52 protein-coding genes (1 of these 52 running past the window's edge) are annotated in these 57,671 nt (G+C 47.0%); 10 read left to right on the plus strand and 42 right to left on the minus strand.

Features of this window, described 5'->3' with window-relative positions; all coding sequences use genetic code 11:
• Positions 1 to 235: 235 nt before the first annotated feature.
• Positions 236 to 670 carry a VOC family protein gene (locus B4O97_RS15880; protein ID WP_083052341.1) on the minus strand — a complete coding sequence of 145 codons (435 nt, stop codon included), beginning with the start codon at positions 668 to 670 and terminating at the stop codon, positions 236 to 238.
• A gap of 262 nt (positions 671 to 932) precedes the next feature.
• Positions 933 to 1,712 (minus strand): deoxynucleoside kinase, encoded by a 780-nt coding sequence (locus tag B4O97_RS15885; protein WP_083052342.1) that lies wholly within the window; start codon positions 1,710 to 1,712, stop codon positions 933 to 935.
• A 79-nt stretch (positions 1,713 to 1,791) separates the two neighbouring features.
• Between B4O97_RS15885 and B4O97_RS15890 the strand changes: the two genes are divergently transcribed.
• Entirely contained in the window at positions 1,792 to 2,919 is a 1,128-nt protein-coding gene (locus tag B4O97_RS15890; RefSeq protein WP_083052344.1) for a formylglycine-generating enzyme family protein, read from the plus strand.
• A 55-nt stretch (positions 2,920 to 2,974) separates the two neighbouring features.
• Here the strand turns inward: B4O97_RS15890 and B4O97_RS15895 are convergent, their stop codons facing one another.
• The 17 genes from B4O97_RS15895 to B4O97_RS15965 all read right to left on the minus strand — a co-directional run bounded on the left by B4O97_RS15895 (position 2,975) and on the right by B4O97_RS15965 (position 20,841).
• Positions 2,975 to 4,204, minus strand: coding sequence for a hypothetical protein (locus B4O97_RS15895; RefSeq protein WP_083052345.1), 1,230 nt, complete (start codon positions 4,202 to 4,204; stop codon positions 2,975 to 2,977).
• The gene (locus tag B4O97_RS15900; RefSeq protein WP_083052347.1) at positions 4,204 to 5,409 is read right to left on the minus strand and encodes a glycosyltransferase; all 1,206 of its coding nucleotides are present in this window, start codon (positions 5,407 to 5,409) and stop codon (positions 4,204 to 4,206) included. Before B4O97_RS15900 ends, B4O97_RS15895 begins: the two co-directional genes overlap by 1 nt.
• Positions 5,399 to 6,049 (minus strand): acyltransferase, encoded by a 651-nt coding sequence (locus tag B4O97_RS15905; protein ID WP_083052348.1) that lies wholly within the window; start codon positions 6,047 to 6,049, stop codon positions 5,399 to 5,401. Before B4O97_RS15905 ends, B4O97_RS15900 begins: the two co-directional genes overlap by 11 nt.
• Positions 6,039 to 7,016, minus strand: a complete 978-nt coding sequence (locus B4O97_RS15910; protein ID WP_083052350.1) for a glycosyltransferase — start codon at positions 7,014 to 7,016, stop codon at positions 6,039 to 6,041. The genes B4O97_RS15905 and B4O97_RS15910 overlap by 11 nt, the downstream gene beginning before the upstream one ends.
• On the minus strand, positions 7,009 to 8,421 hold the full coding sequence (locus B4O97_RS15915) for a class I SAM-dependent methyltransferase (RefSeq protein WP_083052351.1): 1,413 nt from the start codon (positions 8,419 to 8,421) through the stop codon (positions 7,009 to 7,011). The genes B4O97_RS15910 and B4O97_RS15915 overlap by 8 nt, the downstream gene beginning before the upstream one ends.
• Positions 8,421 to 9,923 (minus strand): lipopolysaccharide biosynthesis protein, encoded by a 1,503-nt coding sequence (locus B4O97_RS15920; RefSeq protein WP_332891171.1) that lies wholly within the window; start codon positions 9,921 to 9,923, stop codon positions 8,421 to 8,423. The genes B4O97_RS15915 and B4O97_RS15920 overlap by 1 nt, the downstream gene beginning before the upstream one ends.
• A gap of 232 nt (positions 9,924 to 10,155) precedes the next feature.
• Positions 10,156 to 11,289: a Coenzyme F420 hydrogenase/dehydrogenase, beta subunit C-terminal domain gene (locus tag B4O97_RS15925; protein ID WP_158084344.1), complete on the minus strand. Its 1,134-nt coding sequence runs from the start codon at positions 11,287 to 11,289 to the stop codon at positions 10,156 to 10,158.
• Positions 11,290 to 11,371: 82 nt separating this feature from the next.
• Positions 11,372 to 12,676, minus strand: coding sequence for a hypothetical protein (locus tag B4O97_RS15930; RefSeq protein ID WP_083052355.1), 1,305 nt, complete (start codon positions 12,674 to 12,676; stop codon positions 11,372 to 11,374).
• Positions 12,677 to 12,686: 10 nt separating this feature from the next.
• Positions 12,687 to 13,937: a polysaccharide pyruvyl transferase family protein gene (locus tag B4O97_RS15935; RefSeq protein ID WP_083052357.1), complete on the minus strand. Its 1,251-nt coding sequence runs from the start codon at positions 13,935 to 13,937 to the stop codon at positions 12,687 to 12,689.
• A gap of 23 nt (positions 13,938 to 13,960) precedes the next feature.
• Positions 13,961 to 15,391 (minus strand): asparagine synthetase B family protein, encoded by a 1,431-nt coding sequence (locus tag B4O97_RS19365; RefSeq protein WP_143305759.1) that lies wholly within the window; start codon positions 15,389 to 15,391, stop codon positions 13,961 to 13,963.
• Between the two features lie 32 nt (positions 15,392 to 15,423).
• A complete protein-coding gene (locus tag B4O97_RS19370) occupies positions 15,424 to 16,845 on the minus strand; it encodes a hypothetical protein (protein WP_143305761.1) in 1,422 nt (473 codons plus the stop codon).
• 144 nt (positions 16,846 to 16,989) lie between these two features.
• Complete coding sequence (locus B4O97_RS15940) at positions 16,990 to 17,487, minus strand: glycosyltransferase (protein WP_158084345.1); 498 nt, start codon at positions 17,485 to 17,487, stop codon at positions 16,990 to 16,992.
• A complete protein-coding gene (locus B4O97_RS15945; protein WP_083052360.1) occupies positions 17,484 to 17,933 on the minus strand; it encodes a glycosyltransferase family protein in 450 nt (149 codons plus the stop codon). The genes B4O97_RS15940 and B4O97_RS15945 overlap by 4 nt, the downstream gene beginning before the upstream one ends.
• 18 nt (positions 17,934 to 17,951) lie before the next feature.
• The gene (locus B4O97_RS15950) at positions 17,952 to 18,791 is read right to left on the minus strand and encodes a glycosyltransferase (protein WP_083052361.1); all 840 of its coding nucleotides are present in this window, start codon (positions 18,789 to 18,791) and stop codon (positions 17,952 to 17,954) included.
• Position 18,792: 1 nt separating this feature from the next.
• Positions 18,793 to 19,719, minus strand: a complete 927-nt coding sequence (locus B4O97_RS15955; RefSeq protein ID WP_083052363.1) for a glycosyltransferase family 2 protein — start codon at positions 19,717 to 19,719, stop codon at positions 18,793 to 18,795.
• Positions 19,712 to 20,350: a hypothetical protein gene (locus tag B4O97_RS15960; protein WP_083052364.1), complete on the minus strand. Its 639-nt coding sequence runs from the start codon at positions 20,348 to 20,350 to the stop codon at positions 19,712 to 19,714. Before B4O97_RS15960 ends, B4O97_RS15955 begins: the two co-directional genes overlap by 8 nt.
• 29 nt (positions 20,351 to 20,379) lie before the next feature.
• A complete protein-coding gene (locus B4O97_RS15965; protein WP_143305763.1) occupies positions 20,380 to 20,841 on the minus strand; it encodes a hypothetical protein in 462 nt (153 codons plus the stop codon).
• 197 nt (positions 20,842 to 21,038) lie between these two features.
• On the opposite strand from B4O97_RS15965, the gene B4O97_RS15970 reads away from it, so the two are divergent.
• Positions 21,039 to 22,250, plus strand: coding sequence for a nucleotidyltransferase family protein (locus B4O97_RS15970; protein WP_083052367.1), 1,212 nt, complete (start codon positions 21,039 to 21,041; stop codon positions 22,248 to 22,250).
• A 25-nt stretch (positions 22,251 to 22,275) separates the two neighbouring features.
• Here B4O97_RS15970 and B4O97_RS15975 read toward each other — a convergent pair whose 3' ends face one another.
• The 13 genes from B4O97_RS15975 to B4O97_RS16030 form a co-directional block, all read right to left on the minus strand.
• Positions 22,276 to 23,727, minus strand: a complete 1,452-nt coding sequence (locus B4O97_RS15975; RefSeq protein WP_083052369.1) for a S8 family peptidase — start codon at positions 23,725 to 23,727, stop codon at positions 22,276 to 22,278.
• Positions 23,724 to 25,562, minus strand: a complete 1,839-nt coding sequence (locus B4O97_RS15980; RefSeq protein WP_158084346.1) for an ABC transporter ATP-binding protein — start codon at positions 25,560 to 25,562, stop codon at positions 23,724 to 23,726. Before B4O97_RS15980 ends, B4O97_RS15975 begins: the two co-directional genes overlap by 4 nt.
• Positions 25,559 to 26,398, minus strand: a complete 840-nt coding sequence (locus tag B4O97_RS15985; protein ID WP_143305765.1) for a hypothetical protein — start codon at positions 26,396 to 26,398, stop codon at positions 25,559 to 25,561. The genes B4O97_RS15980 and B4O97_RS15985 overlap by 4 nt, the downstream gene beginning before the upstream one ends.
• A gap of 200 nt (positions 26,399 to 26,598) precedes the next feature.
• Complete coding sequence (locus B4O97_RS19375) at positions 26,599 to 26,721, minus strand: lasso RiPP family leader peptide-containing protein (protein ID WP_143305767.1); 123 nt, start codon at positions 26,719 to 26,721, stop codon at positions 26,599 to 26,601.
• A 35-nt stretch (positions 26,722 to 26,756) separates the two neighbouring features.
• Positions 26,757 to 28,835: a lasso peptide isopeptide bond-forming cyclase gene (locus B4O97_RS15990; RefSeq protein WP_143305769.1), complete on the minus strand. Its 2,079-nt coding sequence runs from the start codon at positions 28,833 to 28,835 to the stop codon at positions 26,757 to 26,759.
• On the minus strand, positions 28,802 to 29,257 hold the full coding sequence (locus B4O97_RS15995) for a lasso peptide biosynthesis B2 protein (RefSeq protein ID WP_158084347.1): 456 nt from the start codon (positions 29,255 to 29,257) through the stop codon (positions 28,802 to 28,804). Before B4O97_RS15995 ends, B4O97_RS15990 begins: the two co-directional genes overlap by 34 nt.
• The gene (locus B4O97_RS16000; RefSeq protein ID WP_083052376.1) at positions 29,232 to 29,516 is read right to left on the minus strand and encodes a PqqD family protein; all 285 of its coding nucleotides are present in this window, start codon (positions 29,514 to 29,516) and stop codon (positions 29,232 to 29,234) included. Before B4O97_RS16000 ends, B4O97_RS15995 begins: the two co-directional genes overlap by 26 nt.
• 250 nt (positions 29,517 to 29,766) lie before the next feature.
• A complete protein-coding gene (locus B4O97_RS16005; RefSeq protein ID WP_083052378.1) occupies positions 29,767 to 30,474 on the minus strand; it encodes a hypothetical protein in 708 nt (235 codons plus the stop codon).
• Positions 30,475 to 30,490: 16 nt separating this feature from the next.
• Positions 30,491 to 31,477, minus strand: coding sequence for an NAD(+) synthase (nadE, locus tag B4O97_RS16010; protein WP_198947092.1), 987 nt, complete (start codon positions 31,475 to 31,477; stop codon positions 30,491 to 30,493).
• Positions 31,464 to 31,754: an acyl carrier protein gene (locus tag B4O97_RS16015; RefSeq protein WP_083052388.1), complete on the minus strand. Its 291-nt coding sequence runs from the start codon at positions 31,752 to 31,754 to the stop codon at positions 31,464 to 31,466. The genes nadE and B4O97_RS16015 overlap by 14 nt, the downstream gene beginning before the upstream one ends.
• Before the next feature lie 25 nt (positions 31,755 to 31,779).
• Positions 31,780 to 32,928, minus strand: coding sequence for a sugar transferase (locus B4O97_RS16020; RefSeq protein ID WP_083052389.1), 1,149 nt, complete (start codon positions 32,926 to 32,928; stop codon positions 31,780 to 31,782).
• 15 nt (positions 32,929 to 32,943) lie between these two features.
• Positions 32,944 to 33,312, minus strand: a complete 369-nt coding sequence (locus B4O97_RS16025) for a PilZ domain-containing protein (protein WP_158084348.1) — start codon at positions 33,310 to 33,312, stop codon at positions 32,944 to 32,946.
• 151 nt (positions 33,313 to 33,463) lie between these two features.
• Entirely contained in the window at positions 33,464 to 34,132 is a 669-nt protein-coding gene (locus tag B4O97_RS16030) for a response regulator transcription factor (protein ID WP_083052392.1), read from the minus strand.
• Positions 34,133 to 34,391: 259 nt separating this feature from the next.
• Here B4O97_RS16030 and B4O97_RS16035 point away from each other — a divergent pair, with 259 nt between their 5' ends.
• Together B4O97_RS16035 and asnB are read left to right on the plus strand one after the other, a co-directional pair.
• The gene (locus B4O97_RS16035) at positions 34,392 to 34,601 is read left to right on the plus strand and encodes a hypothetical protein (protein ID WP_083052394.1); all 210 of its coding nucleotides are present in this window, start codon (positions 34,392 to 34,394) and stop codon (positions 34,599 to 34,601) included.
• A 1-nt stretch (position 34,602) separates the two neighbouring features.
• Positions 34,603 to 36,537 carry an asparagine synthase (glutamine-hydrolyzing) gene (gene asnB, locus B4O97_RS16040; RefSeq protein WP_083052395.1) on the plus strand — a complete coding sequence of 645 codons (1,935 nt, stop codon included), beginning with the start codon at positions 34,603 to 34,605 and terminating at the stop codon, positions 36,535 to 36,537.
• Here asnB and B4O97_RS16045 read toward each other — a convergent pair.
• Both B4O97_RS16045 and acpS read right to left on the minus strand, forming a co-directional pair.
• The gene (locus B4O97_RS16045) at positions 36,497 to 38,029 is read right to left on the minus strand and encodes a class I adenylate-forming enzyme family protein (RefSeq protein WP_083052397.1); all 1,533 of its coding nucleotides are present in this window, start codon (positions 38,027 to 38,029) and stop codon (positions 36,497 to 36,499) included. The genes asnB and B4O97_RS16045 overlap by 41 nt on opposite strands.
• 3 nt (positions 38,030 to 38,032) lie before the next feature.
• Positions 38,033 to 38,503: a holo-ACP synthase gene (gene acpS / locus B4O97_RS16050; RefSeq protein WP_083052398.1), complete on the minus strand. Its 471-nt coding sequence runs from the start codon at positions 38,501 to 38,503 to the stop codon at positions 38,033 to 38,035.
• A gap of 371 nt (positions 38,504 to 38,874) precedes the next feature.
• Here acpS and B4O97_RS16055 point away from each other — a divergent pair, with 371 nt between their 5' ends.
• Positions 38,875 to 39,303: a fibronectin type III domain-containing protein gene (locus B4O97_RS16055; RefSeq protein ID WP_158084349.1), complete on the plus strand. Its 429-nt coding sequence runs from the start codon at positions 38,875 to 38,877 to the stop codon at positions 39,301 to 39,303.
• Positions 39,304 to 39,322: 19 nt separating this feature from the next.
• Here the strand turns inward: B4O97_RS16055 and hisF are convergent, their stop codons facing one another.
• The 4 genes from hisF to ileS are packed head-to-tail and all read right to left on the minus strand — an operon-like array spanning position 39,323 to position 44,662.
• Positions 39,323 to 40,093 carry an imidazole glycerol phosphate synthase subunit HisF gene (gene hisF, locus B4O97_RS16060; protein WP_083052401.1) on the minus strand — a complete coding sequence of 257 codons (771 nt, stop codon included), beginning with the start codon at positions 40,091 to 40,093 and terminating at the stop codon, positions 39,323 to 39,325.
• A gap of 1 nt (position 40,094) precedes the next feature.
• Entirely contained in the window at positions 40,095 to 40,709 is a 615-nt protein-coding gene (hisH, locus tag B4O97_RS16065; RefSeq protein ID WP_083052402.1) for an imidazole glycerol phosphate synthase subunit HisH, read from the minus strand.
• An 18-nt stretch (positions 40,710 to 40,727) separates the two neighbouring features.
• On the minus strand, positions 40,728 to 41,570 hold the full coding sequence (locus B4O97_RS16070; RefSeq protein WP_083052404.1) for a hypothetical protein: 843 nt from the start codon (positions 41,568 to 41,570) through the stop codon (positions 40,728 to 40,730).
• Entirely contained in the window at positions 41,543 to 44,662 is a 3,120-nt protein-coding gene (gene ileS / locus B4O97_RS16075) for an isoleucine--tRNA ligase (protein ID WP_083052405.1), read from the minus strand. Before ileS ends, B4O97_RS16070 begins: the two co-directional genes overlap by 28 nt.
• 250 nt (positions 44,663 to 44,912) lie before the next feature.
• On the opposite strand from ileS, the gene B4O97_RS16080 reads away from it, so the two are divergent.
• The 3 genes from B4O97_RS16080 to B4O97_RS16090 all read left to right on the plus strand — a co-directional run bounded on the left by B4O97_RS16080 (position 44,913) and on the right by B4O97_RS16090 (position 50,843).
• Positions 44,913 to 47,375 (plus strand): FAD-dependent oxidoreductase, encoded by a 2,463-nt coding sequence (locus B4O97_RS16080; RefSeq protein WP_083052406.1) that lies wholly within the window; start codon positions 44,913 to 44,915, stop codon positions 47,373 to 47,375.
• A gap of 88 nt (positions 47,376 to 47,463) precedes the next feature.
• On the plus strand, positions 47,464 to 49,347 hold the full coding sequence (locus B4O97_RS16085) for a sensor domain-containing diguanylate cyclase (protein ID WP_158084350.1): 1,884 nt from the start codon (positions 47,464 to 47,466) through the stop codon (positions 49,345 to 49,347).
• Positions 49,348 to 49,487: 140 nt separating this feature from the next.
• The gene (locus tag B4O97_RS16090) at positions 49,488 to 50,843 is read left to right on the plus strand and encodes a dicarboxylate/amino acid:cation symporter (protein WP_083052408.1); all 1,356 of its coding nucleotides are present in this window, start codon (positions 49,488 to 49,490) and stop codon (positions 50,841 to 50,843) included.
• An 8-nt stretch (positions 50,844 to 50,851) separates the two neighbouring features.
• On the opposite strand, the gene B4O97_RS16095 is transcribed toward B4O97_RS16090, so the two are convergent.
• On the minus strand, positions 50,852 to 51,967 hold the full coding sequence (locus B4O97_RS16095; protein WP_158084351.1) for an Ldh family oxidoreductase: 1,116 nt from the start codon (positions 51,965 to 51,967) through the stop codon (positions 50,852 to 50,854).
• A 65-nt stretch (positions 51,968 to 52,032) separates the two neighbouring features.
• On the opposite strand from B4O97_RS16095, the gene B4O97_RS16100 reads away from it, so the two are divergent.
• On the plus strand, positions 52,033 to 52,509 hold the full coding sequence (locus B4O97_RS16100) for a heme-degrading domain-containing protein (RefSeq protein WP_083052410.1): 477 nt from the start codon (positions 52,033 to 52,035) through the stop codon (positions 52,507 to 52,509).
• A gap of 86 nt (positions 52,510 to 52,595) precedes the next feature.
• Entirely contained in the window at positions 52,596 to 53,789 is a 1,194-nt protein-coding gene (locus B4O97_RS16105; RefSeq protein WP_158084352.1) for an MFS transporter, read from the plus strand.
• A gap of 14 nt (positions 53,790 to 53,803) precedes the next feature.
• Here the strand turns inward: B4O97_RS16105 and B4O97_RS16110 are convergent, their stop codons facing one another.
• The 3 genes in view from B4O97_RS16110 to B4O97_RS16120 are tightly spaced (at most 22 nt apart) and all read right to left on the minus strand, a layout consistent with a single transcriptional unit that may run on beyond the window.
• A complete protein-coding gene (locus B4O97_RS16110; protein WP_143305771.1) occupies positions 53,804 to 54,769 on the minus strand; it encodes a hypothetical protein in 966 nt (321 codons plus the stop codon).
• Between the two features lie 22 nt (positions 54,770 to 54,791).
• The gene (locus tag B4O97_RS16115) at positions 54,792 to 57,281 is read right to left on the minus strand and encodes a fimbria/pilus outer membrane usher protein (protein WP_083052413.1); all 2,490 of its coding nucleotides are present in this window, start codon (positions 57,279 to 57,281) and stop codon (positions 54,792 to 54,794) included.
• Positions 57,265 to 57,671, minus strand: partial view of a fimbria/pilus periplasmic chaperone gene (locus tag B4O97_RS16120; RefSeq protein WP_158084353.1) — the 3' portion only. Its footprint extends 337 nt past the window's final position; the window shows 407 of its 744 coding nt (coding positions 338-744); its start codon lies off the right edge, out of view — the gene reads right to left on this strand; the stop codon is at positions 57,265 to 57,267. The genes B4O97_RS16115 and B4O97_RS16120 overlap by 17 nt, the downstream gene beginning before the upstream one ends.

Raw genomic sequence — 57,671 nt, forward strand, 5'->3', positions numbered from 1 at the left:
GCTAGGGTAAAACCGCTGGCGGAGTTCATTTCTATTCGGAATCGCTCACTTTAGGTTACAATTATATTCTCAAAACTATACGTCGAAACTAAGGATTTTCAGTACTCACATATTACCTTTTTAACCAAAAGATTTTCATTCTGGATATTATTTCATTATCCTCATTGATCTTATGAATAAACAACCATTATTGTAAATGTTAGTTAATTTTCTTTTCAATATCGTTGTAGAGGTTCTAAAAATCATTCGACTCCATTTTAATTATTTTTGCTTTTTTATCAGTATCAATCAGTTCAATATTCAGATTATTTCTTGCATATATAAATGCGATATCACCATTCTCAAAGGCTTCCCCCGGTTCAGGTTTTACTATAACACGCAATCCTTTTTTCTTTAATTCTGAAATCTCAGTACTCAAGTCTTCACATTTAAAACAAATATGGTGCAATCCTCCCCCTTTCATTGAAAAAGCAAAAACATTTGATGTAGCATCTGTTGGCTCTATCAATTTTATCAAGATAGAACCTTTTTTTTCTAGAAAAACTACCTTAACCTTTTGCCTAGTATTAACAACGATTTCTGTCTTCTGTTTGTAATCAAAAACTTTCTCCCAATGAGCAATTCCGTCTTTAACTGATTTGACTACAATTCCTATGTGATCAATTATCATTTTCCACCTAATTCCTTACTTTTCTCTATTTCTAATAATATCCATGCTGTTTTTTATCATCAAGCATAGCGTACTTCTTCCCACAGAAACAACCATAAAGGCTTTTTCTACTTTTCAACTTTTCTGCCACTTCAATAAATTGTTGATCATCTCTGTCACTATCAATTTGGTTTTCTAACAAAATAAATAGATACTATAAATATATTTATACCTAACTTTCAATAATATATTTAATTGGAAATTCCCAGCATAAATAAATGAACTATATTGAGATTATACTCTCAACGATTTTTTTATACATCTCTAATTTTTTATGAGAATGATCGTTTTCCAAGACTAATACTTTAACTCCATTTTTTTTATAAAACTGACTAATACTTTCCAGCTGCCCTTCCATCTGCTGTAGACGCTCAAGCAATTCTAACATAGAACACTGCTTAATGCGTTCAGGTATTCCCTGATTCCTTTTCTGCATCCTACGCATACACTCATCAGGTGGCGTTTTTACGAATACTACCATAGAAGGCTTGGGTATTTTCCTAAGATAATTCACGATGGAATTATCCGGAATCTCTATATGCGACTGGTTAAAAAAAGAAAGAGAGCGCTGTGAAAGACTCTCATCGAATAGAACAATAGCATCGTCCCCTATACTTTCATTTAGGAAAGAATATCTGCTCGCGCCTAGTAAAAAATATTTTAAGGCCATTTTTCTCTCTTTCTCTGATATTTTTTCATACTCCGGTAGCTCAAAGTATGTTGAAAGGCTTTTTCCGTAAATACTTAAATAGCGAATTAGGTAGTGGGAGAAGTAATTAGATTTGCAGAATATAACTCCTATACGGTTTTCAAACAGAAGACGGGGAAAATATTTAACAAGAAAATGATACTTTGAATCTACATTTACTCTCTTCATCCCTAGAAGCAAAGCTCGGTTAGGAGAATATATTGGTGATCGACGGAGCATTCGATGTAAGAGAATATCCTTCATAATTGTTGATTTTCCCGAACCTGGTAGACCTATAATATCAATAAATTTCATATTCTTGTCTTTTCTTTCACTCTATGGAACGTTAAAATAGTTGTTGTGTCAAAGTAAACATTGAAAACGAGGAATTAGCATGTCTTTCTTAAAAAAAAACAATAGTATTTCGATCACTGTATACCCACACACTGAAATCTTTATCCGGAATAAGGTCAAAAGAGTTAAAAATGGTAAAATCTCTATTCTACTTAAGAATGGTGTCTATCTATGTCGCTATAAATGTCCCGGAAAGCCTTCCTTCACGCGACTCCTCTTTCTTAACAATCTAAAAGATGAAATATCCTTTGACTACCGTTTATTGCAAGATATGAGTGAACATCACTATAATGTTAAGGTACATAATCCTGAAAGACTTCCTTTTGAACCTGAAACCCTTAAAATTCCTGGAGCTCATGTGCATCTTGGAGTTCAACTGGGAGAAGGTCCTTCGACATCCTTAGGTTCTTACTCCATAAAACTAAGAAGCTTTGCTATTAGCAAATATGAAGTCACAAATAAACAGTTTTCTACTTTTGTCCAATCGACAGGTTATGTCACAGATGCTGAGCAATCAGGAGGAGGATTTAGCACCGATGGAAGGGGTCATTGGCAATGGCTACCTTCCGCGCAATGGAGGCATCCATTTTTAAAAAACCGAATTTCCCTACCAGATGATCATCCTGTTGTTATGGTTAGCTGGGATGATGCCATGGCCTATTGTAAGTGGCTCAGCAACATGACGAACAGAAACTACAGGCTGCCCAAAGAAGCGGAATGGGAATACGCAGCACGAGGCGAAGATCATCGTCTATTCCCCTGGACACGTTCTTTTAATGGTGATTTTCACAACTACTGCAATCACGGAAAAAGCCATAAGAAATCTTTAGGTAGAGGTTCTATTCATGACGGGTACCTTCTAACTTCGCCAGTTAATGCATTCCCACGAGGAGTTAGCCCCTTCGGTGTGTGGGACATGTTAGGAAATGTAAAAGAATGGATGGAAGATGATTTCATCTACTATGACGAAAAAAAGAACTCGCAACACGCAAATCAAAAGGAAGAACAATACGGATCTATAACTATTCATGGCATTCCCAAAACACTCCGCGGAACCGGTTTTTACGGAGATCCCCAAGGTTATTTTCTGAATGCAATCGCACGTAACAGTCATGTACATAAAGCTCGTTTTTCAGCCCTTGGTTTCAGGCTCGTTGAAGAATTATAGCTTGCGTGCCAACTTCCAAGGTTATGATAGATTAGCTTACCTTATCTGACAGAAGTTAGGGAGTTAGCCTTTCGGTTAAGTAAATTGCCTTATAGTTTACCGAGTAGTCATCTGTTGCCCCTATCTGTTCTAACCATACAATTGGTAGGGAGTCAGCGTCAGCTGGTAAATATTGAGGAATTTGTACGTAGCGACACTTAGCGTCTTGAGCACTTATGAGCAAGCGCTCTGACGCCCATCCATCCTCGAAATTCCATTCTTTAAGATACACCTTAGCCTCATCGATATAGACCATGAACAGGCTATTTCCCCAGGCAGATAACAGCGGAAACATTTCAACCTGATAGGATGCTTCTACGGTTACCGATGTCGGCCATGAATCCCTCCATTTCTTGTAAGAATGACGTATCTGATAATCTTTTTCTTCTCCCTGAACCTGATCTACCCAGACCACATGAATCCAGCCATCTTGTGTTTGTGTTGTTGAATACTGACGAGTCATATTATCATCCCATATGATGTCGATCGCATCGGTATCAGCACTAAACCCATTGGTATCGTTATCATAACGATATATTTTGATAGTGTTTGGATCTCCAGATGTACCACTCCCCTCATTCCAAGAGACAAGTGCAATTGCCCCGTCAATGATCACTGAACCGATCCGTGACTCTCTTACTGGAGTGAAAATCTCATAAGGGCCATTCCAACTCTCACCATTGTTGGTAGAACGGTAATATTTAACAGCATCTTGATCATCGTTAGCATTTCGAGTAAATATTATAACATCACTCCCAACAGCATTTATATTGCCAGATGTTTGGTCGTTTTGAGTATAAGCATCTATTTCAATCGCAGGATTGAATTCAAGGCTGCCGTTTTTGTTTACAAGGCGAAGATATTCACCTGGATCTCCTCGATTAATAAAGTGGATATTGTCATCTCCATCTCTTGCGATACTTAAATGACGTTCCCAGCCCTGAGAATCACTCCAATTCCAGCTATCCCCGCCATCTGAGGAGTAGTAGGTGTCTAAACCAGAATCGGACTCCATGGCAAGCCAGATTTTTTTCGGATCTAAAGACGATTGGACAATCTTATAACGAGGGATTCCGAGAAGTGAGTCTTTATTAGCACCGGAAGCTTTTATCGTCACAATCTCGGAACTGGGGGGATTAGGGTCAGTGTTAATAGATTCTGAGTCATTCTTTGTATCAGAAAAGCTACAGCCCATTAACAAGAATATAAGAACACAACGCCAGGCATCTTTATAAAAGCTATTCATTATACATCTCCAAGATTTTTATCTCTCTTAGCATTGTTCTCTACAACAGATTTTTCCAGACAATCAACTATTTTCTCTGCAATAACTCTATTATCATAACGCTTCACTATTTTTTGATCTTCACGCGCATACTGTTTTAACTCTTCATAATTGAGATAGGCTGAAACTAACTTCTCAGAAAAAGATTCCAAGTTGTTTTCTGCAAAACTTATAGAACGAAATTCTTTTTTCAAGAAAAGTGTCGCCTCTGTACCAGTAGTTACAATGGGAACTGCCAGACTTAAGGCATCAAAAATTTTTATAGGACGTATTGCCCGAGCCATCTCTTTTTTGTCGTCAATGGGTACTACATAAAGGTCGATTAACTCGGTGAAAAGAGGTGCATCTTGATAGTCTACCTTACCAAATAAAGTAATAGGTAAGTGTTCCTTTTCTTCCAGTAATTTTAGCTCAGGCTCAAGAATCCCTTCCCCTCCTATCAAAAAATAGGATTCAGGAATTTTTTTATGAATGGTCTTTATGAGGGGAATTAGAATATCTTCTATACCTTTAAACGGAGACATATGCCCAAGCCAACCTATAACAAATTTCTGAGATAAAAAGTCAAGCTCATGAGGTCGTTCTTTTTTGAGTGAATGAAAAACTTCAAGGTTAGTACCAAACCAAGTGACCTTTATCTTATCTTGCGGAGCACCATTGTATATGAGTAATTTTCTTAATTCCTCTGTTGGTACTAAAACAAGATCGACACTCCGATAAATAGAGTTCATACACGATTTCAATTTTTTTGGTCTCTTTACCACACCAGAAGCTGTCTTATATTCATAGATAGGATCAACAGGGTCATAGACGAGTTTAATACTAAAAATTTTTAACAGCTTCACATAGAGTCGAAGATAAGTATGGCTACGTTCATTCCATCCAGAGATCCAGAGCATCTTTATGCCATGAATTTTTAATACAACTGCTATATACAAGGGATAGAATAAGTATTTTAGTAATTTGGGTACTTTTTTCTCATTGAGAATTTTACAACTGAAGAATTCTTTGTAAAATCCCTGATTTTCAGTATTGCAAGTAAAGAACCACTTAACTTTATATCCTCGGGAAAGAAGAACGCGCGAAATATAATATTCCCTATAATTACTTGGTATCTTAATAGCCCTGTTAAACACAAAGGCAATCCGTGATATATTATCCTGCATCAGGTTCCTTTTCCTTTTTTAATCCGCTCCCCCATCCCATGAACGCACCAATTCTGCTTCTAGGGCCAACGACCTTGGCGGGATTTCCCGAAAGTACACTGTAAGGCTTGATGAACATCTTACCTACCACAGATTTCGGGAATACTACACAGCCCTCAGGAATAACAGTCCCAGGCTTGATAAAAGAATCTGCACCAATCCAGCAGTCAGCTCCAATAACAACAGGCTTTCCTTCAAACCCCTGTTGTAAAATAGGTATTTCTAAGTCTTTGAAGAGATGGTTAACAGTCCATATTTTGACCCCAGGACCAAAAATAGTGTTTTCCCCTATCTCGATCCCCCCACCAGCCTGAAACATGCAACCAGAGGCAATACCAACATTATCTCCGAGTCGTATTTTATAGGGAAACTTAAATCGGTTACCCGGGTCTATCATTATCGATTTACCAGCAGCAGCAAAAAAGTGGGATACAATCCTATATCGAAAATAGCGACCTAAATAACCAGGCGTCTCGCGAAAAACACTTTCGATATATTCATAAATTCCTCTATGACTAAACAAATCTTTTTTTAGAGACGTGAAAAATCCAAATACTTTAACAGGATTTGACTTAGTTATCAGCCATGGTTTATCTTTCACTTTTTCTCCTAGCTTCAATAGGCCTCGCTTTGTACCCCATCATCCGGATCAACTCGTAATTCCACCCTAAACCCTGTGCAGGTTTCCATCGTTTGACTATTCTTAATTTATTAGGGAAAGAAATAAAAGTGTATAAAAAATACCCCCCCCACTTAAAAAAAGATAGCACCCTCACGACAAGCCAGAATATAATGAAGCGATCATAAAGACGCTCTTCATACATAACCCGCAGCCTTGCTCCTCCTCGTCCACTAGTGAAAGCCCGTTTAATAATACTACTTTTTTGTAGAAGACTCGCCGGAACTCGATGACCAATTTTTATAGAAGGATCGTAAAGAATAGAATACCCTTTTTTTCTAAGAGTATTTAAAAAAGAGGTTTCACTCCCCATTATCCTGTTTTTTGGTCGAGGTCCTATTGTTTCATCGAATCGCATACCTTGGTCAAAGATTTCTTTTCGCATCCATATATTTGTACCTACAGGATTCTTATCGACACTAAAAGATTTTGCTTCTGATCCCAAATCAAGCTTTGAGAAAGCCAGACCCTGAGATGCAAGCACTTTCGCCCAATACGGAATCTCTTGTTCAGGCCATATCAGGAAAACATTACCACCGAACACAGAGTATTCATTCCACTTCCTAACAGAAGCTTTTAGACGAGAAAACAAGTCTCTCGGAAATGTCACATCATCATCAGTAAAAAAAACAACATCACCAAGCTCAAGTTTATCCAGAGCGCAGTTAAGGGCACAGTTTTTCCCTTGCTTCCTTTCAAATATATATGAAATAGGTAGCTTTGCGGAGAATCTCTCAATAACAGAAATGGTAGAGTCAGTACTATTGTTATTTATAATCGCGACCTCAACTCTGTGACCAGAAAAATCAACGACGCTGAGGGATTCTAGTGTTTTCTCAAGCATATCACTATTATTATAGGTAGGTATAAGCATAGTAACATCAATCAAAAATAACTCCTTTTTCGCTTTTTCGAGCTACAAGCAGAATAGAAGATCCAAGGAGAACATCAAAAATATGCAGACTTATTTTTGAGAAAGCATGTGCTCTTCCCTTCATGAGGTATTTTCTCCGTGTTATGTGATAATCGCTCTGTACAAGCCATTTTTTTACTTTCCCGTAATCCGTTAAACGAAATGCTGAATTTATCTTTTTGGCTTCTGTTCCAAGTTTTTTCAGAATTTTTCTATACTTCAAATTTTTTCTATTTAAAGAAATAATAAAAAGCTGGCCATCTTTATCAAGGAATTTCTTTAGTCCATATAGTAAACCGGTAGGATTTTCTATATATTCTAATACATACCGCACTAAAATAATATCAAATTTTCTGTTTTTCAATACTGTCTCGGCTTTATTCATATCGGCTGAAAGGACCTCTATACCTTTCATCCTGCTGCTAATACCAATTAAGTCATCGACTGGAATCGCAGTGACTGTCTTGCCTTTTTTTATTAACTGTGCTTCAAACTCACCTGAACCACAGCCAACAGAAAGAACTCTTTTTCCGGGAACGTCGATATTTTTTTCAGGTAACTCTTGAAGCTTTTCATAAATTAACTTATCAAAGTACCAAGTCTCTTTTAGTGCACCAGGATTAAAAAAAGATTTAAGTTTTACTTTATTGCTTCTCAACAAATCTAACTGTGCTGAAAATTCATCAAATGGAATGCCAAGTTTTCCGATATATATGTCCGGCAGATGATGTAGTAGACAGTCGTCGATTTCTGATATACAGATCATTTTATTAAAACCACACTGAGTATAAGGATCGGTCGCGGCTGAACATAGTAGATCATATTTTCCTGCATGTGGAGGAACCATAAATCCCTTCGATCGAATTGCACTCTTAAGTTGTTTGCGTGTTAGCATAAACGAGGCAGAGTGCAGGTTAGAAAAGTAAGCAAAGGAATATGGTCCTACTTGCAATACTGAATCGATATCCCAGTAAAAATGAGAATGTACTGAAGAAATATATTTTTTTTTATCCGAACTTTCTTCATACCTTAAAAAACCTGGGATATATGCATCTGGTAGATATTCATTCCATATCATAAAGGAATCTACATGCCGTTCTTCGATCAATGTATCGTCTTCTGAATAGATAAAAAGATCGTATTCATCTTGTTGTCTAAAAAATATCTCTTTGTGTCTAAAAGGCAAACTCCAAGGATTTTTTGAAGGTAGACCTATACAGACTCTAATATCCGGTGCGTAATTTTTTGCGATATTCGACATGATTACAATCTCTACATCATGCCGCATTCGCCTGTAAGACTCTATTAAAAGTTTCACATAATGATCGTTTTTACTACCATAATTTGCTATGGCTACTAATATTTTTAATTTATTCTTCATCACATTTTTCTCAGTTTTCGATATTTTCTTTCGAAAAGTTTTTTTAGGTCCTCTTTATCATTGGACATGAGACAGAACTTCAGAAGAACAAAAACGTACACTCCAAGACCTATCAGTGTCTCAATTCCTAAAAGAAACCAACTGTCTGGTGTTTTCAACACCTTGAGGAACAATAGGAACATAAAGCTTATCACTGCTGGCATATTCCCAGGAATAATTGTTTCGTGAATCCACTGCTTATATCCGAGGTGAGCAAGCTTCAAGCCCAAAGGTATTTCTAAGAAAGGTTTTATAAAAATAAATACTAATGCTGTCGATAGAGCAGAACCAAAAGCTCCTAATTGTTTATATCCCACCAGGTAAAGAGTCAACAGTAGATTGATAATCTGCATAAATATAGACCTTAAGGCCACCGGTTTTATCTGCCCTGATGCTACAGCAATTTTATGTGTCATACGGATACCTAAGGTTAAAATCTCAGACCCAAGTATTAATAGAGAAACTGTTCCAGCAAGAAGATATTTTTCACCCACATACAATCGCATAAACTCTTGATTAAAAACCATGACAGGGATACTAAAAAATAATACAGCCCAAGTAGCATACCTTCCGAACCGTGTGAAAGTCCTTCGTATCTTTTCAAAGTCTTTAGATACATATAATGAGGTAAGACCAGGCATGATTGGCTCAGTGATCAATAAAAGGGCATCCTCAATTTGTTTCTGAAAAAGAAAGCCAAGATGAAATGAGGTTACGTCAAAGGGTGTTGCGAATTTATTGAGAATTATGGGATCCGCACTAGTTCTTATACGATTAGCAATCCGTCCCACAAAAGCCCAACCTCCATAAGAAAGTAGTTTTTTTCCTCTTTCCCAAGAAAATGAGTTAAATGAAAATCTTAGCTCGGGTAAAGCCTTTTTTGAGAAAAATACTGTCAATGACAATCTTATTATATTCGCAGTTTCCATAGAAACAACAACCCAAAGCACTCTATTACTTATCCTGGTAAGCAAGAAAAAAAGAAGCAGAGCACGAAAAATTGTAGTTAGTACATTGAAAACATTTATAAGAATGAATTTTTGTTTAACAAAAAGACCTACAGTAAATGGCATCAATGCTAATTGTAGACAAAATGAGAAAACCATAATGCCAAACATTATTTTTGCATCCAATACAAACTGGCTTTTTATATTTAGTATGATATTTACATGCAATGAGAAAAACAGACCCGCAACAAAAAGAACCGTAGCTACCGATACCTGGAGGATAACCATGGTACTGGTCATCTCTTTCACACCATCGATATCATTAAGTGAATATGCTTCGGTGATATATCTGGCAACTCCACTAGTTAAAATTGTTCGTACGATTGTAACGAGCATCATAACCGATAAGACGACTGGGTAAATACTGTACTCAGCCGCACTTATTCTACGCAGCAAATACTGTTGAAGCCAAATTAGTATTATGAGATTGATTCCTCTGGCTATCACCGCACTCAAAGAGTTGAAAGCAAGAAGTTTTTTATTAAATTGAATTATATTATTTGATTTTTTCGTAATTTTTCTTCCTTCCTATGATGAATAACAAATCTAAACAATATTTTTCTAATATAGAAGTAAACGAAAGTACTATAAGACTTATCAGATAGAAATGAAAAAGGGGCATATCCTTCTGATGACGATAAAACCAACAGAAGGAGTAACGTATGCCCCACAACAAATATATCCCCTTTCAGTGGGAAGGCTTATTCCATCCATATTTTATTACCCGCACAACAGTACCTATAATAATTCTTAGACGTGTTCTTAAGTCCAATTGTTTCCATGCTTTTCTTAATGGAACACCTTTAAATCGTGTTACAGGGATACCTAATAACTTTAAAACAAAAAGTCTTCCCCAGATAGCGCATCGTCGGTTGATAATACCGGAATCAGTTCCCTGAGATCGAAGTATTTCATCCTTTTTAATTTCTCTTAGGACGAGATAACCATCTTTTATTGCATCCTCTACGATAGAACATCCTTTCTTTGTTCTGGCGACAACAATGGAAAGGCCTAGGTTGCCATCATGCTTATATAAATGCCATGCATCGCCACATGCAATGTCAGCAAGATCACCCATACCATCTGCACACAGCCTACATCGCAACCCTCTAGAAGCTTGAAGTATATGCCAAGATTCTGCATATGAATATAAATTGTAATTCTGTAAATCTTTTGTTTTTATTCTAAACTCACCTGGCCAGCCATTACCCCTATAATGTACTTCTTGAAGATTTTCCATCCTACCATCCATAAAATCATTTACCAGGTCAAACGCACTCTTGGTAGCAGGCACTCCTGCACAAAAAAAAGACAAAACTAAAGGTATACATTCTAATAATTCTGGCTGTTGTTTTATTGTCAGCGCCAATGCGGCTACGTCACAAGGTTTACCTACAAAAACATATTTTTTTTTATTTTCTCTTATAACTGAGAAATGTTCACATGGCGATGAAGGTGCATAACGAGATCCTGCCTTCTGTAAGATTTCAACAGAAGACTGACTGATTACATTACAGTTTTTCCAAGGTTCTGCAGCATCCATACCTGTATGCGCTACATAATCAATAAGATCATTTTCGAGACAGTATGTTGAAATAGCAGTTATTATACCTCCGGAAGAACCGATCCTCCGAACATCCTGATTTGCTGCATGTCCAATCCAAGCCTTAACAACCGGCCCTACCAAAGGATCAACAGAGATTTTGTTAACCTGTGCTGGTACACATATTCCCGGACATACCTTAAGAGACTTCTTGTTTTCTTCTGGAGTTAGATCTCTTAACAAAGCTGGGCGTAACCCCTCCTCTGGATAGTCAATCATAATAGCAACATCGCTTCCTAATATATGAGTGCATGCACCACAACCGATACAAAGCCGGTTATTAATTACATCTAATAGTGTATTACAGTTCCGCATAATTCCTCAACTTTTGTTCATCTACTTCTTGTTTAATATTTCCTACTAGACCAAGAAATGAGAAAAAGAAAAACAATATCTGTCCAAAATACGAGACTCCGACGAAAGAAACAGCATGTGTAAAAATAACAGCGAACAAAGACCATATATATATTTTTTTATTCGTTTCAACAGTACTTCTATATGATATCACAAGGATCTTGAAACTGTTTAAAAGAATCAAAATAAACAATACCAAAGTGATTATTCCACCTCGAACTCCTTGAAGAATATACATATTTGTAATATCTTGTAATCCCCATCCCCAATGTGCTGTTGATCTTATTCCAAATATCATCCACTCATTTAAATTTGTTACAGCTCTATCTATTAATAAATACCTATGATATCCTGTAGATCCACCTGTTATATCGATTCTAGATAACAAATGCCAGACAGGAGCATCCATAAAATAATTTAATGCGATTATACAAATAACTCCTATAACTATAATATCTTTTAATCTATTTTGATATTTTCGCAATGAAACTGCAAATAAACCAGCCATTAAAGAGAGTATTGGCCCACTTGAACCCGAGGCAAATGTTATAAATATTCCTGCTAATAAACTGACCCAAATGATTCTATTTCCACGATTGAATTTACTTTTCAGTAATCCGTATGAGAACGTGAAAATTGTTGCACCATATGTACCAAATAAAATAGCATGTGAGAATGAACTCTGAACCCTCACCTGTCCATTACGAATCCATACTACTTCTCGAACACCGCCCAATGCACCAAAAGGATTTATATGTGTAATATATTCATAAGCAGCAAAAAAAGCCAATATAGAAGTGAACATTAAAAGTGATTTACCGAAGATTTTTAGCTGCGTCCTTGACCTTGTATAGATCCGTACAACAAGATAAGCCCCTAAGGAATCAATACTGTAGCCGATTCTATTAAGTAAAGCTGAAATACTTGTCCACAGGAATGTATAAGCTACCATGAGCACAATAATGTACATCACTATCAACACATCAAAATTAGTAATAACAAAACCAGAATATTCATTCCTTATAATTTTTCGAATGAAAATGCAAATTATAAGTATTCTTAGATATGGAAAGTCAATACCATAGACGACAATGCGTTGTCTCGCAGCAACAAATAAACCAACAAATATCAGTCCTACGATCACATAGTTTTTATCAGAAAAAAATACCCATATTATTGATGATAACAATATAAAAATTGTAATAGGATGAGTAATAGTCTCATTATAGCTATACCAGTTTATTTGTCTCATCGAATATATTTCAACTCTTTCTGAGAACACGCTCGATTTGATCTTTACTTTTATCCAAGAAATCAGGTATTATTTTCTCTAAATACCTTTTTGTTTTTTCACGGTTCCTATAAGAATCTATCACAAGTTTCATAACATTTTTATTTTCTTCATATATACGTAAGTCTATAACACACTTATCTGCGCCACATATTTCAAATACGCCCTTAGCTTTATCGCTGTAAGATAATGATGCTGTTGGTACCTTTGACGAAATAGATGCAATTGTCGAATGCATCCGAGCACCACAGAACCAATTCAATTGAGCAATCACCCATTTTACTTCATTTTGATTGTAGTTTACATCGACCAATTTTACTCTATTTCTATCTGAAGCTTTCACTTTTTGATAAGTTTCATAACATGCACTTGAATCAGAAGTCTCATCATCCTCATTACCCAACACATGGGATATTAAATAAATATTCACGGCTGTATTAGAAAGGAACCAATCTATTATTTCATCCATTATTTCTTCATAATGTATTTTTATTTTGAAGTCTTTATAATTTTTTGATCGATTATACAGCAAACCATTTATATTAATTCCTATATTATTTTTTTTATTTTTTCCTTCCAGACACTGAACCAGGTGACTATTTTGGGGTTTTATCGCTGGTAGTTGAAATGCAAGATCCGCTCCTATATGAATCTTTTCTAAAACTTCACTGCCAATATTCAAATTTTTTATAACTTCTACACTTAATCTATCACGTGTCCAAATGCAGCTAGCTTTTTCCATAATCCTTTTTGCTTCTTTTCGTGCATAAATACTTTTAAATGGTCCATAAGTCTGTGGCAGTAGGATTAAAGGTGTTTTCATTCTCAAAACTATCTTCTTTCTTAAGAGTGTAGCCTTAAATCTTTTTGCACCATACATATCGGTGAAGCTATCTCCACCTGTGATATCCAATACAAAATCAGCATTTTTTATATTTTTAACACATTTATTGTAAAGTCCACCGAAAAAGCTACAAAAAGTCATATTCCATAAATTGTCTGGCCTTAGGAACCTTTTCGAGTAAAAGCTTCCATACGTTTCTAACTCTATCACCCTTCCATCAATAATGACATACTCAGTTCTCCATCCTTTAGTGAAACATAGCATAGTTATTTTAGCATCGGGATATATTCTTGCAATCCCAGCCAGTATTGAATATCCTAGTGCAGACACACCCAAATTTCCAGTGTCAAATGAAGCACCCATTATCACTATATTCATAATATTTGTATGTTACTTTCCTTTTATCGGAAATTCTTTTTTAACCTTTCGCGTAATCGTTTAGGAATTTTTTTGGTCCAATTACGTCCATTTTTGCAGTATGAAACATCCAAAAGTTCGGGCCACATAAAATCGACTAATGATACTAAAAAATCATTTTTTAAAAATTCATTCACATTTATACTGGACACTATTTCTAGGATTAGTCGATTATTAAAAGGTGATAGTGACTCATAAAACAGTTGCGAGCCTGTTTCCCCAGGACTCATCCATCTTGATCGTTGTTCAAGATACATAAGATTATATGCTGTAATCGGTGAAACATCAGGAAGAGATTGAAACCATCTGTTCACTGCATACTTTATTTTCACTGGCCTGTTATAAAACTCCTTTAGTAGACTCTCTATTTTCACATTTTTAGGTTTTTTTCTATGCCAGTAAAAGCTTTTACATATTGCACCTAGATTACCATTCACGTGAACTGTATTATGTCCAGATAACAAATTGCATGTAGAGACAATCTCTCTTCTTTTTCCTATCGACATAAATGAACTATTTTGATCATATAATTTCAATAGCCACTTTTCAGGCCTAAGGATTGGATAAACCTTGTGATTCAAATTGAAAGTATCTGCCAATCTTTTGCTTAAAACGTAATCACAGTTTTTTAGATCTTTATCAGCAATAGTAAAATAATGGAGACTATTTTTAATGTTTCGTGATGCGGATAGATTAACTCTAGTATCTTTACCACCTGTCAATGAAACTATTAAGTCCCATTCCTTAGAAGCATATTCAAGAGTATTTCTAAGAATTTTAGAAACTTTTTCTAATGCATCAGAGTAGGAAATATTCTGTGTTGATTTCTTAGGCCAAAACCTTTCTATAACGCCAGTCGTTAAATTCAATTTATGATTTGCCATTAGTGCTCTGATATTTTTATATGGCGTTAAATCACCAGGATACCATTCATCTGACGATCCAAAAGGAAAACATGAATCCAAATCTTTGTCTCTTTCTACATTTTTTGATATTAACAAAGGAGTGGATGCAACTGAATAAGAAGAATAATACACCCCTCTGAGAGCCGCAGGATCGGTAAAAATGCTAATCGATTCGGATTCACATAAAACTATTACATACGACCCAGATAAGAACTCACAAAAATCATCAATTTCGTTTCCTATATCCAAAGATTTCTTAATGAAATTAGTGGATTCTAAGAGAGTGTCTAAATGAGGAACTAGTAAAATACCTAATATAATTATCCGCTTAACTTTTGGTTCACTTATATTTATCATCCGGACATTCAGATCCGGATGATAATATAAAACAAAATCTTTCGATAGTACTACATTATTCCAATTTTTATAGTAAAAATCACTATTCTTTCTAAGGATAACCCATTGTCTTCTGAATTTATATTTATTCTGTGAAAATGAGGTTATGGTCATAAAGTCACCAATAATTCTCGGCTTACAAATACTCAATAATTGTTGCGATATTCATTCCACATATCAGTCACAAAATCAGAATTACCACATTGATAATCTTCAGGATCAGCTGAGCTGTAAAGCGATTTAATATAACTCCCAGACTCTCTCATCCATCGATCTAAATAATCAAAATATGCAGGATGATCCCATTCATTTTTAATACCCAAAACTATTGCTGAGAAACCAACCCCCAGCCATGCCCTACTATTAATGACGCGGTACACCTCCCGCTTTCCACCACCACCATCACTAACAAGATCCCATTCACTCGGGTCTAAATGCTCATGTTCTTGGCTGCCATTGGTAGAAGATTGCCTCCAAAACGGTATTGGTGTTCTACTATAAGAAGTCCAAGTATTTCCCGCTGTAACTATGCTACTTGAAATTGATGAATGATGATCAGACCAATAGTAAGTTTTATCAACGGAACGCGATAATGTTTTATTAGACCCGCTCGTAAAAGCACTTAAAATTGTATTATCTCCCAGCATTAAGCCAGCGAATAATACCGGCCACTCTATAAATGCACTATCACCATTACCAAGAATACACATGTGGTACCAATCAATTCCATTCTGTATAGCGTACAACACTAAATCTTCATTCTGTATACCTTCTGTTAAAAGAAGTGTTGCTATTGTGCTTAAGTTGCTAACCACCTCTCTATGGTAACTAGGCATATTCATTGCTGGATGAATTGACCGGGCTAACCAATCAGTATTATGTGTGATCCATGGTCTTTGAATTAATCTTGAATAATAATCAATATTCGAAGGGGCACTATTGGTGGGCGAAAGCTGTGGTAATAAATTAAAATTTAGATTATCGGCACTATATACAGGTTTATCATCTCCAACAAATGGTGGCCGGAAAGTATTAGCAGTCTGTTCCTCGGATACACATGTTAATACTGCAGCTGACCAAAGTGAGCAATGATTTAAACTTGGTTTTTTCCCATCAACAGTCTCTATTTGCCCATCAGAATTTAATCGGAAATCGCTTATACTTTCTGTAGAAACAATTGATTGACCAGGAAATAATGTTATTGGAAAAGAAATAACTTTGCTCGCATTCCAACCATTTGCATTCTCATCATATGCCTGTCCATTTCCAGTCATTGGATTTATCATCGATCCATTCCCAAATCTTGTGACTCCATTTGCAGTTACAGTTCCTGGTGCAGGAGAAACAGATTCGATTGTTACCGGACCGACGACCCAGTAATCTCCTGTTATATAAGTACCGAAAAAAACAGGTTCACTGAATGTCCAGGTAATTCCATACTGAGATATTTCAGTTGTTTTCGATGCTGTTAAAACCTTCAAACCAGACAGCTTAGCCTGAGCATGTAAAATCATAGAGCTATATGCTACTATCAACAAACATATTATTTTAAGGCATTTAAATTTCATAGTATCCCTCCCAAGGCGTTTCCATGCACTAAATATATCTCGTCTAACTGATAAAATCATAACAATAGTTAATTTTTCACAAAAAATAGGCTTACTGTACTTAACACATTTTAGCGATACCATCATCTTCGACGGGTTAATACACTATGCATCAGATTTTGGTATGCTGTTACGGATAAAATATTGAATATGAGCAATAAGCGAATCAGAAGCAGATTTGGATATAGCGCTACCGCTTGTAAACGTTATGGCAACATCCAGAAGATCTTCAACATCAGTTTCACTTTTCGCAACTAAAACACCTTCATATTTTCCAATGTTCTCTGCTGTGTGTACCTGATGATTATTCCTGTGTTCACCATATATCTGTAGCCGAGGAAGTATAATGATAGGCTTGGCAAGTTCAAGAGACTTTAGAATACTGCCCATTCCTGCATGAGAAACAACCACATCAGCTTTCTTCACATACTGCTCAAACTGTTCCGGTTTAATAAATTGTGATGCAGAAAATCCGGAAGGAAAGTATCCACCAGGACCAACCTGAAAGATAACATCACTAGCTTTGTGCTTTTTTGCCCAAGCTTCAACAGTTCTCACCAAGCGGTTAAAAGGGAGCTGCATTCCAACAGTAACAAAAATCACATAACAGCTCCTTTGTATTCTGGCCCCTTCGGACAGGCTAAATCGTTCCATTGTGTCAGCCATTGATCTGAAAACCATCTGGCGAGTCGACCAGACATAGACATCTTTTCAACATTCGCAATGCTGTCAAGCCACAAAGTTTTTGCACCAAGTAATTTCCCAAATACAAGAACAAAAAGCCCTGGAGCAGCCCCTGTGGTAATCACTACCCTTGGCTTTACCCGAATAACGATCCATAGCGCAGAAAACATGCATCTAACTAAAGACAGCTTCGTCCACCTATTGGCGTCAGGTATTATATAAAGCGGACATCCCGCAATATCTAACTGTGAATCGGGATTTACGGTTGCATAAACCACATTGAAACCTTCGAATGCGGTTCTCAAACGTAAGAGTTGAACCCAATGTCCGCCCCCTGAGGAAACAGCTAGAACTTTATCTCTCATTATTGTTTCTCTTTCCTTTTAACTCTTGATCCGAGATGATTCATCTCGCTCCCATTTCTTTCTTCCAGTAAATTGATTCATCTTACCCTTAAATTTGGCAACGAGTGAAACATAAATGTAAATAAGTGAATCTTTTATTGAAACTTTTTGTTCAATCATTCGTTTTAAACTTAATGTCGGTGAAGTGGTCTCATTGTTAAATAGTTTAGGGTATTTTTTTCGTAATTCATAAGTTCCACCATGTGATCTGCTTTTTATTTTTATAAGATTAGCAAGATCCCTTGGGGTAGTAACAACTACGCTGCTCGATTTCACTGTAACCCTTTCTGAAGGGTGGAAGTGCAGCCGAACAAAGCCGTCATCTGCTATTATATCTGGAAATTCTTCAAACCGTCTGCGTCCCTCTTCAGATAAACCATAAGCACCGGCGATTCTCCCGGATTCAAAATAGGGCATCCGTCTCCAGACCCTATAATATGCTTTAACTGCTGAACTGGCCGTTGAATCGTCAAAAATAAACTCTGGTGCTGCTGCTAAAACACCGACCTTCTCAAGTTCATCGGCAACTTTTTTAAGGTCTGCAAAGGTAAAAATGATGTCAGAATCTACATAAAAACGAGGAAAGCTTGAAACAAGTTTATCCCCGATATTAAGTGATTGTACCTTTGATGGAATATCTGATTCTATTACCGTTATTGGTCCCGGTATGCTTCTTGCGACTTCAGCCGTTTTATCAGAACAACCATTGCAAACAACAACGACTTCCATTTGATCAGGAGGAGCACCTTTTGTAATAGCCCTTAAAGATCGAGCAATAAATTTCTCCTCATTGTGAGCAGGCATCACAACAGATATCATTCTAAACAGTCTCCCATTCGCTTCGCCTATACCATACTTTTTTCCAGGAATGAAATGATGGAGAATTATTTTTTTTGACCATAGAAATAAAAAACAAGACTGTCATCCGTGAAAAAGTCCACATTTCCAGCATCAAGATTGCATATTTTCTCTTAATCCCTTTCCAGTGTTTCCGGAAAAGCTGAACCTTAGCTGTTAGTAATCTGATCATCTTATCCTCTTTAACTACTTCTGACGCACCCCCAAAATGGATAATTTTAGCGTCAGGGACAATAATACAAAACCTATTAATAGCCGCCGACCGCAGACAAAGGTCGGCATCTTCTCCATACATATAAAACCGTGTATCAAAGCCTTCTAGACGATTCCATAAATCTCTATGGATCAGCAAAAAGCACCCGGTAACAATGTCTACCCTGCGTGGTCTTTTCCAGTCCCACCACGATAGAGATTCCGGATTAAAGAAGCGTGACTTTCTGAATATAGAACTCAGGCCCGAAGCTGTAGAGAACAAACTCCATACGGTTGCCATATTCCAACCCGCAGTAGGATTACGGCTCATATCTCCAAAGAAGGTAGATCCACCATATATTCCGTATTCGGTATTTTTATCAGCAAAGTTCACAAGCTTATCGATAGCACCATCAAGAACCAAAGTGTCAGGATTCAATAATAAAATATAACGACCTTCAGCTTCTTCCGCTGCAATGTTGTTGGCCGCGGCGAATCCCTTGTTACTGTAGAGACGGATTAATCGTACGCTGGGAAAACTTTTTTCTATCATATCAGCCGAATCATCGGTGGAATTATTGTCTATTACCAGTATTTCAAAGTTAACCTGTTTCGTCTGCTCATAGACAGACGCAATGGCAGCACAGGTAAGCTCTGCAGTGTTGTAACTAACTATAATTACAGAAACATCAATCATTGTCTTCTTCAATTTCTCCGTTTGAGATAGCTTGTTTAAACAGATAAACAGTGACACCAATGGAAGCCTGATTTCCTAAATCGCTAATATCTGTTCCGATTCTGTAATTAAAAGAAGTATCTCCGTCGCTGCTGCTCCGGCTAAATGCAAAACCCATACCATATTCAGCAAAAAGAGACAAAAAATCAAAAACATAAATCTCCGCACCTAACAATGCAGTTATACCGGCTGTATAAGATGTAGTTTCACTGCTGCTTAAATCATCTTCACCATCGAATTCGTACCCTAATATCAGTGAACCTCCCCAATAGGGAGATACCCTGCCGGTAAAAAAAGGTCGTTCATAGGTGCCACCCAATCCCATTTCAAAAATATTGTCGCTGCTCTCATAGTCCACATTGACTGAAGCACGTATGGCATAATCATCGGCTTTTAACTTGATGCCGACTCCGGACTGATAGTCTCCCAGGCTCAGCAGGATATCGCTGGTGGTAAATATCAGGCCAGGTGTATACCGACCAAAGATTAGCCCATCGGGCTCTTTGTCTGATGTATCACTTGATTCCTGTGCGTTCACAATAGCGATATTTACAAACAGGAAAAATAGAACAAATAGAAAACTCTTTTTCATATTACACCTTTTAAAACGACAGTATGTAATTATTCTTTTGGCTGAGTGAGCACCAAATACCAGCCACCGGCAGGTTTAGCAGAAAAATCGGTAGAGGAGTGTATATCCAATTCCCGACCGTTGTTGAGAACTTCAGAAACTCCCAGTTCATAGGTTCCATATCCACCAAGTTCCACGGCTGAGAGTGTTATACAAAGCTTGAAACCTGAAGTCGACTTAATATAATTCCATTTTTCTTGATCAGGATTTCGATAGTAAATATTGAAATGCTCAATTGAAGATGGCAAATCAGGTATTCGGGGTTCTTCAGCTTCCCAGGCCAGCATAAAGGAGTCCCGTTCTAAATGGACAGGTAGGGCACCCATCTCTCCAAAGAAATCTTCCAGGGGTAGTTTACAGCCGGAAAGGTATATAAGGGCAAAGAAAAATAGTAAATACCGCAGCAGGCCGTCTGGAAAATTGTAAAAACCGCCAGGTTTGCATGACTTCATCTCCACCTACCACTCTGTTCGCAATACTTGGTTGCCGTATACGTCAAACTAATAAAAACTCCCTTAATAAGCTTATCTCCTTAATTCCTTAAGATCCAACTTATCAGGTAACTCAAAAGACTATCCTGCTTTTATGTCATGATTATGGCAGATTGACAGCAATACACCTGCTGAGTATTGTCAGTTAGGGGGCCAGCATGGTGTATGAATACAGCTCCAACGAAGAAAAGCTGATTATAGCTCTTCTTAATAGAAACAATGTCTCTGCTCTCGACATTGCCGAAAACACAACCCTGAATACACGAAAACTGGTATCCATGGCTGACCGGCACATGGTTTTCCCCCTCATTCTTGATCGCCTTTTCCACCTTCCTCTTCAGAATATCCCCGCTGATGAACTCTTCCCGAAGGGCAGAAGAATCATAATCGCTGCTGCTGCAGTCAATATGAAACTCCGCAGTGAACTTTCTCGTACTACTCGTATTCTGGGAAAAGAAGGGATCAGCTTTCTTCTGATAAAGGGTTTCGCCGTCGACAAGAATCCGCTTCGTAAAACCAACGATATTGATATTCTCATTCACAGGGAAGATCTCCACAGGACTGTAGCCCTTCTCGAAAAAGCCGGCTATAACTATACCGGAAGCGGGGTTATGTCAGCAAAAGAAATACAAAACCCCTTCGGCACCCTTGACTGGAACAACCAGTTTCAGTTCGAAACTCCCTCCGGTGGAGTCAGCCTCGAAGTGCACACAAATCTTTTTGAAAGGGACAGAATACGCCTCGAAAAACTCGACAAGTTTCTGGATAATGTGGATCTCTTCTGGAAAGAAAGCCGTTTTGACGAAGAACTCGGATGCAGTATCCCCTCCACGGAAGCCACACTGGCGCTCTTATGCGTCCATTCGTCAACAAAGAGATCCCCGGCACACAATACCTATATAGCACGGCACGCCTACGACATACTGCAAACCCTCAAGTGTGGTGTAGACCAGAGCCGTTTCATCTCGCTGTGCACTTCCTGGGGTCTGGAATACTACGCCTATACTGCTTTATACCTGACATCCTTGTGTCTGAATACTGACGCTCCCCTGAATGCAGCAGCACCACTTGAAGATTTACTTTCAAAAAGATGTAAACGTCTCGCGGATATACACCTGAAATGCTTTCGCGGCCTTGGGCATGCGTCTTTTTTCTATCGGATGCTTTTTGCTCTTCTTATGCCGATGGCTATTGGCGGAAACCTTCGCAAAATTCTCAGGCACTATCGTCTTATTGTTTTTCCGCCTCTATGGCAGCAGGAAAACCTCTTTGGCGTAAGGCGTGACTCGGCGGCTATATACCTGACGTATCTGTACGGACCCTTTGTACGCGCCTTTGTTATTATGAAGCGCTGGTTATCAGATGGCTGATAAAAATCTTTTCCTCATCAAGCGTTTATAAATCTCTGCGCACTATAACGTAGTACACTCCTCCCTGAAGTTTAACATCAAAGCTTATACTTTCACTCCCAGGTAAAGGGGCTCCTACAGAGACAAGGCGCCCAGCAATATTATAAAGATACATTCCTATACCGGCCTCGTTTTCCGGAATCTCCAAAGAGATTTCCATAACTCCTGCATCCGCGTGTATTTGCCAGCAATGAGAAAAACTCCCCTCCTCTATCCTGCGGGCAGCGAAACCAGTAATGTTTTCATAGAGATTTATTCCGAAGGACAGTGCCGCCACAGGGTCGATGAGACCCTTTCCGTAGTACGGGTCCGTGTAAGGTTCTCCGAGGTCCACAGCGGTATTCTCCATAGCAGCTCGGATCTCAGCAGGAGAAAGCGAAGGTTGAGCAGACTTCAGTAGCGCTGCGAGGGCAGAAACATGGGGTGCTGCCTGCGAGGTACCCGCAAGGTACCAGAAATCTTCATTCCCGTATTGAACTGCCGGTAAAGGTACATAAATTACTGTATGCTGCAGGATCGCATCCCGCAGTCCGTCACCTACTACATTTGCCGTTGAGCCGCCTCCGGGTGCCACGACATCCAGTTCAGGACCGTAATTGGAATATTCCGTCCGGTTGCCTGCGAAATCAACTGCACCGACGGCTACAACTTCCTCAAACGCTGCAGGATACCGGACACTATCGTTGTTGTTGCCCGCTGCAGCTACAATAGTGACGCCCATGGAAACGGCGTTCTGAATGGCCGTATGAAGACCTTCCATGCCCTCCGGAGTTACAGCTTCGGGGTCCCCAATGCTGAGATTAATAATATCGGCGCCGTTGGAAGCAGCCCAATCAATCCCTTGAGCAATAAGGTCGCTGCTGCTCATCATATCGTTTTGAATGACCTTGACCGGCATTAAACTCACCCCGAAGGCCATCCCGGCAGTACCAAAGGCATTGTTCGTCGCCTGTGCTATTGTGCCAGCAACGTGGGTACCGTGTCCGATAGAATCCGAAGTGTCACCGTTGTTGTCAACGATGTTTCTTCCAGTAACAAAATTTACCCCGTTAAAATCCGGGAGTTCTTGATTTATACCCGTATCAAGAACAGCAACCACAACGCTGGGGTCTCCTGTTACAGAAGCCCAGACTGCCGGCATTTCGAGATGCTGCAGGTTCCACTGCTCATTATACAGTGTATCGTCGGGAGTAGAATCAATATCCGGGTTGTATACCGGGCCGTTATAAGGATCAAAATCAACCCCAGGACTATCTGAAACAGGAACAAAATTGTCTAGGAATTTCGAAAACCAGGTACCCGACAGTGTATATGAGGATGTGTCTGTTAGAACATCCGACTCAATTTTATCCGAATCAAGGCTGCAGGAAATAAAGTAAAAAAACTCAATAAAAAAAAAGAGGTATGTAATTACAGTTGAATACCTGGTATTAATCACACGACTTCTCTTTCCTGATAATTCCTCGCCTGAGTTTCGAATAGTTCAGCATAGATACCACCCTCAGAGAGGAGCTCTTCGTGAGTACCACTCTCAACTATGCGACCCGAGTTAAGCACAAAGATTCTGTCTGCCATCCTCACCGTGGACATTCTGTGACTGATAAGAAGAGCTGTCCGGCCATCGAGAATATCCCTGAAACCGCTGAACAGTTCGAATTCCGCTCGGGGATCCATTGAACTGGTTGGTTCGTCAAGAACAACCACAGGGGCATCGCGGAAGAATGCTCGTGCAAGAGCTATTTTCTGCCATTGTCCGATACTGAGTTCACTTCCCTTATCAAAGAAACGACCAAGAACTTCATTATAGCCTTCGGCAAGCTTCTCTATTTCTTCGTGGATGCCAGCTTTCCTGGCGGCATTTTCGATATCAGGCGAAATCTCAGAATAATCCACGTTACCAAACCAGATATTATCCCGCACCGTCAAATTGTAATGGGCGTAATCCTGGAAGATAACTCCAAGCTTTTTTCTCAACTCCTCAGGTTCCATTCCCCGGATATTTGTTCCGTCCAGGAACACACTGCCCTTATCCGGGTCGTAGAGACGGCAGAGGAGTTTTACCAGTGTTGTTTTACCTGCTCCATTCAAACCCACAAGCGCGGCAACCTCACCATGATGGAGACGAAGGTTTACACCGCGCAGGATCTCCTTGTCCGTTCCGGGATAAGTAAACCAGAGATTTTCGAAAGCAATGGCCGCATGTTGATCTTCAACCTGCTTGGTATGCAGGATGTTTTTTTCAGCAGCGATCCGGGATTTGATGTCAAGAAACTCGTAGAGGTTTGTAAGAAACAGATTGTTCTCGTAGAGCTTCGCTGCGTTTTCCAGTACCGCCTGAAGAAAGGACTGCCCCCTTTGAAAGGCCTGGTAAAACATGACAAAGGCCCCCAGGGAGATTCTACCCACCAACGCATCCCGGGCAACCCAGAAGTATGCACCAAACACGAGGACTGTGGAAAACACGTGAGATGCGGCCCCGTATTTGGCAGTTCTGAGATCCAGAGCAAGACGAATCTTTCGCAGCTCTTTCCTCAAAGCCTGAAAACGCCTGATAAACGTAGGACCAAGGCCGAACATCCTGATTTCTTTCGCGAATTCCCTTCCCACGAGCATAAAGTGGTAATACGCAGCCCTGCGCTCCCGGGAGGTATACCTGCGCTCCAGTAGATACTCCCGTTCGGAAAATAGAATACGGATGAACAAAGGCGGTAACATGGCGGCAACAAGCAGTAAAAGTACCTGGGGCTTGAAAGAAAAGAGAAGCCAGCCGACCCCGATCAGAGAAATACCGTTCCGAAACAGGGCAGCCAGGGAGTTTACAATGACCCCGGGCCTGTAAACCGCCTCTTCCTGGGCTCTGTGCAGGGTATCCTGATAGGCGGAGTTCTCGTAGTACTCAAGGTCTACAGCGGTCGCCTTCTTCTGGATCACATCGTGCATGTGATCTACAACCCGTCTGCTTTGCTCTTTGTTGACAACGAGGCCCAGGGTTCTGGAAATACCGGTCAGCAGTGCTGCCATGCCGACCGCTGTAAGTACAATAAGCACTTTTCCAGACATAGCTTCAGGACCGGCCGCAACCGTGCCTTCCGCAACAGTATCAACCAGGACTTTCAGCAGATAGAGGGTCACAACAGGAAGCATACCCTGAATAAAGAGCAGCACAAGATTCGCAATGGTCCAGCCCCGAGAGCTTTTCCATACGAAACCAAATGCCCTCTTTACATTGAAAGTTGTAAGTACAACGTCCTTAAGCTTTTCCTGAATTTTCATGCTCCGTCTCCGAGGCATTCTTCTTTTTCCGACAGCACATAATCTACCCGGGCTGCGACTTCCTGGAGTACATCGAAGCGACGCGGACGGGCAAGACGAAAAACCCGTACTTTGGAGGCGAGATTAGCAATCTCCCTGAAATAGCGTTCCTGACCAAAAATGGGCAACAGTTGTCCATCGAAAAGGGCTCCGTACCAGTGGGGCAGGAGCGCGCGAACAGCTTTAAACCCCGATAACCTCTCAATCACAATTTCATCGGCTGTTTCGAGCACAAAAACCGCTTTCAGGAAGGCCTGTGTCGTGATAAAACGGTCGTTTACCGTGCGAGACATCTTTTTAAACCCGGGGAAAATCATGGAAAGCGTGTCATCTCCGTCTGTCAGAGCCTCGGCGGATTCTGTCCAGAGTTTTGAGCGGGGAAAACCAGGGGAAACCAAGGGATGTTCGTTATCGAAAGAAACCGCCGTTAGGTCGTCGCTTATCATTCCATACCCTGCATTGTACATGGCGGCGGCCATTGTCGATTTTCCCTCTCCTTTTACAGCCGCAAAGGCAACAGCAGCTCCTGTAAGGGGACACGCTACCCCTGCAGCGTGGAATACCGCCCATCCCCTTTGTATAAGAAGGACTCCAAGGACAGGCCCTGTCAAAACCAGGCGTACAAGGGCTTCATCAACTCCATGCCGGGGAGATATTGTCACCTGCCTTCCTTCCTGTACAAGGAATGAACCAATAGCGTTCCAGTGCAGAAGAACTCCTCCATTGAAGGGAACCATGAGACGAACGTTCTCCCCCTCGGGACAACCGGGAGGAGGGGCAAGCTCTCTCGTCAGCATGATCACATCCGGTTCTCCCTGGGTGGGAGAAAATTCCGGTATATGTATATCTGATCCGATGCGTAACCCGAATGCGGTGGAATAGTACATGGTTCCTCTTGTCACTTTTTATACATGGCAGGCTGGCGGGAAGGGCTCACAGCCCCTAAAAAATGTAATGAAAAAGAACGATTAGAAAATAAGCGCGCCGGCTAATTGTATCAGCCGGACACACCCCAGGAAAAGATCCAGAAGCTGTCTGAGTTTCCTCTCCAGCCTTCCCCACGGGTCAGTTCGGCGATATCACCGAGAATGACCAATTGGGGCGATTCATATTTTTTCATAAATACCTCCGAAAAAAAGAACTTTTATAAATTTGTTATTCAACAGCAGAATACTGTGAGCCCTTCCCGCCAGGCTGCTTTGAATTACCATTTTTCATCCAGCGGTCCAGAACCGCTGCTTGCCATATATTGGTGATAACAGTGTCTTTATCCTGCCCGCCCCCATTCTTGAAGTCTCCCAAAGTTTCCTTGAGACGTTCCTGGTTCATAAAATGCTTGGCATTATTCGAAAGATACTCTGTAAGACCAAGAATGCGGGAGCTTTCAAAACGCTTAAGCCCTTGCCGAAGAACATCAGCAAGATCCCCCTTACCTGAACGGGTCCTTATTTCCTCCGGAAGAATCCCCTTAAGGGACTCACGGAGTATATATCTGCTGACTCCATTCCGCAGCTTGAGATGCGGGGGAACGGAAAGACAAAACTCTGCAAGTCGGGCATCGCAGAAAGGATGACGTACCTCTATATCATAATAGGAGGCCATTCTATCCAGGCATTCCAGCGTATAAGGAAGAGCACCGGAAGTCAGCCTGTCGTAATGACTCTGCCGGAGATGTGCAGGGAAACGGGATGATCGGTAACGATTGTCTATCTCCTGGAGTTTATCTTTTACCCTGTACTTGGCTGCAAGCCCGACATCCATAATACCCGTGTCGAAAACGGAAGATTTTTTACCGTACGAAATCAACGCCTTAAGCCCGTGGTCTATCAGCAGCTGTTTTCGGGAATACCCGAATAATCGATGTATATGCCGAAGGGCATGAAAATATTTGATCCACTGTCCGGTTTTCGCAAGGTATTCCAGGTAAGGAATACCGTGGGCCTTGAGCATTCCTGTCTTCGAAGCATACGTGCGGCTGTTATCAAAGGCACGAACAACCGCCTCGCATTCTTCCGCAAAGATTTGCCAGGAACCGCTCTGAACGAGCTGCAGAAGAAAATCGATTCCGTGTGAGACCGTTGTGTCTCCGTCCTCTCCGTCGAGGATAATTTTTACCCCGTCATCCCTTGCTGCTCGATAAATATCCAGATGTATAAAATAATTCGCTCCGTAAAACGGCCCATCATGAAGCCATATCATAGCGTCCAGGTCCGATAGAGGACTTCTCTGATCAGGGTGGACTTTCCTGCTCACGACCCCCTGGCGATCATGTAAAGCAGCGTCTATCCAATGGCGTTCGTCCGCGGAAGGTACACTATCGAAAACCGCTGAGTACGTAAAAAGCGGCAGCCGGCTCTGCTTTTCGAGAATATCACGGGAAGCACATGCAATGGATGAGGAATCGAGTCCTCCGCTCAGGGTGCAACCGATCTTCGATTTTCCCCGGAGCCGGTTTTCGACCGAACGGAGGAAGACGTCCTTAAACGCATCGAAATACTCTTTTTCAGAGGAGTATTCCGCTTCCCGGTACGGGTCGAGTTTCCAGTAGTGCTCTTTGTGAATAGACTCACGGGAAACAAGGACACGGTGTGCCGGCTCCAGGCGTTTTACACTCCGGTACATTGTTATTGTTTTGTCCCCAAGAAGAAGTTCAGGGAAAAAGTGTACGCATATTCGTTCTTCGTTTATATCCTCTGGGACTTCCGTCAGAGCAATCAGTGCTTTGGGTTCAGACGCAAAGGCGAAAATATGGTCGGAACTATAAAGACACAAGGGCTTCACACCAAAATGGTCTCGGGCGCAGAACAGGGTTTTCGTGCGTATGTCCCAGACAGCAAATGTGAAATCACCATAGAAATGATCTACGCATGATGTACCCCACCGGCGGTATGCAGCAAGTACAATCTGGCCATCAGTGACATTTGCACCAAAACATTCAGCGGGGTCTAAAGCTGCGGTTATTTCAGTCCGATTGTCCAGTCGAATATCTCCGACTAAATACAGGTTGTCATCTTTGAGAAGCGTGCCGCCAAAGGTCTCTTCGATGGAATTTGAAGAAAATCCAAAAGCGAAAGCTACGGGACCATCAGATATTGACTGGATACCCTTTCCACAGCGATGAGGCATGGACAGGATCATGTTCTCTACCGTTTCCGTCTGCGCAGGTCTGCCATCCCGGTAGAATAATCCTGCTATTCCGCTCAGAACAGTACTCCTTCGATTCCCTCGAACAATTTGAAATCCTTAATGCCGGGGATATCTCCAACTACTATTTTCCCGTCCGATTCAAGCCAGGCGTGGGCGGTAAAATCCGATCCACTTGAACGAACGGCACCTATACGGAGAACCGTGTTATAGCCATAACGGGCAAAAAGGATTCGGCCGGCCAGGGCTTTTGGCAGACAGTCACAGTTTCCATGAAATATACCGGAACAGCGTTCAACAGCAAGACTAATATCATCTGCAGAAATCTTCACATTGCTGACGGATTTTCTTTTTTCTGCCAATTTGTTGACATTGGAAAGAACAGTTTTAAAAGGTTTTTTCCTGAGAGACTTCCGGACCCGACTAAGCCACAACCAGGAACTAAGAAATAAGTATTTTTCCGCCGAAGTAAGCAGGAAAAATTTTTTAAACCTTTCGATCGACAATTTCAATAAGACCTTCATCCTTGAGTTTTTCCAGTAAAGCCTGGATATCTGGTGAACAAACTTTTAAACTAACGTCAAATTCCTCAGTAACTGCATCACAAAGGTTGCGCACAAGCACCGGAGTGGTCATGAGTTTCCACACGAATGCACCAACCTCGTTAAGTCCAAAATAGATGCCCCTCTCGACATGCATTAAAACGGCCTCGCCATCCAGCTGTGTGGCTAAAACACCATCGTGTGCCTTTACTTTCGTTTCCAAATCCATTTTTAAACCTTTTTTTAAGATTAATAGTCCTGAAGAATCCCTTCCATTATGGTTCTATCCATAGAGCTCCAGAACGCTGTAAATCAACTTCATTCCTCACATAGAACACAGACAAATATCATCGATTTTTCAATCGACGTTTTGTCGTATTCTCTGAGGAAAATCGTCCGACCTTCCGATGCCGCCGAAACAGGCTATCCAGGCCATTATGTAAGGTACATACAACGGGAAGTCCTATCCCGCAGTATGCTTATAATTCAAAAACAACTCCGGTTCTGATTGTCACACTAAAATCCATCTTGTCAGTCATTACCGGCTCGCCACCGATATAGAATGTCCGGCCTTGGGGGCTCTTTTTCATTGCTGTCAGGTTGCCGCCGTATTTGAGAAGCGTTTCTCTTTCCGGAGCGATCTCACGCCCCTCCTCGGTTTCAAGACCGGTTAACTGGATGGTGTAATTATAATTCCGGTAGCCACCAAAGATACCGAAACGCAGGTGAAAAGAGTCACTGAGGGCAAAGTCTCTGAGTAGTTGAAGCTGGATATTATAGCCATGACCTTCGGTTTGCAGGTCATTATCCTCGAAGTAACTGCTATCAAGAATCGAATAGCCATAGCTTCCTGACAATTCCAGGGAGACCGGGGAGAAGTTCTCCTGTTTTACAAGTACAATCCCGTAGAAAATCCCGATGTTGGTTTCGGTTGAGGATTGGGACTCGATCTCATCCATATTGACAGAGAATACCGCGCCCACATCGAGGACTCCGCCGATTGAATACCCAAGACGACCTCCAACATCTTTAAGGCTTCCGTCGTCGTTCAATGAAGATTCAATGTTAAACAGAGCTGCGTTGATCCCGCTACGGGTATAACTGCTCTGAGCACAGACCGGAACGCTTATTCCCAGAAGCAGTAAAATAAGGAGCCATATTCTTTTGTGAGCAGTTTTTTTATACATTGAACCCTTTCCTTTTTTACAGCACGTTTTCAACAAGCTGCGGAGCCATATGCAGGTAGGAAGTTGTCCTCCGCTTCTGTTCTATATCCGCGTAGACCCGTTCCAGCTGTTCGAGATTTATGCCGGCGGCGGAAGCAACCTGTTCCCGGGGAATACCCTTGTTTTTTCCGTACAGGCACAGATCCATCTTTTTGTAGGAGAGGGAAAAATAGAACTCCTCCTGGGACTGGGGCAGGGAGTACGTATCCGTTGTAGGCGGTCTGCTGCGGATCTTCTCCGGTACACCGAGGTACTCCGCAAGCTGATACACCTGACTCTTGTACAGGTGGGCTATGGGTTTTATATCCGCCGCTCCGTCGCCAAGCTTGACGAAAAATCCCTGGTCGTATTCCAGGCGGTTCGGGGTGCCCGTAACCGCATAATTCAGCCGGTCCGCATGATAGTACTCGAACATCTTGCGCACCCGCTGTTTAAAGTTTGTTGCCGCCACAATCTCCAGGTAGGACTTATGGTCCAGACGCTTTTTTATTTCCCTGCCCTCCGGCGAAACAGCTACAAGGGAAAACAAACGTAACTGGCCGCTTTCCAGAACTCCGGGAAGTACAATCTTTGCCCGCCATCCCGGTCCATATTCCGGAATAAGTCTGCGGTAGGCCGCCTCTTGTCGGGCATAGCACCCCAAGGCAGTAAGAACTTCGGTTATATCCTGGTGCCCCGCCTCTATGCCGAAGTGCCCTGCTACCAGTCCGCTTAATTCCAGGGTATCCTCCGAGGAGTGTTGCTCCGGCATCTGCAGGCCGAAGACCTTATCCGGCCCCAGGGCCCTGACGCACAATGCTGCGACTGTGCTGCTGTCTATGCCGCCGGAAAGGGCTACCACTACACCCTGACGCTTCATTTTTAAGGCGATGGTCTCCTGAATCCATCGACAGATACGTTCAACCTCAGCTGACGCATCAATCTCCAGGCTCTTCAGATTAAACACAGACTCAACTGTTCGCACCGGCCTCTCCATTCAGCTTTCTCCGTACAAAGGCGTCCACCGCGTTTACCGAATCCAGGTTTTCCGGGACCAGCTCATCGTCTTCTATGCTTATTGCATAGGTATCTTCCAGGTAACCTATCAGTTCAAGGATTCCGGTTGAGTCAATTATTCCTCTTTCAAGGAAGGAGTCATTGTTATCAAAATTCAAACCATCCTGACCAAACATGAAATTGGTGACAATGAACTCCTTAAGAGCATTTTTTACCTCATTAGATTTAACCACGATATCAGACATTTACTATCTCCCTCTATTTATTAATTTATTCATACACCTTTTGTTCACCAAAAAAACGGCGGGCCACACTTTCACCGACCATTGCAATAACCGCCGGCAGGGTAAGAAGAATGATTTTCAGATCCAGTGCCAGGGTCATTTTCCGGGAATAGGCAATATCCAGAGCAATCATCTCACGGAAGGTCAGCTTGTTCTTGCCGCTCACCTGCCACAGCCCGGTCAAACCGGGAACGATATTAAAGCGGTGGGCGTGCCAGCGAAGATAACTTTCCGCTTCGTAGGGAATGCAGGGCCGGGGACCTACAAGACTCATCTGGCCCCGTAAAATGTTTATCAGCTGGGGCAGTTCATCTATACAGGCCTTCCGCAGTATCCGGCCGCCGGGAATTATTCTCGGGTCCTGTGCATCCAGCTTTTCCATAGGTACGTCACTCTGGGTTATAAAGTTTGTAGCGTGCTGGGAGTGAATACCCTGATCGTTATTGACATGCATGGTCCGGAATTTAAGAAAGGTAAAATTCTGCCCCTTGTACCCTACCCGCACGGACTTATAGAAAACCGGTCCCGGGGAAACTATTTTTATATAAAGCGCAACAAGAGCAAGCAGAGGTGCAAGAACAACGAGACCAAAGAGGGACCCGAATATATCCAGCAGACGCTTCCAGGCCGGCATGTTTCTGCTCAACCTTTTAATCAAGCGAGTGTCGATTCGGAGCTTGTTATTTTTATAGATCCCGGTCTCGTCGGCATTGTTGCCGCTCTCGTTATGGTGTTTCTCATCGGGATATCGGAATACCGCCAATGTATAGTGCGGGTAGGTGCCGTTCTGATATCTGGAATCCAGAATACTCTTAACTTTATTTGCAAACAGATTTGCCCCTTCGATTTCCGTTGCGGTCAGCAGAACACAGAGGCTTGTTTCATCGTACCAGCCAAGGTGATCAATAAGGCGGGTGCAGTTTTTCAACACCTCAATTAGACTTTTTATCTTATCCGCACCCCCTTTTTCTTCCGGGGTTAAAAGTAGCCCGGAAAAACAGCCGCCCTCCCGGTCTACCCTGCTGCGTTCATATTGCAGTATCCGGTCCATGGCGTCTTGAGAATAGATTCCATATTTTCCCAGGTCTTTGGTTAACGACGGACTCCATAAGGTTCCCACTTTTACTCTTCTCATACTAATGCCCCCCTTTCAGGCATCTTCTTTTAAATCCTCTGCCGGGGGAGTGTCGATGTCTCCCATGCTCGGCAGAATGGTATAGCGCTTGTCGAAACTGATTCCAACGCCCCCCTGCTCAATCCTGATGACTTCTCCTCTTACCTTTACACAAACTTGTTCGTGAAGCTTGAAAAACTCCTGAAGTTTGTTAATGGAGAGGTAAAGTTCGATCTCCACCCGGCGTCCCAGCTCAAGGGGTTGCTTCATCTTCAGGAAAGTACCTTGAGATGAGACGTCCCGAGTGTAGGCTTGAAACCCCTTTAAACCACGATGACTGTTAGCAACCTTCACCACGGCAGGAACGACAAGATCGTATCTCGTCATACCACGTTTTTCTTCCATAACTTTCTTCCGTGGAATAAGTGTACGCCTCTGATAAGAGAGATGTAAATAATGCGGACTCATGATTTTTTGAAGAAAAAAAAGCTGCTTTATTTAAATATCAGGTACTAGTCTTTTTACAGAGAGGTAACAATTGCGCACTAGTCATGTTTTATAAATTTCGTGCCGCCCAAAGAGCGGCCTGAAGTCGGTTGGAGACCTGTATCTTTTTATAGATATTGTACATGTGGGTTTTAACAGTGTTTACGCTTATGCATAATCTGTCGCCGATCTCTTCGTTACCGACGCCGGCACTCATAAGAGAGAGAATCTGCTGTTCCCGCTGGGTCAACTGAACAGCCTGGCCTGCATCTTTCTTGTGCCCCTCGACATGGTTCATTATATACCGCAGCAGTATCTGACGGCTGATCCATACCTCTCCCTCAAAGATTGCATTTACCCCTTTAAGAAAGAGCTCCATACTGTCGTCGGTGTAAAAAAATCCCCGTACTCTTTTGGTTAGGGCCTTTACCTCGGATTCAGAATAGTCTGAAAGATTATAAAACGCTATCAGATGGTTATTTAGCTGCGGATTGTCAATTACACTTCGTGTCACAGTCTCGATGTCTGCGTCCTTACAATCGATAAGAAACAGAAAGCTGCTCTCCCCGGAGGAAAGAGTATCCGGGTTGAACCTGGAGCCCTCAGGGAAATTATTCAGGGAATGACTGTAGATCGTGCAGTCGACATCCAGCTCTTTTTTTATGGAATACACCAACATCTGGTTACTGAGATTGTCGGCACTCATTAAAACAATCTGTCGGCCGCTCGGACTATCCATGCTGAAACACCTTATTAAAAAGCAACATTGTTAATACGCAATACCCTTGTATAGTAATGATAATATACGCAATATAAATAGTAAAGAGCACTAATAGCTTTGAATTACTATTTCCAGAATTGTGCTCAACTTGTCCTAGACCTGGTGAAAGGAAAATAGCACTAACGATAGTATCGCCCGGAAAACTCTCGCAAAAGGCACATCCTATGATATAGTTTTGAATGTATATGAAAGTGAAGATAGAAATTGGAAAAAGCCGATGGATACAACAGCTGTAGAAAAGATAATCTCGGAACTCAGGGAAATGCAGAAAAGCCGGGGCTGTCCCGAAATCGATCTTCTGGAAACCGCCATGTTTCTGGAGGACGTCTTCGGAATACGCCTCGACGAATCGGAGATAGACGAATCCGTCCTTGGTCCCCCTGCAGATCTGACCGCATTTGTATCCTATAAACTGGGGGACTCCTGATATGTGCGGAATCTGCGGTATCTTCGACACCTCCGGCAGCCCCGTCCGGCGGGAAACCCTGGATGCCATGACAGACTCCCTGCGTCACCGCGGACCGGAAGCCCGGGGAACCTGGCTTGAGCGGGGTATCGGACTCGGTCATGCCCGGCTCTCCATAATCGACCTTGCCACCGGCGACCAGCCCATGAGCAACGAGGACGCTTCCCTGTGGATCAGCTTTAACGGCGAAGTCTTCAACTATCTGGAGCTGCGGGATGAGCTTATGGCCCGGGGACACATCTTCAAAACCACGAGCGATACGGAGGTCATACTTCACGGCTATGAGGAGTACGGGACCGATTTTTTCCGCCGGATGAACGGTCAGTGGGCCTGTGCGCTCTGGAACACCGGCAGGAGGGAGCTCCTTCTCTGCCGGGACAGGGTGGGCATCGCCCCCCTTTTTTTTACCAGTGTCTCAAGCAAAGGAGGCAGACGCATCCTATTTGCTTCGGAACCGAAGGCCCTTTTCCGCGATCCCGGGGTTCCCAGAGAGCTCGATCCCCGGGGCCTGGCGGAAAGTTTTACCTTCTGGACCACCGTAGCGCCCCGGAGTGTTTTTAAAGGTATCCGGGATCTCCCGCCGGGCAGGTGGATACGCTTTACTGAAGGCTCCGAACAGGAGGGTTCGTACTGGGAGCTCAGGTACCCCCCCCGCTCCGCCGAAACAGCAGGAAGCGCCGCCGAACATGCCCGGCACCTGCGGGAGACCCTTGTGGAAGCGACCCGGCTGCGCTTTACCCGAAGCGATGTACCGGTGGCGGCTTACCTTTCCGGGGGAATCGACTCCTCCGTTACCACCGCCGTTATCAGGAATTTCACCGATACCAGGATCAAGACCTTTTCCCTGCGTTTTGCGGATACCGAATTCGACGAGGGGGGCTACCAGGAGCAGATGGTTTCCCGCCTGGGCACCGATCACGAGACTCTGACAGTAACAAACCAGGACATCGGAGAGGTCTTTCCCGAGGTTGTGGCGCAGGCGGAAAAACCCCTCCTGCGGACGGCCCCGGCGCCCATGTTTCTGCTCTCCCGCTTTGTCCGGGACTCGGGCTACAAGGTCGTGGTTACCGGAGAGGGCTCGGACGAGATGCTCGGAGGCTACGACATCTTCCGGGAAGCCCTGGTTCGCGACTTTATCGCCAGGGCCCCGGAATCCGCCCTGCGCCCGGAGATTATCCGGCACCTCTATCCCTGGCTGCAGCGGAACCCGGCGTCGGCTCCGGCCTTCGCGAAGAGTTTTTTCAGCCAGTCTCTGGATCCGGCTGACGCTGCCCTCTCCCACAGGCCCCGCTGGCAGAGCGCCTCGGGGATCATGCGCCTTCTGCATCCGGATCTGCAGGACGAGGTCGCTCAATACCGGGTAGCGGATGTACTGCTTGAACGGATGCCCGCGGGGGCCGCCGGCTGGCACCCCCTCTCCCGTGCCCAGTGGCTCGAGATTACCACCCTGCTTGCAGGATACCTGCTTGCCTCCCAGGGAGACAGGATGCTGATGGCTCACGGCGTGGAGGGGCGTTTTCCCTTTCTCGATCCGGATCTTATCGATCTTGCAGCGGCCCTGCCCCCGCGCTACAAGATCATGGGCCTGGATGAGAAGTACCTGCTTAAATACGCCTTCGCAGATCTTGTACCGGAACAGATTCTCCGGCGACCCAAGCAGCCCTACCGGGCACCGGACGCCGGGAGTTTCTTCAGTCGGGAACCGGAATGGCTCAAGGAGATCACCGAGCCCCGGCAGGTGCGGAATTCCGGGGTCTTCAATCCACAGGCGGTGGAAAACCTGATACAGAAGTGCCGCAGAAAGAAGGGTCAGGGAATGAGCAACTTTGACAATATGGCAGTTACCGCTGTGCTTTCTACCCTTCTGCTTCAGAGGCAGACAGCAGGGTCTTCATAATCTTTCCCGACTTGTTCTTCGGAAGCTCCTGTCTGAACTCAACCTGTTTCGGCAGCTTGAAGGCGCTCAAGTGAGGCTGTAAACGTTTGAGGACCTCCTGCTCATCGAGACCGGACGCGTCCTTCAGAACAATAAAGGCCTTTACCGCCTCTCCCAGTACCGGATCGGGAATGCCGATTACCGCGGCCTCCACCACCTCGTCCATCTCCATGAGGCGCTCTTCTATCTCCTTGGCGCTGACCCGGAATCCCTTTACCTTGATGATGTCCTTTTTACGCCCCACGATAAAGATATAGCCGTCATTGTCGGCCCTGCCCAGATCGCCGGTAAAGTAGAGACCGTTTTTCAGCACCTCCGCCGTCCCGTCGGGGTCCTTCCAGTAGCCCTTCATAATGTTCGATCCCCGGGCCACGATCTCCCCCTCCTCGCCAATGGGTAAAGGATTCCCCTCCTCATCGGCGACAAAAAGATCCACGTTGGGCACCGGCGTACCGATGGAGCCTATCTTGGTCTCCAGCATGGAGGGATGCAGGTAGGAGAGCCGGGGAGCCGCCTCGGTTGCTCCGTACATGACCCAGAGTTCGGCGGGACTGACAGCCTCCTTGACCTCCTGTGCAAGGGAGACAGCCATGTGTCCCCCGGCCTGGGAAACATAGCGCAGGGACGGGAAGCTCATCTTCTTCAGGGAGGAACGGCTCACAAGGATCGAGTAGGTCGAAGGAACCCCGGCAAAACCGGTCACCGAGGTCTTCTGCATGGTCTTCAGTATCGTATTGGGAAAGGTAAAGCGGTTGTCAATAACCAGAGAACCCCCGATCATGATATGGGACAGGAGAAGGGACTTTCCGTAGATATAGGTGAAGGGAAGAATCACCATCATCCTGTCTTCCGGCGTAAGGCCGAAATACTCGACGATGGAGCGCATGTTGCTTACCAGGTTCAGATGGGTCAGCATGACCCCCTTGGGGATGCCCGTACTGCCCGAGGTGTAGACAATCTCCGCCAGGTCCAGGTCGATGCCCCATACCCCCGGGGGATCCGCCGGCCCGGACTCCATTATGGAGTTCAGATACACTGCATCCGACCTGTCGGAATCCTCTGAATCGCCGTTCAGAATGATCCTCTTCAGCTGACCGAGCTTTTCCCGGACAGCCTCATAGAGGTGCAGACGGTTCCCGTCGATAAACAGAACCTCGGCGTCGGAATTGACAACCAGGTACTCCAGGTCCTCCGCCGTTATCTCCGTATTCAGGCCCACCACAACTCCGCCGGCCTTGAGGATGCCGAAATAGGCGCAGACGAAGGCAAAAGAGTTCTCCAGAAGCAGTACCACCCGGTCTCCCCGCCTCAGATTCTCACTTATCAGAAAGCGGGCGATCCGGTTCGCCCTTTCTTCTATTTCCCGGTAGCTCATCCAGTTTTCTTTAAACCAGAGGGCCTCCTTGTCGGGATACCGCCTGCATGACTCTTCGAGTAATCTGTGTACCAGCATGGTTTACCTCTTTACTTCAGATTTCTGCCCGGTCAGGGCCAGGGCGACGGCATAAGCATATTCACTGCAATGGGATATGGAGAGCAGGATCTCCGGCACCTGGTCCGGCGGGTACCTTTTCAGTATGGCCGGCGATAGCCTCACCAGGGGGGCATGGTCCGGGCCTGAGACGATCTCAATCTCCTTCCAGCTGAAGGGCCGGTCCCACTTCAGCCTCAGAGCCTTGAAAACCGCCTCCTTGGCCGCCCATCGGCCGGCGAAATGTACCGGCGGGTTGGCTTTTCCCAGACAATCCGATACTTCCGCAGGGGTAAAACAGCGTCTCATAAAGCGGTCACCCCCTCTGGTAAGCAGGGAGGCTATTCTCGGTATTGAAACGATATCGTTGCCCAGGGCGGACATTCTCCGTTCCGTTAAAAAGGTATTCAGGGGCAGTTCAGGCAGATTCCTGCAGATCGGCATACTTTTATCCATCTGTCCTTTCCATGGCCAGTATAAAACGGAAAGCTCTGAATGTCGATCGAAGCCTGAAATTTTCCAAAAGACTAGAAGGCACTAGTACTTTTTTACTATCTTTTGTTTAGGTATTTACCTGTTTTTTATTATATTTTTTACTTCGGGCCTGATTTTTTTTTATTACGCGCTATATTATTCCCTGAGCAGTTCAATTCATAAAGTTCAACTTATTTAGTCATTAACTTAATTTTATAGATTAACTCCATAGTTGACGGCAGACAGTACCACCAATACTGTGCCCCGACGTTTCATCAGAGCTGGTAACTCTGATGCGCTTGAGGTGTGCCCGAGCTGTGGACCGGAGATTTTTTAATCGGGAGGGAATATCGATGAAATCCGGAAAGCTTCTTTTTATACTGATAACACTCGCTGCAGTAATTCTTACCGCAGGCTGCGTAGAACCGGGAATGGAGATTGCATCCTCCTCTTTTCCGCCTGCTGAATTACCGCCTGTTGGATCTTCACTGACCCCCTATACCGTGGAGGGAGACTCCTTTACCCTGGCATGGAACCCCTCGGAATCAGAAGATCTTCTGGGATACAACGTCTATTACCGGCCCCACGAGACGGAAACCTGGCTCTTTCTTATCGACTCCGATGAGGCCCAGCTGGAAGTAACCTCCGCCATGCTCCCCGGCGGGGATTATGAGTTCGCAGTCTCCTCCTACACTGCCACCGAAGAGTCGGACCTCCACACATCCCTTGACGACACCGCCAACCCGGATACCGGCTGGTACCTGGTCTGGAATCAGGTCTGAACAGAAATCCAAAAAAGCCCTACCAGTCCATTCTGACCGATACGCCCTGGTCCCGCAGAAACTCCTTGATCTGACGGACAGAATAGTCGCCGTAGTGAACCATGGAGGCGATCAGGGCGGCATCGGCAGCCCCTTTTGTAAAGACCTCCGCCAGATGCTCCGGCTTCCCGGCACCGCCGGAGGCGACCACGGGAATATTGACGGCCGTGGAGATCATTCTGGTCAGGTCGAGTTCGTAGCCGTCCCGGGTGCCGTCTGCATCGATGGAGTTCAGGACGATCTCTCCGGCTCCCAGCCGCTCGGCGGTCAGAGCCCATTCCAGGGCATCCAGATCGGTGGGAGTACGGCCGCCGTTGATTACGACCCGGTAGCCTGAAGGCATTTCCGCATCCTTCAGGGCATCCATACCCAGAACGATACACTGGCGGCCGAAAAGCCCCGCCCCTTCTTCGATGATTCCGGGAAACTTGACCGCCTGGGAGTTGACGCTTATCTTCTCTGCCCCTGCCAGCAGACAGGCCCGCATGTCCGAGGGCGAAGAGATTCCGCCTCCCACCGAAAAGGGGATAAAAATCTGCTGGGCCACCCGTTCAACCACATCGATCATGATGCCCCGTCCCTCGGATGAGGCGGTAATATCGTAAAAGACAAGCTCGTCAACCCCGCCCTGGTAATACTCTTTTGCCATTTGTACAGGATCGCCGATGTCGACGTTTCCCTTGAACTTGATACCCTTGGTGGTCTTGCCGTCCCGAACATCCAGGCAGACGATGATCCTTTTGCGGTACATACTATTCAAGCCCCCCTTTCAGGAAATTCTCCAGCAGCTGGAGACCGAAGCGTCCCGACTTTTCCGGATGGAACTGGGTTGCCACTATATTGTCCCTGGCGTAGATTGCAGAGAAGCGCTCACCGTATTCACAGGTACCGATCTCCAGGGTCCTGTCTGCCACCTCCGGGTAGTAGGAGTGGACAAAATAGAAGGAGGCGCCGTCGGGTACGTCCCTGAAGATAGGGTGCCTCCTGTTCTGCGTCACGGTATTCCAGCCCATGTGGGGTATCTTCAGCCCCTGGCCTCCCTTGAAGAGCCTGACTCTGCCGGGAATAATGCCAAGGCAGCTGGTGTCCGCCTCTTCGGAGTGGTCCAGAAGCACCTGGCAGCCTATACAGATACCGAACAGGGGCTTACCCGCCTCTACGAACTCACGGATAGCCTGGTCAAGGCCGCGGTGCCGTAAAACCCGCATGGAGGATGATGCCTCTCCCACCCCGGGAAATACTATTCCGTCGCACTTTAGAATGGATTCGGGGTCTTCATGAACGCTGAAGTCCGCCCCTATATGGCGCAGGGCGGTTTCCACGCTCCTTAAGTTTCCTGCTTCATAATCTATTACACCGATTTTCACAGCCAGCTCCTTGTTCTGTTATGAGCCGATTCTCCCCCAGGCCTGAAGATCAACATACTCGGTGAGCAGCTGTTCTATACTGCCTGGGTTCATGCGGATGCCGCCGATCTGAACCTCCGACCCGTCTATCCGGGAACTCAAGGTCCGCCGGTCAAAATCCGGATCCAGACCTTTCATAAAGCCCCATAAAAGGAGCTTCGCGAGGGGGAGCGCGGTCCTTGCCTGGCGGGCGTCCTCAAAACGCCATAAAAAGGAGAGCTCCAGATCCGTCTCCCTCCAGGTACCGACTATACGGCATTCTCCCCCCAGGGGCAATCCTGGGGAGAAATTTTTCATTTCGGGGATAAGGATGACAAGATCATTCTCCCGGACAAGCCCCTTTTCGAAGCGATCTTCCCAGGCCCTGAGGATCCGGTCTGTTCCCAGGCTGCTGAAAAGGAGCGTCCCGCCTTCGGGCAGGCTTACCTGTGCATCAGCCTCCCTTAAGGTCCAGGTATCGGGGTTTCGGCCCGTGAGCTCCCAGCTCCGGCTGAAGCCCAGAGCCAGGGAGGTCCTGAAGCGGGGAAAATTCCCCTCCAGCAGCAGTTCCGCAGCACCGTCGTCGAAAAGGGAGAGATTGAGTTCTTCAGTCCTCTTCATAATCCCCGCGATATCATCCCCGTAGACACGGAATATGGAGTTTTCGAGACCGGGGGGGAGGGATCCGGCATGCAGGGATGCCGTCAGCACGGCCTCCGGAGGCAGGGGAGCAACATAGGCTGCGGCCTCCCGGGGGATACTGCGGCAGCCCGCAAAAAAAAGCAGCGCCGCGATGAGCGCGGCGCCGACTTTACCTAGACCTTTTCCAGGGCGATAAGGCATGAGGTCTCTCCGCACTCGATGCTGGCACCGTCGGAGATCTCTTCCCAGGTGAACTCCTCCGCAAGGGTCTCTTCGGTAAGGTAGTCCCTGAAGTCCTGTACCGAGGCCTGCACCTTCTCGTCGCCGAAAAGGCTGAGCCGGATCCGGTCGGTTACCTCCAGCCCGGTCTCCTTGCGCAGATTCTGAACCCCCCGCACGATATCCCGTACAACCCCTTCCCGTTCAAGCTCTTCGGTAATCTCCGGGTCCAGGGCCACGGTCAGAGAGCCCTCGTTGAGAACCTTGAGACCCGACTTCTCGGTCCGCTGAATGATAATGCTCTCTTCGGTTATTTCGATGGGACTGCCGTCCACATCTATTGAGAGGGTTGCCCCCTCCAGAATGGACTGGATTTCCCTCATGGAAAGTTCCTGAATCTTTGCGGCGGCGCTCTTCATCATCTTGCCCAGGCTCTTGCCCAGGATCTTGAAATTGGCCTTGGCGCTGTACTCCACCAGGTCTTCCTCGTTCTCCCGGTAGATAACCTCTTTGACGTTGAGCTCTTCCCGGATGATGTCTTCCATCTCGATAAGCACCTTCCGCTCCGTCTCTTCCCGGGTTACCAGGTGAATCGCCTTCAGGGGCTGACGGGTTTTCAGGGAGTGCATGGCCCTCAGGGCCCGGCCCATGGAGACCGCCTGCCGGGTCACCTTCATCTTGAGTTCCAGCTCATAGTCCCGTTTGGACTCGTCCGCCTCGGGATAGTCGGCCAGATGAACTGAATCGGGCATATCCTTTATCTTGAGGTTCTGGTAAATCTCCTCGGTAATAAATGGAGTAAAGGGAGCGGCTACGTGGACCAGCTTCATCAACACCTCGAAGAGGGTCCCGTAGGCCTGGAGCTTGTCGCCGTCGTTTTCGCTCTTCCAGAAACGGCGGCGGGAACGGCGGATGTACCAGTTGTTCAAGAGGTCGACAAAATCCACGATGGGTCCGATGGCCTTCTGCAGGTCATAGGCATCAAGATACCCGGTAACCTGCCCCACGAGGTTCTCGGTTTCACTGAGAATCCAGCGATCCAGGGGATTGTCGGGATGCTCCGGCGCCCCTTCAGGGCTGATACCGTCGATATTGGCGTAGGTTACAAAGAAGCTGTAGGCGTTCCAGATGGGAAGAATTACCCCTTTCAGAACGTCCCGCACCCCGTCGTCGGAGTAGCGCAGGTCCTCCGCCCGGACAACCGCGGAATGCATAAGAAAGAGCCGCAGGGCATCGGCACCGAACTGGTCCATGACCTCCATGGGGTCCGAATAATTCCTGAGGGACTTGGACATCTTTTTGCCGTCCGAGGCAAGAACCAGTCCGTTGACAACCACATTCCGGAAAGCGGGCTTGTCAAAGAGGGCTGCCGCCAGGATGGTCAGGGTATAGAACCAGCCCCGGGTCTGGTCGAGACCTTCGGAGACGAAGTTGGCGGGAAAATGGGATTCGAAAAACTCCTGGTCCTCGAAGGGGTAATGGTTCTGGGCATAGGGCATGGCGCCGGATTCGAACCAGCAGTCCAGGACCTCCGGAACCCGGCTCATTGTTCCTCCGCAGGAGCAGGGAAAGCTTATTTCGTCAACATAATGCTTGTGCAGGTCCGTGACCTTGACGCCGGATTTTTCTTCGAGCTCCGCCCGGCTCTCGATGCAGTGGACCTCGTCGCAGGTATCGCATTTCCAGACGGGAATGGGGTTTCCCCAGTAGCGGTTCCGGGAGATCGCCCAGTCCCGGGCGCCCTCCAGCCACTTGCCGAAACGTCCGTCCTTCAGGTGATCGGGTACCCAGTTGATCTGCTGGTTCGCATCGAGCATGCTCTGTTTGATCTTGCCAATATCAACGAACCAGGAGGAGATCGCCCGGTAGATAAGGGGACTGGAACAGCGCCAGCAGTGGGGATAGGAGTGCAGGTAATTGTCCCGCTTTATCAGCTTGCCCTCATCCCGGAGGCGCTGGATGATCGCCTTGTCGGCGTCCTTTACAAAGGTTCCCTGAAAATCGCTGACCTCTGGTGTGAACTTGCACTCCCCGTCCACGGGACAGACCGTGGGAACGTCGGTATCCTTCAGGACATTGTAGTCATCCTCGCCAAAGCCGGGGGCGGTGTGGACAATGCCGGTACCGTCCTCTGTGGTAACGTAATCAGCGGTATAGGTTTTGAAGGCGTCCCGGCTCTCTATATCGGCAAAATAGGGAAAGAGGGGTTCGTACTCGATTCCCGTCAGGTCCCTGCCCTTCTTTGTCCAGAGAACCCTGTACTCTTCTTCATTCTTGTAGTAGGCGGAGAGCCGTTCGGCCGCCATAATATAGAAGTCATCACCATCGGCGACCTTTACATAGTCGATATCCGGCCCCAGGGTAAGGGCCAGGTTGGACGGCAGGGTCCAGGGGGTCGTGGTCCAGGCAAGGAGATAGGAGTTCTCTTCTCCCTTGATTTTGAATCGCACCGTTATGGCCGGATCGGTTACGTCCTGGTAGCCGCCAAGGTTCAACTCGTGGTTCGACAGTACCGTTGAGCAGCGGGGACAGTAGGGCAGAATGTAATGTCCCTCGTAGAGAAGGCCCTTGTTCCACAGCTGCTTTACGACCCACCAGATGGACTCCATGTAGTCCGGTTCCATGGTCTTATAATCGTTTTCAAAATCGACCCAGCGGCCGGCACGGGTCATGACGGTTTCCCATTCCTTTGTGTAGCGCAGAACAATGGAGCGGCAGGATTCGTTGAATTTGGCGATACCGAAATCCTCGATCTCCTTTTTACCGGAGATACCGAGCTCCTTCTCCATTTCGTACTCCACCGGAAGACCGTGGCAGTCCCAGCCGAAACGGCGTTCAACCCTTTTTCCCTTCATGGTCTGGTAGCGCGGGATTATGTCCTTTATGGTGCCCGGTACGAAATGGCCGAAGTGGGGCAGACCGGTGGCAAAGGGAGGCCCGTCGTAAAATGAGTAGTGCTCGCAGTCGCAGCGGTTTTCGATGGATTTCTTGAAGATGTTATTTCCCTTCCAGAACTCGAGGATGGCTTCTTCCATTCTGGGAAAACTCACTTTCGGGTCCACGGGATTGTACACAGCTTGCGCTCCTTGGTAGGAATATTCTTGTTCCAGGGTCGCAACATTCTAGAGAAAATGGAGTACCGCTGTCAAGGGAGCCTGGATTCCGCAGCCCCGGATGAATCGCCAGGAATTAATGGCACCTCAAAAAACTACTCTTTTTACCACGTTTTTATAGATGCCCGTATCAAAAGTTCCTTGTAAACATTATTTTATTGATATATATTTATCTATATATGTTTCATTCACACGACACAGGGAGAACAGCATGAAATACCTGATCATCGGCGGTGTTGCAGGAGGGGCGACCACAGCGGCACGCTTGAGAAGACTTGACGAAGATTCCCAAATAATTCTCTTCGAGCGGGGAGCATACATCTCCTACGCCAACTGCGGCCTGCCCTATTATATCGGCGGAACCATCGCCGAGAGGGACGATCTGTTTGTTCAGACCCCTGAATCCTTCTACGACCGCTTCCATATCGAAGTGCGGATCAACAGCGAGGTTCTCTCCATTGACCGGAAAGAAAAAAGCATCGAAGTCCGGGACCTCACAGGCGGCAGAACCTACAGTGAATCCTACGACAAGCTGGTACTCTCTCCCGGGGCGGAACCGGTAAAACCGCCGATCCCCGGTATTGAATCGGAGGGTATATTTACCCTGCGGAGCGTTCCGGATACGGATAGAATCCATGAATATATAGCGGAGAAGAAACCGGAACGGGCGGTAATCGTGGGCGCCGGATTCATCGGTCTTGAAATGGCCGAGAACCTGCACAGGCGCGGAATCTTTGTCACCATTGTAGAGATGGCCAACCAGGTAATGAATATCCTGGACTACGAGATGGCCGCGGAGGTCCATCAGCACCTGAAGCTGAAGAATGTGGAGTTCTACCTGGAGGATGCGGTCAGCGCTTTCAAGCCGGACCGGAACAAAAAACTGAGCGTACATCTGCGCTCCGGAAAGGTCCTGCCAGCGGATATGGTCATCCTTTCCATAGGGGTAAAACCGGACACAACCCTCGCACAGAAGGCGGGCCTCGAAATCGGGGAGTCCGGGGGCATAAAGGTGGACAGCCATCTTCTCACCTCCGACAGGGATATCTACGCCCTGGGAGACGCCATAGAGTTTCCCAACCCCATAAGCGGCCATCCCATGAAAATCCCCCTGGCGGGTCCCGCAAACAAGCAGGGACGAATTGTGGCGGACAACATTGTCAGGGGAAACAGCAGAACCTACAAGGGGACCATCGGCACGGGTATCGCCAAGGTCTTTGATATTACCGTTGCCTCCACGGGTCTCCCGGAAAAACTGCTCAAGGGGATCGGAATCCCCCACACCTCGGTTATCACCCACTCCGGGTCCCACGCGGGCTATTATCCCGGAGCAATTCCCATGACCATCAAGATCCTTTTTAATCCGGAAGACGGCAGGCTTCTGGGGGGACAGGTCGTGGGCTACGAGGGGGTGGACAAGAGAATTGACCTGATAGCCTCGATCATCGGCATGGGGGGCAATGTCAGCGACCTTGCGGAGATCGAACACGCCTACGCCCCGCCCTTCTCCTCCGCCAAAGACCCGGTGAACATCTCCGGTATGGTGGCGGAAAACGTAATAAAGGGTACCAGCCTGCAGGCAAGCTGGACCGAGGTATTCAATCCGGAAAAAAAGAAGGACATCCTGCTGCTGGATGTGCGCACTGAGGAAGAACACGCCCTGGGAAGCGTCGAATCTGCGCTGAACATTCCCGTCGACGATCTGCGCCGAAGGATCGGAGAACTCCCCCGGGACAGGAAAATCGTTCTTTTCTGCAGTGTGGGACTCCGGGCCTACGTGGCGGAGCGGATTCTCCGGCAGCACGGATTCTCCAATGTCGCCAACCTCTCGGGAGGTTATAAAACCTACTCCATCTCCACCCAGAAACAGAGCAACGAGGATATCTTCTCCGGAGAGTTCATAGGAAAGGACGACCATATCTACCAGGGGGTCCCGAGAAAAAGTGAAGGCATACAGGTCAAACGGATCGATGCCTCCGGAATGCAGTGTCCGGGACCGATAATGCGCCTTAAAAAGGAGATAGAAAGCCTCGATTCCGGCGACAGGCTTGTTCAGACCGCGACGGATCCCGGTTTTGCCCGGGACGTGGAATCCTGGTGCCGGATGACAGGGAACAGCCTGCTCTCCGTCAGCCACGAGGGAGGAGTCATAACAGCGGAAATAGAGAAAGGCCGCCCCCTTGCGCCGAACCCGATGCGTCAGGGCAACGGAACCACCCTGGTGGTCTTCTCGGATGATCTGGACAGGGCCCTGGCCTCCTTCGTGATCGCCAACGGCGCCGCGGCTTCCGGACGGGAGGTTACCCTCTTTTTTACCTTCTGGGGCCTGAACGTCATCAAGGCGCAGCACAAACCGAAGGTAAAAAAAGACCTCATGGGAAGGATGTTTTCCCTGATGATGCCCGCCTCCAGCCGGAAGCTGTCCTTGAGCAAGATAAACATGGGCGGCATGGGCAGCCGCATGATGCGGCGGCGAATGAAATCCAGGGGTGTCGATTCCCTCGAGACCATGATCGACCAGGCCCGGGAGGCGGGAGTACGCCTCGTGGCATGCCAGATGTCCATGGACATAATGGGGGTACAGAAGGAGGAGCTTATCGACGGGGTTGAGGTCGGAGGCGTCGCCACATTCCTCGAGAGCGCCCAGGAATCCAGCGCAAGCCTGTTCGTATAGGGGCTCGATGAGAAAAAACTTGAAATTAAGGGCTTAACAATCTATCATCGAGGTAATGCAAAATCGGCTTTCCACCCGTATGCTTTTCATGGTACTGCTACCTGTTTTTGTCTGTACACTTCTTCTGGTTTTTCTGCTTATCGCCTTCAACGCCGCCTATGATGTTGTGGTGGGCGTACAGGAGGAAAACCTCAGAGAACTTGTACGCCTGGGCAGCAGTTCCATAGATCGCTTATGGATATCTCCCCGGGAGAAATCCGTTGAAGCCCTCGCCCGAAGTCCTCTTTTACAGAAACGGATACGGGGGGAGGTTCCTTTTTCCGAACTGCATGCCGATTGGGAATCCATACACCCTGCCCTGGAAGGCTGTTTCTTCATTTACTATGGTCTGGAAGACGGAACCATAGAGCTGTATCCCGATCTCGATCTGCCGGAGGATTACGATCACAGGGAACGGCTCTCGTATAAAAAGGGAATAAACCTCGAAACCACCTCTCCGGCATGGACCGCTCCCTACGCTGAAATCATTACCGGGCAGATTATCGTCAGTACCGTGGTCCAGCTCCGGGATGCGCAGAACAGGCCCATCGGTGTCTTTGCAGCGGATATAACCCTCAAGGGACTCCAGGAGATCCTGAATCAGATTCAGCTTCCCCGGGGGAGCTCTATATTCCTGCTGGACACCGAAGGAACTCCCTTTGTGGGAACCGACGTTGAAGATGTGCGTACCGGAGGGCTTCCCGGGGAGAGCGACAAGACCTTTGTGGAATACAGCAGTCCCCTTTCCAACGGCTGGAGAATCGCGGTGGTTGTGCCGCGAAAGTCCATGGCAAGGAGCTTTGAACGCCTGCGAAGCCTGGTCCTGGGCTTCTCGTTTCTGCTGTTCATCCTCTCCGCCGGAATCCTCGCTTTTCATGTGATAAAGCTCGCCTCGAGGGCACACCGGCTGGCCTCCTACTTTGAAGAGGTCATGATGGAAAATCGACCACTGGGCAGGGTATTCAGAAGCAACGATGAGTTTTCCTTTCTGAACAAGCAGTTCAATAAGGTCATACTGGCTACCCGCAGAGCGGAAAACGAAAGACTGTCCCGGGAACAGGTATTCCGCTTTATCATAGAGCGTTCCCCCATTGGCTTTTTCCGAACCCGCAGCGAGGGATCCCTTCTGTACGCAAACCCCTATTTTATCCGGCTCCTGGGTTATTCCCCTGAAGAGATGGAGACGATCGACTCTGTTGAACGTTTTTATGCCGACAGGGAGGACAGAAAGACCTTTCTGGCCGAGCTTTCAGAAAAACACGAGGTCCAGGGCCGACGGATCCGTTTTCAACGGAAGTCGGGGGATTTCTTCTGGATCTCCATGAACTCCCTGATTGTTCCCGGACAGGAAAACAGGGAGGTTTTCGAGATCGAGGGTTTCCTCATCGATGCAACTGACGAGGTTGAAGAACAGGAACGGCTGCGGATTCTTGCCGAGACCGATCCTCTCACGACCCTGGCCAATCGCCGCGCCTTTTTCGAAAGGTTTTCAATTGCCCTGGGACAGGCGCGTCAGAACGGAGAATCCATCAGCCTGATCATCTTCGACGTGGACCGCTTCAAGCCGGTAAACGACACCTATGGACACGATCTGGGGGATGAAATCCTGCGGCTGATAGCAGCTGCGGGAGAAAAAATCATCCGCAAGGGAGACGTATTTGCCAGGCTTGGAGGAGATGAGTTCGCCCTGCTTCTGCCTGCCAGCAGCGGAGAGGAGGCAAAAGGTCTGGCATCCCGACTGCAGGCGGGTATTGCGCAGATCGACCCGCCGGATCCCCTGGATTCATTTCCCAGCATCAGCATCGGCATCTGCTGTCATGGAGACGCTGAAGACTGCAGCATTGATGAATTATACAAAAAAGCTGATACCGCCCTCTATGAAGCAAAAGCCGCGGGACGCAACAGAATCGTCCTTTACACTCCCCCCACCTGAGCTATCGGATACCATGGGACATGGATTCTGCAGGGATGCGACTGCCGGAGGGAATAAGCAGCTTGCGTCATTCTATTCTTGACTAATCCTATCATCTTTATATACTTTACAATATAAGTAACATATATGGAGGATTAATCATGGGTGCTTCCTTTTTTATCTGGCTCGCAGTTTTTCTGCTCCTTCTCGTGATTCTCGCTCTGCCGAAATTCCGGGCTGGAGTTCCGTTTTCCCTCAGGGTCTTCATCGCCATGCTCCTTGGCGGAGGAACAGGCCTGGCGATCTATGCAACTCAAAGCCCGGAGGTATCGGCGGAACTGAGGCGCTGGTTTTCCCTGGTGGGCTACGGCTATGTCGACCTGCTGCGAATGCTCATCATTCCCCTGGTCCCCACCAGTATTATTGCCGGGCTGCTTAAACTGGAAAACACCCGGGAACTGAAGGTCCTGGGATTACGGACGATCACCCTGTTTTTATCCACCGCCGTTGTCGCCAGTATTCTGGGTCTTGTAATCGGCTCCCTTTTCAAGGTCGGTGCGGGAGTGGCAACTGCAGGTCTGGCCGCCCGGGAATCCCAGCAGATCACCGATGTGATTGCCAGATTCCGGGATTTTATACCGTCTAATCCTGTTGCAGCGGCAGCGGAGACAAAGATAATTCCTCTGGTGGTGTTCTCCCTGTTCATCGGAACCGCAGCGGTAATAGAGTCAGGAAAAAACAAGGAACGCATAGAACCGTTCAAAGCACTGATCGATTCCTTTGTCAGAGTAGTTATCCGCCTGACCAGGATCATCATAGGCCTGACACCCTACGGTGTACTGGGGCTCATGGCCTACTGGATGTCCAACACGGGAATGGCAGCCCTTGCGGATCTGGGTCTCTTTGTCCTGGCCATTGTCGCTGCCTGCGCCGTCCAGATCCTTGTTGTATACGGCGGTCTTCTGACCAGCCTCGCCAGGATTAATCCCTTCCGCTTTTACCGTGCCGCCTCTCCGGCCATGCTCCTGGCCTTTACATCCCGTTCGAGCCTGGGGACCCTTACCCTGACGATAGACACCATGAAAAACCGCCTCAAGGTAAACTCCCGGGTAGCCAATTTCGTCGGTCCCATCGGCGCGGTCATGAACATGGATGCCTGCGGAGGAATTTTTCCCGCCATGGTGGCGGTATTCGCGGCCAACGCTTTTGGCATTGTGTTGGAACCGTTTCAGTATCTTCTTATAGTCATCGTATCGGTACTGGCGAGTATCGGCAGTGCGGCGGTCCCCATGGGGGCAACCGCCTTTACGATTATCACCCTCTCCACCGTCGGTCTGCCGGTAGAGGCGGTAGGACTGGTCGCCGGAGTCGATTTTCTGGTGGACATGTTCCGTACCAGTACCAACGTTACCGGAGATCTGACCGCTTCGGTGATCGTGGGAAACTCCCTGGGCGAGTTCGACCGGGAGGCCTTCAACAGCCAGGACTTCAGTGAACTCGCCCCTGAAGGGGTTTAGAAGACTGTTCAGTCCAGCCAGATATCGCAGGGTATCCCCAGGGATTCTCCCATGGCTTCCAGTTCTTTCGCGATGTTTTCATGGAGGGGGATACCCGTTTTATGCCGCTCTTCCACTGACTGAGCGGCCCGCTCTCCGGGATAGCGCACAGAGGAAATTCCTTCCTGAACCGGGGAGCGGTGCAGCTTTTCGATCATTTCGTCCATAAGAGTTGTGAACTGCCCGCCTTCGAGGCATCCGATCTTCATGGCGAAGAAACTGTGGGTATCCACCCCCTTCTTTCGCAGCATGCTCCCCCCGTCACCGGAGAGCATCCCGGCCAGAATATCCACCATCAGCAGAAGGCCGAAACCCTTGTGGACGCCGTGGCTCAAGCTGCTTCCCAGGGGCAGAACGGCGGAATCGGGACCGAAATATCCTTCAGGATCGGTAACAGGATTCCCTTTTCCGTCGATCACATAGCCTTCCGGCATGGTCTCACCGTCCCAGGACATCAGATGGGCCTTGTTGGCTATGGACATGGTGGGGGCCATATCAAAGATAAATGGGGGATTCTTTCCTGCAGGGGCTGCAAAGGCAAGAACATTGTTCCCCACCAGCTTGCCTTTACCCCCCGGGGCGGCCACGGAATTACCTCCGGTGGAAAACTGCATTCCCAGCATGCCCGCTTCCGCGGCCATGTTCACGTAGTAGGAACCGGCTCCGTTGTGGTTGCTGTTGAAGACATTTACCCATCCCATGCCGTACTCTTCGGCCATCTCCATGGCAAGTTCCATGGCCCGGTGACTGGCGATAAATCCCAGTCCGTTATCCGCATCCAGGAGGGCTGTTGTGGGTGTGCAGCGCTCAACAGAGAGTTCGGGCTTTCCATTGATAATACCGTCCTGCACCTTCTTTACATAATAGCTGTAAAGATTCATTACACCATGAGTCTTTATTCCCCTCAAATCGGCATCCACCAGAATGGCGGCTGTGAGATCCGCATCATCCCTGGACACCCCGACTTTCTGAAGGGATAAAGAGGCCAGTTCCGTCAGTCGTTTCGCATCTGCTCTTCGATAGTTCTTCTTTTCCATGTGGATATTGTAACAGGCAGGATCGGAATCAACAACGGAAGGCCCCATATCCGGTACTCGATGCTTGCGAAATTTCTGTCCCGCCTGCATACTCTGCAGTGGAGGCAGATATAATGGACACGAAAACCCTTGAAAACAGAATTGCCCGGTGTATTCAGGAAGAAGAGGAGCTTCAGTTCAGAACATTCACCAACCGGGATGCCCTGGAGCTCGGTCTCGGGATACTGAAACGGGCGGAAGAACAGAACATACATATTACAATCGACATCGAGCGCCACGGACAGCGTCTTTTTCATTATGCCATGGACGGGACGACCATGGACAATGACCAGTGGGTGGAACGCAAAAAACGCGTCGTTAACCGGGTTTTCAGGAGTTCCTACCATTTCTTCCTCCTGCTGCAACAGCGGGGTCAGAACCTGAGAGACCGGGGACTTGATGAAAAGGATTACGCCCCCTCGGGAGGAGCTTTCCCCTTGAAAATCAGGGATGCCGGGGTAATCGGGGTCATAGCGGTTTCGGGACTTCCCCACGAGGAAGACCATGCCCTGGTGGTTTCGGAGATCAGGAAATTCCTGACCCGGGGGTAAGTAATATACCATTTATGAATTATCACGTGAAATTGTTCAGACACCCCCCTTGATTGTCGCCAAGATTCAGTCACATAATGGGGCGCATGAGTCAGCCCAAGAAAATCAATCCCAGTCTGATGATCACCATGCTGGTTATCGCCATATTTCTGTCCATGACGTCACGGACGATATTCTCTCCCCTTATGCCGATGCTGCAGAAGGAACTCGGAATCAGCCTCTCCACTGCGGGAACCCTGTTTTTCATGATCAGCCTGAGTTACGGTGTAACCATACTCTTTGCCGGATTTCTTTCCTCCAGGATAGGTCACGGTAAGGCAATCGTCACTGCTCTGGCGGCCATATCCCTGGGTCTTCTTCTTTCTGCGGTATCCTGGGGGATTCTGCCTCTTTCCATGGGAATGGTGCTGATCGGAGCCGGTGCCGGGATTTATCCTCCCTCCGGGCTTGTAATGATAAACACCACCATCAGCCTTGAACACCGGAGTACGGCATTTTCTTTTCATGAAATCGGACCCAACCTGGCACTGCTTGTCTCTCCTCTGATTGTCCTTGCCCTGGAGCCGTGGTTCGGCTGGCGGGGTGTTCTATTATGTCTCTCCGTGGCTGTTTTCCTCGGGAGCATGGTGTTTCTCCGCTGGGGAGCACCCGGCAGCGGCATGGGGGCCCCGCCCCGGCTCAGTACCATCGGGAAAATCCTCAGACTGCGAACCACCATACTGGGCATGGTAATCATGTCCGCAGCCCTTTCGGGTCAGCAGGGTGTCTACGCCATATTACCCGCCTATCTGGTTACCGAACACGGACTCTCCTCCCAGTACGTGAATGTCCTTCTCTCCATCTCCCGGGTAACCGGCATAATCCTGCTGCTTCGCTCGGGACCGGTTATCAACCATATCGGCAGACGGGCCACCATTTTCGGAGTGCTCTTCTTCTCCGCCCTGTGTACCGCCCTGCTCGGTATTTTGAAGGGTATACCCCTGGCTGTGGCGGTAATTGCCCAGCCGGCGCTTCTGACAGTGCTGTTCCCCGCGGCCCTCTCTTCCCTTTCCGAGATAGGCGAAGCCCAGTATCAGAATATTACCTATGCCCTGATAATAACCATCGGTGTGGGAGGCGGAGTCGGTGTGGCTCCGGCGATACTCGGGGTAATGGGAGATCTCGGTATCGGATGGCTCGGCTTTATTCTGCTGGCGGTCTATATGGCTTTTGCCATGCTGTTTCTGAAATCAACCCCGGTATTCGGCAGGGAAGTACGGAACAGGGAGAACCGGCAGTAAAACATCTTCCAGCTTTACTGTGCCGCAATTGTTATTAACAGCATATCAGTATAAAAGCCTTCGGTGGCCATACCGAAATCCTCGATCTCCACGCCCACGTCGTAGCGATCTCCCCTGATGGTACTGGGTCCTCCCAGGGGTACCACGGGCACATCCGTCCCGGAAGAGAGGTCGACCCCGCCGCCGGCCACCGACAGGGAATAGGGAACGCTGCTGGTATCGGTGGCGTCCTGAATCATCATGACCCCGCTGTTCTGGGAGCGCATATAAACTGAATAGCCGCTGTTGGCTCGGACCATCAGGTCCGCGTGGCGCCTGCTGCCGGCATAGAGTTCGCCGAAATCCAGGGTCAATTCAGTCCTGCTGGAATCGAAGCTTCCTCCAGAGGGTACCAGGGAGATATCCATAACCTGGTCCATTTGCGCGCTCATGCTCATGATGGCCGTGTCTTCAGGTCCTCCTCCACGGGGATTATCCGGCGTACCTGCCCACAATTCCAGACGGAGTTCCTCGGCGTACTGACCCGCCAGAGGGAACTGGTCGGGATCGAGAATCACGACAAAAGTCAGGTCCTTTGTGGTACCGCCTCCGGCTGCTGCTTCCGCATCGGAAAAACTGCCTGAGAGAACCTGGGACAGAGAGGGCCCGGCGCTCAGGTCCACCAGGATCCTGCGGTCCGCCGCATTATCGTACACCTGATAGTACATTATCCCCCCCGAGACCGGATCAAGAAGATAACGGTTGGCAAACTGTCCGCTTTGTCCGGTGGAAAAGGTAATGAAAAAGTCCGTCCCCTGGCCCTTGTGGTTGACCCGGATTGTTTCACTGATTATGACCTCCTGGTCAAGGAGAAACTGGGCATTGTTAATCTTTGGCGTTCTGCCCCTGAAGGACAGAGACCATAATCCCTCAGTCACGAAAAAGGAGACCGCCAGCATAGTCACAAGCATAAGGATGTGCCGTTTTAAATAACCGTCCATACCCATTTTTCGTTCCTCCTGTTCAGGGGCTGAGTTCTTTCCGTATCACCGGCAGAACCAGCGGTTCCAGGCTGACCCGACCCTCCGGACTTTCCGGTATGGAAAGCTCGATCTGGGCCCCGGTACTGGAAAAAAGGACCAGCAGGTATCGTCCTGCCTCTATATCATGAAGCTGAAAAAAACCCTCTTCATCGGAAAAAAAGAGCTGCCGTTCATCCCCGGGAGAATCCAGGGGAATAAGCTCCCCTGCCTGCAGGGCAATCGGCTCTGCCTGGAGTGTAAGCAGCCTCCCTGAGACAAACAGATTGTGGCGAAGGCGGACGGGAACGGTAATCCCGCTGCGGTAGGAGGGAACAAGCGTCACAATATCCTCCTTCAGAAGAACCTCCGGAGATGTATTGGGGAGCTCTATCTGCAGGGTTGCAGGGGTATAGGAGCTCAGCTCGCTGTAGGTAATAACACCTCCCCTGCTCTCTTTTGTGCCGCCGCTTCCCCGGCTGTTGCGGACGCTCACAAGCTCATTCTGCAGTTCATCATCAGGTACCAGCATGATAAAACTGTCCTGCACCTGCCGGCTCAGCGCGAAATTTCCACCTGCAAAAAGGACGGCCCCGCCGAGACCGGCCCCCAGCCTATTGCTTGTGGTGTTGCTGCCGGTATCATAATTTGTCCGGGACAGGGAATTGTTTATACTGGCTCGAAGAAAGGGCGCATCGTAGTGGAAGCCCATATCCGCGACAGTCTGATCAGCGGAGGCAGGCGGGTAGCCCTGAACCGATGCGGTATAAACCCATTGCTGAGGGTCCTCCGTATCCCGCCAGCTGAATCCCAGGCCCCCTTCTCCGGATTTAAGATCCTGGGAATACTGCAGGTTCTGTCCGGAATTATCGGGACTCAGGGAGAAGGCAAGATGCCCCCGCCACTCCCAGCCCTCCTGGGTATCGTGGTTCAGGGAAAAACTCAAAGACATGGAAGCACTGCGGCCGAAGCCCTTCAACAGGGTCAGGGAGCCTTGCAGACTGTCCGGGCTCTCTCCCCGTCCAAGGGCATAGGCTGTCATGATACTCGCATATGCGGAAAAGGGCAGGACCTGGCCGATACTCGAGCTGAAACGCCAGATATAGTCCGACGGGGCCTCGCTGAGTACAGAGCTGCGGTAGGCATCGTCATAATACTCGACCTGGACCCCCAGACTCGGTATGCTGCGCCGGGACGGAAAGGCAACGCGATACTGAAGACGGGAATGTATCCCGGGATCCCGGTCCAACCCGGCGGAAGCTCCAAAGCCGAGACCCAGATTGCCGAACGGGAGGGCTGAAACCAGGGAGAGATTGCCGATATATGTATCCCGGTCTATCTGCAGAGCTGTTCCCCCGGTAAGCCGGGGAAGCAGTCCGTAGGAAAAAAAACCCGCCGCCAGGGGATCGGAAAATTCATGCTGAGGGGTTCCTCCGCTTACTGCGAAGGAGTATTCCTGCTGCCGGAGCAGACCGGAATCAAAGGGAACGATGGTTTCGATGGTCCGCTCCCTGCCGTCCTGTTCGGTAATAACGATCCTGATTTCGTTGAGACCGCCCACGTAGGGAAAATCCAGCAGATTATGTACCCCCGCGTCGAGGCGCTCGGTTTTCAGAAGGCGGCCGTTGAGATAGATGGAGACCTCCGCCGGCTGTTCAAGGAGAAGTTCCCGGGAGAGGGAGCGGTAGGGGCTGGCGATATCGGAGAGGGCTTTTTCCGTACCGATGCCAACTCCATCCAGAGGGACCGAGGGAATAGATGCATAGGAGGGACTGTCCAGGGTTCCTGCGGCAAGACGCAGTCCGTTCTCCGGGAAATCCCGGATCAGCCGCAGGGAATCCAGTTCCACCTCTTTTTCCGGATAGCTGGTCATGTTGACTCCCCCGGTAAGAACCCATCGCCGGAACTGCAGATTAGGAAACAGATTCAGCTGGAGGGGAACATCGTATACGGCCTCCTCCCCATCGGCCCGGTACAGGAGTTCCGCTTTGCTGTAGTAGTTCATGTATGCGCTGTAGGGGTCGGCAGAAATATCCGCCGGATCGATATGCTGCGGGGCATGCCGCAGTCTGAGGTCTCTGCTCCGGCGCAGTTCGGGGGGAGTGAGGATCTCGACCTGCAGCATGGAAGAATCGTACCAGGCATCGAAACCGTACGAAACCAGATCCTCGAGCCTGACAGAGTCCCCCCCGAAGCTCTCCCGGATGCCGCTGATGCCCTCCGGAGAAAGCCCCGGTTCCAGAAGTTCAAAAAGGGCTTCCCGGGGCAGATGGACCTCGTTATCAGCCGTGATATGCGCCGAGAGCTCGCCGGAGAATTCTCCGTCTATTCGAATCAAAAGAAGGATCTCCGCATCCTCCTGCGCCGGGGCCTCTGCTGTGTCACCAAAGGCCTGCATGAAGATCTCTGCAGCCGGGTCCGGAGCATCCTGTCCGCTTATCCGCATGGCCAGGAGAAAGAGTATGGAGATGCCGGTACTAATTCTCCGAATCATAGCTGAGTTCGACATCCAGAGGCCCTTTCTCAAAACCTTCCGGAATTTTCAGTCTGACTGTTCTTGTTCCACCGGCAAGGAGATTCTCTCCGTTTATACCGCCCAGAAGCTCGGGGGGATACTCAAGGAGAACAGCCCCATTGACTGCACTGCGGATGCTAATATTCAGGTCGTTCAGGATACTGTGTTTATTTCCCCGGTTATGCAGGCTTATCTCAAGGGTTTCAGACCCCTCTCCGCCGCTGATCTCTGCTTTCTGAACCACCACGTCGGCGGAAGCTTCGGGGGGGCATATATAAATGGCGCCGAGATAGCGGAAAAGAATCTGTATTCCGCTGTCCGTGGCGGCTTCTCCGCCAAAATCCACCGGAACCTGTTCTATCAGTATAC

Origin of the sequence: Marispirochaeta aestuarii (assembly GCF_002087085.1) — a bacterium.
In the GTDB taxonomy this organism is placed as follows: domain Bacteria; phylum Spirochaetota; class Spirochaetia; order JC444; family Marispirochaetaceae; genus Marispirochaeta; species Marispirochaeta aestuarii.

Coding starts and splice junctions, on each gene's coding strand:
- B4O97_RS15960 (WP_083052364.1), bottom strand. CDS start 20,350: ATGAAAAAGAGTTTTCTATTTGTTCTATTTTTCCTGTTTGTAAATATC.
- B4O97_RS15930 (WP_083052355.1), bottom strand. CDS start 12,676: ATGAGACAAATAAACTGGTATAGCTATAATGAGACTATTACTCATCCT.
- B4O97_RS16030 (WP_083052392.1), bottom strand. CDS start 34,132: ATGGATAGTCCGAGCGGCCGACAGATTGTTTTAATGAGTGCCGACAAT.
- B4O97_RS15935 (WP_083052357.1), bottom strand. CDS start 13,937: ATGAATATAGTGATAATGGGTGCTTCATTTGACACTGGAAATTTGGGT.
- B4O97_RS15985 (WP_143305765.1), bottom strand. CDS start 26,398: ATGCTGACGAGAGAGCTTGCCCCTCCTCCCGGTTGTCCCGAGGGGGAG.
- B4O97_RS16115 (WP_083052413.1), bottom strand. CDS start 57,281: ATGATTCGGAGAATTAGTACCGGCATCTCCATACTCTTTCTCCTGGCC.
- B4O97_RS16020 (WP_083052389.1), bottom strand. CDS start 32,928: ATGAGAAGAGTAAAAGTGGGAACCTTATGGAGTCCGTCGTTAACCAAA.
- B4O97_RS15925 (WP_158084344.1), bottom strand. CDS start 11,289: ATGATTGACTATCCAGAGGAGGGGTTACGCCCAGCTTTGTTAAGAGAT.
- asnB (WP_083052395.1), top strand. CDS start 34,603: ATGTGCGGAATCTGCGGTATCTTCGACACCTCCGGCAGCCCCGTCCGG.
- B4O97_RS15915 (WP_083052351.1), bottom strand. CDS start 8,421: ATGAAGAATAAATTAAAAATATTAGTAGCCATAGCAAATTATGGTAGT.
- B4O97_RS19370 (WP_143305761.1), bottom strand. CDS start 16,845: ATGAAATTTAAATGCCTTAAAATAATATGTTTGTTGATAGTAGCATAT.
- B4O97_RS15955 (WP_083052363.1), bottom strand. CDS start 19,719: ATGATTGATGTTTCTGTAATTATAGTTAGTTACAACACTGCAGAGCTT.
- B4O97_RS16110 (WP_143305771.1), bottom strand. CDS start 54,769: ATGGACGGTTATTTAAAACGGCACATCCTTATGCTTGTGACTATGCTG.
- B4O97_RS16070 (WP_083052404.1), bottom strand. CDS start 41,570: ATGCCTTATCGCCCTGGAAAAGGTCTAGGTAAAGTCGGCGCCGCGCTC.
- B4O97_RS15970 (WP_083052367.1), top strand. CDS start 21,039: ATGGTGTATGAATACAGCTCCAACGAAGAAAAGCTGATTATAGCTCTT.
- B4O97_RS16085 (WP_158084350.1), top strand. CDS start 47,464: ATGGTACTGCTACCTGTTTTTGTCTGTACACTTCTTCTGGTTTTTCTG.
- B4O97_RS15880 (WP_083052341.1), bottom strand. CDS start 670: ATGATAATTGATCACATAGGAATTGTAGTCAAATCAGTTAAAGACGGA.
- B4O97_RS15965 (WP_143305763.1), bottom strand. CDS start 20,841: ATGAAGTCATGCAAACCTGGCGGTTTTTACAATTTTCCAGACGGCCTG.
- B4O97_RS16080 (WP_083052406.1), top strand. CDS start 44,913: ATGAAATACCTGATCATCGGCGGTGTTGCAGGAGGGGCGACCACAGCG.
- B4O97_RS15900 (WP_083052347.1), bottom strand. CDS start 5,409: ATGCAGGATAATATATCACGGATTGCCTTTGTGTTTAACAGGGCTATT.
- B4O97_RS16105 (WP_158084352.1), top strand. CDS start 52,596: ATGAGTCAGCCCAAGAAAATCAATCCCAGTCTGATGATCACCATGCTG.
- B4O97_RS15895 (WP_083052345.1), bottom strand. CDS start 4,204: ATGAATAGCTTTTATAAAGATGCCTGGCGTTGTGTTCTTATATTCTTG.
- B4O97_RS16100 (WP_083052410.1), top strand. CDS start 52,033: ATGGACACGAAAACCCTTGAAAACAGAATTGCCCGGTGTATTCAGGAA.
- B4O97_RS16005 (WP_083052378.1), bottom strand. CDS start 30,474: ATGTATAAAAAAACTGCTCACAAAAGAATATGGCTCCTTATTTTACTG.
- B4O97_RS16055 (WP_158084349.1), top strand. CDS start 38,875: ATGAAATCCGGAAAGCTTCTTTTTATACTGATAACACTCGCTGCAGTA.
- B4O97_RS16095 (WP_158084351.1), bottom strand. CDS start 51,967: ATGGGGCCTTCCGTTGTTGATTCCGATCCTGCCTGTTACAATATCCAC.
- hisF (WP_083052401.1), bottom strand. CDS start 40,093: ATGTACCGCAAAAGGATCATCGTCTGCCTGGATGTTCGGGACGGCAAG.
- acpS (WP_083052398.1), bottom strand. CDS start 38,503: ATGGATAAAAGTATGCCGATCTGCAGGAATCTGCCTGAACTGCCCCTG.
- B4O97_RS16045 (WP_083052397.1), bottom strand. CDS start 38,029: ATGCTGGTACACAGATTACTCGAAGAGTCATGCAGGCGGTATCCCGAC.
- B4O97_RS15890 (WP_083052344.1), top strand. CDS start 1,792: ATGTCTTTCTTAAAAAAAAACAATAGTATTTCGATCACTGTATACCCA.
- B4O97_RS16035 (WP_083052394.1), top strand. CDS start 34,392: ATGGATACAACAGCTGTAGAAAAGATAATCTCGGAACTCAGGGAAATG.
- B4O97_RS15950 (WP_083052361.1), bottom strand. CDS start 18,791: ATGATATCTGTTGTGATGCCTGCTCACAATGAGGAGAAATTTATTGCT.
- B4O97_RS19375 (WP_143305767.1), bottom strand. CDS start 26,721: ATGAAAAAATATGAATCGCCCCAATTGGTCATTCTCGGTGATATCGCC.
- B4O97_RS15885 (WP_083052342.1), bottom strand. CDS start 1,712: ATGAAATTTATTGATATTATAGGTCTACCAGGTTCGGGAAAATCAACA.
- B4O97_RS15945 (WP_083052360.1), bottom strand. CDS start 17,933: ATGAGAGATAAAGTTCTAGCTGTTTCCTCAGGGGGCGGACATTGGGTT.
- B4O97_RS16025 (WP_158084348.1), bottom strand. CDS start 33,312: ATGGAAGAAAAACGTGGTATGACGAGATACGATCTTGTCGTTCCTGCC.
- B4O97_RS16015 (WP_083052388.1), bottom strand. CDS start 31,754: ATGTCTGATATCGTGGTTAAATCTAATGAGGTAAAAAATGCTCTTAAG.
- B4O97_RS15980 (WP_158084346.1), bottom strand. CDS start 25,562: ATGAAAATTCAGGAAAAGCTTAAGGACGTTGTACTTACAACTTTCAAT.
- B4O97_RS16090 (WP_083052408.1), top strand. CDS start 49,488: ATGGGTGCTTCCTTTTTTATCTGGCTCGCAGTTTTTCTGCTCCTTCTC.
- B4O97_RS19365 (WP_143305759.1), bottom strand. CDS start 15,391: ATGACCATAACCTCATTTTCACAGAATAAATATAAATTCAGAAGACAA.
- B4O97_RS16000 (WP_083052376.1), bottom strand. CDS start 29,516: ATGGATTTGGAAACGAAAGTAAAGGCACACGATGGTGTTTTAGCCACA.